Origin of the sequence: Pseudomonas sp. SR18, from assembly GCF_023701505.1 — a bacterium.
GTDB classification, from domain to species: domain Bacteria; phylum Pseudomonadota; class Gammaproteobacteria; order Pseudomonadales; family Pseudomonadaceae; genus Aquipseudomonas; species Aquipseudomonas cyclaminis.
Window position 1 is genome coordinate 56858 of record NZ_JAMQAU010000010.1, and the last position, 55979, is coordinate 112836.

Genomic DNA, 55979 nt, shown 5'->3' on the forward strand with positions numbered 1-55979 from the left:
TGGCGGTAATGCTTCATCAGAAGGCTGATACCATTTCCATATCAAGTGTGCACAGCCGCTAGACTTGCCTCCTTGATTTGCTAGCGGGGCGTGCGTTTAGTCGCCCGCCCCCAATCTTTATTACAGGCTTCCCCCCGAAATGATGGACATCAACGAGATTCGCGAATACCTGCCTCACCGTTACCCGTTCCTGCTGGTGGACCGCGTAGTGGACCTCAATGTTGAGGAAAAGCGCATTCGTGCCTACAAGAATGTCAGCATCAACGAACCGTTCTTCAATGGTCACTTTCCCGCGCATCCCATCATGCCGGGCGTGTTGATCATCGAAGCGATGGCCCAGGCTGCCGGTATCCTTGGTTTCAAAATGCTTGACCTCAAGCCTGCCGACGGCACGCTTTACTATTTCGTGGGCTCCGACAAGTTGCGTTTCCGCAATCCGGTTACCCCGGGTGACCAGTTGATCCTGGAAGCCAAGTTCATCAGCTGCAAGCGCCAGATCTGGAAGTTCGAATGCCAGGCCTCGGTGGACGGCAAGCCGGTGTGCTCTGCCGAGATCATCTGTGCGGAACGCAAACTATGAGTTTGATTGACCCTCGCGCAATCATCGATCCGTCGGCCGTTCTGGCCGCCGACGTTGAGGTCGGCCCTTGGTCGATCATCGGCGCAGGTGTGGAAATCGGCGAGGGGACTGTCATCGGGCCGCACGTGATCCTCAAAGGTCCGACCCGCATTGGCAAACACAATCGCATCTACCAGTTTTCCTCGGTAGGCGAAGACACCCCGGACATGAAGTACAAGGGTGAAGAGACACGCTTGGTAATCGGTGATCACAACATCATCCGTGAAGGCGTGACCATTCACCGTGGCACCGTGCAGGATCGTGCCGAGACCACTCTGGGTGATCACAACTTGGTCATGGCTTATGCCCATATCGGCCACGACAGCGTGATCGGCAACCACTGCATTCTGGTCAACAACACGGCGTTGGCTGGCCATGTGCACGTTGACGATTGGGCGATCCTGTCTGGTTTCACCCTGGTGCATCAGTATTGCCATATCGGCGCCCACAGTTTTTCTGGCATGGGCACCGCCATTGGCAAGGATGTCCCTGCGTTTGTCACGGTGTTCGGCAACCCCGCCGAAGCCCGCAGCATGAACTTCGAAGGCATGCGCCGTCGTGGCTTCAGCGAAGAGGCCATCCATGCCCTGCGCCGTGCGTACAAGGTGGTTTACCGCCAGGGGCTGACGGTTGACCAGGCGTTGGCCCAACTGACCGAGCCGGCAGCGTTGTTCCCGGAAGTCGCGGTGTTCCGTGATTCGATCCAGGCATCGACCCGCGGCATCACCCGCTGATCATGGCCAATCTGCGTATTGCGCTGGTGGCCGGAGAAGCTTCCGGCGATATTCTGGGCGCAGGTCTGATGCGGGCCCTCAAGGCCCAGCATCCGGCGGTGGAGTTTATTGGCGTCGGTGGTCCGCTGATGCAGGCTGAAGGCCTTGTGTCCTACTTTCCCATGGAGCGCCTGTCGGTCATGGGGTTGGTGGAAGTGTTGGGTCGCCTGCGTGAGCTGTTGGCGCGCCGCAAGCTGCTGATTCAGACCCTGATCGAAGAAAAGCCCGACGTCTTCATCGGAATCGACGCGCCGGACTTCACCCTCAATATCGAACTCAAGTTGCGTCAGGCCGGGATCAAGACCGTGCATTACGTCAGCCCCTCCGTGTGGGCATGGCGACAGAAACGTGTGCTGAAGATCCGTGAAGGCTGCGACCTGATGTTGACCCTGTTGCCGTTCGAGGCCAGGTTCTACGAAGAACAGGGCGTGCCGGTGCGGTTTGTCGGGCATACCCTGGCGGACGACATCCCGTTACAGGCGGACCGTGCAGCGGCTCGCGCGCAGTTGGGCTTGCCCGATGGCCCGCTTGTCGCGTTGATGCCGGGCAGTCGGGGTGGCGAAGTCGGCCGGCTGGCCAGCGTGTTCTTCGATGCCGCCGAACGCCTGCAAGCCTTGAAGCCGGGTGTGCGTTTCGTACTGCCCTGTGCCAGCCCGCAGCGCCGTGCGCAGATCGAAACGCTGCTGGAAGGTCGCAACCTGCCGTTGACCCTGCTCGATGGCCGATCGCACCTGGCCCTGGCGGCCTGCGATGCGGTGCTGATTGCCTCAGGCACGGCCACCCTGGAGGCCTTGCTCTACAAGCGTCCGATGGTCGTGGCGTATCGCCTGGCGGCGCTGACGTTCTGGATTCTCAAGCGCATGGTCAAAAGTCCCTACATCTCTTTGCCCAACTTGCTGGCCCAGCGCCTGTTGGTGCCGGAGTTGTTGCAGGACGATGCAACGCCCGAGGCCTTGGCACAGACACTGCTGCCATTGATCGATGGCGGCGAAGAACAGACCCGAGGGTTTGATGAGATTCATCGCACCCTGCGCCGTGACGCATCGAACCAGGCGGCGGATGCCGTATTGACCTTGATCGGCCACAAACAGGAAGCTTTATGAGTACGCAAATGGGCCTGGATTTCAGCCTCGTTGCCCAAGCCGACGAACTGGTGGCCGGTGTTGACGAAGTAGGGCGCGGCCCCCTGTGCGGCGCTGTGGTCACGGCAGCGGTGATTCTTGACCCGAACCGTCCGATCCTCGGCCTGAATGATTCGAAGAAGCTCACTGAAGCGCGCCGCGAAAAGCTCTACGACGAGATCTGTGAGAAAGCCCTGAGCTGGCATATTGCCCGGGCCGAAGTCGAGGAAATCGATGAGTTGAACATCCTTCACGCCACCATGCTCGCCATGCAGCGTGCCGTTGAAGGCCTGCACATCACGCCCAAGCTCGCGATGATCGACGGCAACCGCTGCCCTAAACTGGCGATGGCGGCCGAGGCGGTGGTCAAGGGTGACAGCAAGGTCCCGGCCATCGCCGCGGCTTCGATCCTGGCCAAGGTCAGCCGTGACCGGGAAATGGCGGCGTTCGAGTTGATCTACCCTGGCTACGGCATCGGTGGGCATAAGGGCTATCCGACGCCCGTTCATCTGGAAGCCCTGGCCCGGCTCGGCCCCACGCCGATCCACCGCCGCTCGTTTGCCCCGGTACGCCTGGCTTACGAGGCGCGGGAGAGTCTCAGCGAGGTGTAGTCGCGAGGCTGATGTTTTTGCCAAGGCCCGGTACAATCCGGGCCTTGTTGTTTCCACGTATAAGACAGGATCACTATGCCGGCTTCATTCGTTCACCTGCGCCTGCACACTGAGTACTCCCTGGTCGACGGCCTGGTACGGATCAAACCCCTGGTCAAAACCCTGGTGGGTATGAACATGCCAGCGGTGGCGGTGACCGATCAGAACAACATGTGTTCCCTGGTCAAGTTCTACAAGAACGCGATGGGCGCCGGCATCAAGCCCATCTGCGGCGCCGACCTGTGGTTGTCCAATAAAGATCCGGATAATGCGCTGAGCCGCATCAGCCTGCTGGCGATGAACGGCGTCGGTTATCGCAACCTCACGGAACTGATCTCCCGCGGCTTTATCGATGGTCAGCGCAACGGTTCGATCATTATCGAGCGTGAATGGGTCGCCGAGGCCAACGAAGGCCTGATCATGCTGTCGGCCGCTAAAGAGGGTGAGATTGGCCTTGCGCTGCTGGGCGGCAACCCCCAGGAAGCCGAAGTGCTGGCCAAGGAGTGGATGCAGGTCTTCCCCGACCGTTTCTACCTGGAAGTGCAGCGCACCAATCGCCCCAATGATGAAGAGCACCTGCACGCCGCGGTAGCCCTGGCCGATAAGCTGGGCGCGCCACTGGTTGCTACCAACGATGTGCGCTTCATCAAGAAGGAAGATTTCGAAGCCCACGAAACTCGGGTATGTATCGGCGAAGGCCGGGCCCTGGATGACCCGCGTCGCTCGAAAAACTACAGCGAAGAGCAATACCTCAAAAGCGCCGACGAGATGGCCGAGCTGTTCAGCGACCTGCCCGAGGCCCTGGAAAACTCCGTCGAGATTGCCAAGCGCTGCAACATTGAAGTGAAGCTGGGCAAGCACTTCCTGCCCAACTTTCCGATCCCCGATGGCATGACCATCGATGAGTATTTCCGCAAGGTGTCGTTCGATGGCCTGGAAGAGCGGCTCACCGTGCTGCTGCCCAAGGACACCACCGAGGACTATGAAGCCAAGCGCCAGGTGTATGTCGACCGGCTCAATTTCGAGCTGGATATCATCATCCAGATGGGGTTCCCCGGTTACTTCCTGATCGTAATGGACTTTATCCAGTGGGCTAAAAGCAACGGCGTGCCCGTCGGCCCTGGCCGTGGGTCGGGCGCCGGCTCGCTGGTGGCCTATGTACAGAAGATCACCGACCTCGACCCCCTGGAATATGACCTGCTGTTCGAACGGTTCCTCAACCCGGAACGGGTTTCCATGCCCGACTTCGACGTCGACTTCTGCATGGACGGTCGCGACCGTGTGATCGAATACGTGGCCGAGAAATATGGCCGCAATGCCGTCAGCCAGATCATCACCTTCGGTTCCATGGCCGCCAAAGCGGTTATCCGCGACGTGGCGCGAGTGCAGGGCAAGTCCTACGGCCTGGCCGACCGCCTGTCGAAGATGATCCCGTTCGAAGTCGGCATGACCCTGGAAAAGGCCTACGAGCAGGAAGAAATCCTGCGTGACTTCATCAAGATCGATGAAGAAGCCGCTGAAATCTGGGACATGGCCCGCAAGCTCGAAGGCGTGGTGCGTAACGTCGGTAAACACGCGGGTGGCGTGGTTATTGCGCCGACCAAGCTCACTGACTTTTCGCCGATCTATTGCGACGAAGAGGGCGGCGGCCTGGTGACCCAGTTCGACAAGGACGACGTGGAGGCGGCTGGCCTGGTGAAGTTCGACTTCCTCGGCCTGCGGACGCTGACCATCATCGACTGGGCGCTCAAGACCATCAACCGCGAGCGCGCCAAGGTCGACGAAGAGCCGCTGGATATTGCGTTCATCCCACTGGACGACAAGCCGACGTACCAGTTGCTGCAAAAAGCTGAAACGACCGCAGTGTTCCAGCTTGAGTCGCGGGGCATGAAAGAGCTGATCAAAAAGCTCAAGCCTGATTGCCTGGAAGACTTGATCGCATTGGTGGCCCTGTTCCGTCCGGGCCCACTGCAATCGGGCATGGTTGACGACTTCATCAACCGTAAGCACGGCCGCGCCGAATTGGCGTACCCGCACTCCGACTATCAGTACGAAGGCCTCAAGCCCGTACTGGCGCCGACCTACGGCATCATCCTGTACCAGGAACAGGTGATGCAGATCGCCCAGGTCATGGCGGGCTACACCCTCGGCGGCGCGGACATGCTGCGTCGAGCCATGGGTAAAAAGAAACCCGAGGAAATGGCCAAGCAGCGCGGCGGTTTCATTGAAGGTTGCGCCACCAACAATATCGATGCCGACCTGGCCGGTAACATTTTCGACCTGGTGGAAAAATTCGCCGGTTATGGCTTCAACAAATCCCACTCCGCCGCCTACGGCCTGGTGTCGTACCAGACCGCGTGGCTGAAAGCCCACTACCCGGCGCCGTTCATGGCGGCGGTACTCTCGGCGGATATGCACAACACCGACAAGGTCGTGACCTTGATCGAGGAAGTGCGCACCATGAAGCTGCGCCTCGATGCTCCGGACGTGAACGCCTCGGAGTTCAAGTTCACGGTTAACGACGAGGGCCGCATCATTTATGGCCTGGGCGCGATCAAGGGCGTGGGCGAAGGCCCGGTGGAGGCGATCACCGAAGCGCGTCAGGACGGGCCGTTCAAGGACCTGTTCGACTTCTGCGCACGGGTTGACCTCAAGCGCATCAACAAGCGAACCCTTGATGGCTTGATCCGCAGCGGCGCGCTGGACCGTCTTGGCCCGTACTTCCACGACGAACCGAAAGCCTACCAGGCGAATATCGACCGCAACCGCGCGGTGCTGCTGACCGCCATGGAGGAAGCGATCAAGGCTGCCGAACAGACTGCCCGCACCCATGACAGCGGCCATGCCGACCTGTTTGGCGGGTTGTTCGTCGAAGAAGACGCGGACGTGTACGGCAACCACCGCAAGGCCAAGGAATTGACCCTCAAGGAACGTCTCAAGGGTGAAAAAGACACCTTGGGCCTTTACCTCACCGGTCACCCGATTGACGAATACGAAGGCGAGATCCGCCGTTTCGCCCGCCAACGCATCATCGACCTGAAACCGGCGCGGGACACCCAAACCGTCGCGGGCATGATCATCGCCCTGCGGGTGATGAAAAATAAGAAGGGCGACAAGATGGGTTTCATCACCCTCGACGACCGTTCGGGGCGCATCGAGGCGTCGCTGTTTGCCGACGCCTTCCATTCGGCGCAATCGCTGCTGCAGACCGACGCCATGGTGGTGGTGGAGGGGGAGGTCAGCAACGATGACTTCTCCGGTGGCCTGCGCCTGCGTATCAAGCGGGTAATGAGCATGGAAGATGCACGTACCAACCTGGCTGAAAGCCTGCGTTTGAAGGTCAAGACCGAGGCGCTCAAGGGCGATCAGCTACGCTGGTTGGGCGACCTGCTCAAGCGCCACCGTGGCGCATGCCCGGTGACCATGGAGTACACCGGCAATGACGCCAAGGCCATGTTGCAGTTCGGCGAGACCTGGCGAATTGATCCTGCTGATGGCTTGATTCAAGCTTTGCGTGACCAGTTCGGCCGAGACAACGTCTTCCTCCAATACCGCTGACGGTCAGCACGTCTGACCTCGGCTGAACATTTAATCTCGACCTGAACGCGCCTCTCCCTTAAGGTAGGGCGCGAACAGACAACCGGCTGGCCAGGCACGCCCTGGCCGTCGACCCAAGACGGACGCTTATGAACCCGAATTTTCTTGATTTCGAACAGCCGATCGCTGACCTGCAAGCCAAGATCGAAGAGCTGCGCCTGGTCGGCAATGACAATTCGCTGAATATCGGCGATGAGATCGCCCGCCTGCAAGACAAGAGCAGCACCCTTACCGAAGACATCTTCGGCAAGCTGACCAGCTGGCAGATCGCGCGCCTGGCCCGCCACCCGCGCCGTCCATATACCCTGGACTACATTCAGCACATCTTCACCGAGTTCGACGAGCTGCATGGCGACCGCCACTTCTCCGACGACGCGGCCATCGTGGGCGGTATCGCTCGCCTGGACGACCAGCCAGTGATGGTGATCGGTCACCAGAAAGGCCGTGAAGTGCGCGAGAAAGTCCGCCGCAACTTTGGCATGCCGCGTCCGGAAGGCTACCGCAAGGCATGCCGCCTGATGGAAATGGCCGAGCGTTTCAAAATGCCGATCCTGACCTTCATTGACACGCCGGGTGCCTACCCAGGTATCGACGCTGAAGAGCGCAACCAGAGCGAAGCGATTGCCTGGAACCTGCGTGTCATGTCCCGCCTGAAGACCCCGATCATCGCCACCGTGATTGGTGAAGGTGGTTCCGGCGGTGCACTGGCCATTGGCGTGTGCGACCAACTGAACATGTTGCAATATTCGACCTACGCGGTGATCTCCCCCGAAGGTTGTGCCTCGATTTTGTGGAAAACCGCAGAAAAGGCGCCGGACGCTGCTGAAGCCATGGGCATCACCGCCGATCGCCTCAAAGGTCTTGGCATCGTGGACAAAGTGATCGCCGAGCCACTGGGCGGCGCCCACCGCGACCCTGCTGCTGCCGCTGCGACCATCCGTGCCGAGTTGGGCTCGCAACTGGCGATGCTCAAGAAGCTGGATAACGAAGCACTGCTGGCCCGTCGTTACGAGCGCCTGATGAGCTACGGTCTCTAAAGTCGCAGCAAGACCAAGTGTGGGAGGGGGCTTGCCCCGATAGCTGGGTGTCAGTCAACAATCGGGTGGCTGACCCACTGTTATCGGGGGCAAACCCCCTCCCACATTTGCTTTGTGTATGCTGGGTTATCGCATTACAGATCGATGGCGGTACTTTCCATGAAGCCCTGCTTAACCGCCAGACTACGGCACGCCTTGGCCCCCTGGCGCAACGCCCCCGCCTTGCATGTCGCTTTCTCCGGCGGTCTTGATTCCACTGTCCTGCTCCACCTCCTCGCCAACACCGAACACCTCCCGCCGCTCAGCGCCGTTCATGTCCACCATGGCCTGCAGGCTGCTGCTGATGCCTGGCCAAGTCATTGCCAGTCAGTTTGTGACAGCCTGGGCGTGCCCTTGCGCGTCATGCGCGTACAGGTCCAGCCAGGCGCGAGTCTTGAGCGTGCCGCCCGTGAGGCGCGTTACCAGGCGTTGGCCGAGGTGGTCGGGGCAGGGGAGGTCTTGCTCACGGGCCAGCATCGCGACGATCAGGCTGAGACTCTGCTGTTTCGCCTCTTGCGCGGGGCCGGGGTGCGCGGGTTGGCAGCGATACCGGTGCAGCGTCCATTGGCGGGGGGGCATCTGCTGCGCCCGTTACTGGATGCCTCCCGTGCGGAACTGGAGGCTTACGCCCACGAGCATCAATTGGAGTGGATCGAGGATCCATCCAATGCCGATCCACGGTTCTCCCGTAACTACCTGCGCCACCGAGTGTTCCCTGTCCTCACGGAACGCTGGCCCCAGGCTGTCTCAAGCCTGGCCCGTACCGCCGAGCACCTGAGCGACGCGCAGGGACTGCTTGATGAGCTGGCCCGCATGGACTTGCAGTTCGCGGATCGACCTTCGCCGTTGCCCTGGCTTCAGTTGCCATCCCTGGATTTGGCAGCACTGCGCAAGCTTTCCGATGCCCGCCAGCGCAACGCCCTGCGTCACTGGCTGGCTCCGCTCACCCGGTTGCCCGACAGTGATCACTGGGCCAGTTGGTATTCCTTACGTGATGCCAAGGCCGACGCGCAGCCGCTATGGCGCTTGGCTGACGGCGAGTTGCACCGCTGTGGCGAGCGCATCTGGTGGTTGCCTGCGATCTGGTCGGAATTTTCCGACGCAACGGTGAGCTGGCCCGATCCGCAAAACCCACTAGAGTTACCCGGCAATGGCCTGCTGAGCATTATCGGCGAGGCGCCCGAAGGTCCGCTGGAGGTGCGTTATCGCCAGGGCGGTGAAATCGTCGAGGTGCCCGGCCGAGGTCGGCGTGACTTGAAGCGCCTGCTTAACGAAAGTGGCGTGCCGGGTTTCGTCCGTGGCAGATTGCCGCTGCTGTATCGGGGCGAGCAATTGCTGGGCGTGCCCAGCCTCATTGGACATTGGGCGGCACCCAGTCGAGGCTGGCAATTACATTGGATGCCACAGACCTGCGATCAAGGTTTGAGCTGATAGCGCCTTTCCGGTAGACTACGCTCCCTTCTTGATACAACTTCTGTGGATTCGCCTGAATCGCAGCAGTTGCCGATTACCAAGCAGTCTTTGCTGGGCGATTCCAAAAAATGTGTAGCGATCAACGTACTGGCAGTTTCACTGCTGGTCTGTCACAACGCGGCGGTTTTTTTGAAAGGTGCACTGTGATTAATGCAGGTGATCGGGGGCTTCGGCCTCTCTTCGCTTTCCCCGGCGGCTCGGACCGCTTTAACGCAGACTTCTAGGGTTTTTCATGACGCGCTACATATTCGTCACGGGCGGTGTTGTTTCTTCATTGGGGAAAGGCATTGCCTCCGCTTCATTGGCGGCCATCCTGGAGGCGCGGGGGCTTAAAGTCACCATGCTCAAGCTGGACCCGTACATCAACGTCGACCCGGGCACCATGAGCCCGTTCCAGCACGGTGAAGTGTTCGTCACACACGACGGCGCCGAGACTGACCTGGACCTGGGCCACTACGAGCGGTTCATCCGCACGACCATGACCCAGAACAACAACTTCACCACCGGCCGTGTCTACGAGCACGTGCTGCGCAAGGAGCGCCGTGGTGACTACCTGGGTGCAACCATCCAGGTGATCCCGCACATCACCGACGAAATCAAGCGCCGCATCATCAAGGGTGCAGGCGATGCCGACGTGGCGATGGTCGAGATCGGTGGCACCGTGGGTGACATCGAATCCCAACCGTTCCTCGAAGCCATCCGCCAGTTGCGTTTCGAAGTCGGCGCCAAGCGCGCGATGCTGATGCACCTGACCTTGGTGCCTTACATCGCCACCGCCGGCGAAACCAAGACCAAGCCAACCCAGCACTCGGTCAAGGAACTGCGTTCCATCGGCCTTCAGCCGGACGTGCTGGTGTGCCGCTCCGATCACCCGATCGATATTTCCTCGCGTCGCAAGATCGCGCAGTTCACCAACGTCGAAGAACGTGCGGTGATTGCCCTGGAAGACGCCGACACCATCTACAAGATCCCGGGCATCCTGCACTCGCAAGGCCTGGACGATTTTGTGGTCGAGCGTTTCGGCCTGCAGTGCAATGGCGCGGACCTGTCCGAATGGGAAGCCGTGGTCGACGCCAAGCTCAATCCTGAGCATGAAGTCACCATCGCCATGGTCGGCAAGTACATGGAGCTGCTGGACGCGTACAAATCGCTGATCGAAGCGATGAGCCACGCCGGTATCAGCAACCGTACCAAGGTCAACCTGCGCTACATCGACTCCGAAGACATCGAGAATCAGGGCACTGCGCTGCTCGAAGGTGTTGACGCGATTCTTGTTCCCGGCGGTTTCGGCCTGCGTGGCGTGGAAGGCAAGATCACCGCCGTGCAGTACGCTCGTGAGAACAAGGTGCCGTACCTGGGTATCTGCCTGGGTATGCAAGTGGCCGTTATCGAGTTTGCCCGTAACGTGCTGGGCTGGAAAGACGCCAACTCCACCGAGTTCGACAGCAAGAGCGGTCACCCGGTCGTGGGCCTGATCACCGAGTGGGAAGACGCCACTGGCGCTGTTGAAACCCGTACCGAAAGCTCCGACCTGGGCGGCACCATGCGCCTTGGCGCGCAGGATTGCCTGCTGGAGCCGGGCTCGCTGGTTCACGATTGCTACGGCAAGGACGTGATCGTCGAGCGTCACCGTCACCGCTACGAGGTGAACAACAACCTGCTGCCACAGATCAAGGAAGCCGGCCTGAAAATCTCCGGTCGCTCCGGTGATGGCGCGCTGGTTGAAGTGGTCGAGGCGCCGGATCATCCATGGTTCGTCGCTTGCCAGTTCCACCCAGAGTTCACCTCGACTCCACGCGACGGTCACCCGTTGTTCAGCGGTTTCGTCAAAGCTGCACTGACGCAACATCAGAAGAAGGCGTAAACCTGATGGCCCAGAAGATCATTCGCGTAGGCGACATCGAGATTGCCAACGACAAGCCCATGGTGCTGTTCGGCGGCATGAACGTGCTGGAAAGCCGTGACATGGCGATGCAGGTCTGTGAAGAGTACGTAAAGGTTACCCAGAAACTGGGTATCCCTTACGTGTTCAAGGCCAGCTTCGACAAGGCCAACCGTTCGTCCGTGACCTCCTATCGCGGCCCAGGCCTTGAAGAAGGCATGCGGATCTTCCAGGACATCAAGCAAGCCTTCGGTGTGCCGATCATCACCGACGTCCACGAGCCTGAACAGGCCGCCGTGGTCGCCGAAGTATGCGACATCATCCAGTTGCCGGCCTTCCTGTCGCGCCAGACCGATCTGGTCGTCGCGATGGCCAAGACCGGCGCAGTGATCAATATCAAGAAAGCCCAGTTCCTCGCGCCCCAGGAGATGAAACACATCCTGAGCAAGTGCGTGGAAGCGGGTAACGACCAGTTGATCCTCTGCGAGCGCGGTTCGAGCTTCGGCTACAACAACCTCGTGGTGGACATGCTCGGTTTCGGCATCATGAAACAGTTCGAATACCCGGTGTTCTTCGACGTGACCCACGCGCTGCAAATGCCCGGTGGTCGCGCCGACTCCGCCGGTGGGCGTCGTGCCCAGGTACTGGACCTGGCCAAGGCCGGCATCAGCCAGTCCCTGGCTGGCCTGTTCCTGGAAGCCCACCCGGATCCGGACAACGCCAAATGCGACGGTCCATGTGCCTTGCGCCTGGACAAGCTGGAGCCATTCCTGGCCCAGCTCAAGCAGTTGGACGAACTGGTCAAGAGTTTTCCGACGGTAGAGACCGCGTAAGCGTCGTTTCTCCGGTAGACTTTCCCACGTTTTCTGTTCAGGCCCTCGGGCCTGAGCCTTGTCGCCTGCAAGCCTGCCCCGTTGTTCCACCCTTGCGGTCGGTCAAAAGTTTCCCTTCAGCTGCGTCGTTTTCGTCAACTTTGGAGTGTTTACAACAATGGCAAAAATCGTCGACATCAAAGGTCGTGAAGTTCTCGACTCCCGTGGCAACCCCACCGTCGAAGCCGACGTGCTTCTCGATAACGGCATCATCGGCAGCGCCTGCGCGCCGTCCGGTGCTTCCACCGGTTCGCGCGAAGCGCTGGAACTGCGTGATGGCGACAAGAGCCGTTACCTGGGCAAGGGTGTACTCAAGGCTGTAGCCAACATCAACGGCCCGATCCGTGACCTGTTGCTGGGCAAGGATCCGCTGGACCAGAAAGCCCTGGACCACGCGATGATCAAGCTCGACGGCACCGAAAACAAAGGTAGCCTGGGCGCCAACGCCATCCTCGCCGTGTCCTTGGCCGCTGCCAAGGCTGCTGCTCAGGACCAGGACCTGCCGCTGTACGCTCACATCGCCAACCTGAACGGTACGCCGGGTGTCTATTCGATGCCGGTGCCGATGATGAACATCATCAACGGTGGCGAGCACGCTGATAACAACGTCGACATCCAGGAATTCATGGTGCAGCCGGTTGGCGCCAAGACCTTCTCCGAAGGCCTGCGCATGGGCACCGAGATCTTCCATCACCTGAAAGCTGTCCTGAAGGCCCGTGGCCTGAGCACTGCCGTAGGCGACGAAGGTGGTTTCGCACCCAACCTGGCGTCCAACGAAGATGCACTGAAAGTGATCTCCGAAGCCGTGGCCAACGCTGGCTACACGCTCGGCACCGACGTGACCCTGGCCCTGGACTGCGCCGCCAGCGAATTCTATGAAGACGGCAAATACAACCTGTCCGGCGAAGGCCAGGTGTTCAACTCCGAAGGTTTTGCTGAGTACCTGAAGGGCCTGACCCAGCGCTATCCGATCATCTCGATCGAAGACGGCCTGGACGAGTCCGATTGGGACGGCTGGAAAATCCTCACCGACAAGATCGGCGAGAAAGTCCAACTGGTGGGCGACGACCTGTTCGTGACCAACACCAAGATCCTGAAGGAAGGCATCGATAAAAAGATCGCCAACTCGATCCTGATCAAGTTCAACCAGATCGGCACCCTGACCGAAACCCTGGAAGCCATCCAGATGGCCAAGGCTGCGGGCTACACCGCCGTAATCTCCCATCGCTCCGGCGAAACCGAAGATTCGACCATTGCCGACCTGGCCGTGGGTACCTCGGCGGGCCAGATCAAGACCGGTTCCCTGTGCCGTTCCGATCGCGTTTCCAAGTACAACCAATTGCTGCGTATCGAAGAGCAACTGGCGGGCAAAGCCAAGTACAACGGTCGCGGTGAGTTTCGCGGCTGATCTGTAAATGCTAAAAAGTCGGCGGATTGCGTCGGAAAGTTCACGAAAGTGAACATTTCGACGCTAATCTGATGGCTATCAAGCACAAGCCTGGTTCTTCCAGGCTTCGTGCTATCAGTTGCTTCAAAAGTTAGGCATGGCTGTCTTTTTTCACTGGATACCCGATATTCGATGCGCAGTCCCAATTGGTTGTTCCTCGTCTTGCTCTTGTTGCTGGCTGGCCTGCAGTACCGCCTGTGGGTGGGTAATGGCAGCTTTGCGCAGGTAAAAGACCTGACTGAGCAAATTGCGGCACAGCACGCCGAAAACGAGATCTTGCTGGAGCGCAACCGCGTCCTGGATGCTGAAGTGCTTGAGCTGAAAAAAGGCACGGAGACCGTTGAAGAGCGGGCTCGTCATGAACTGGGCATGGTCAAGGAGGGCGAAACCCTCTACCAGTTGGCCCAATGAGTAACAGTTTGCCGGCCTTCTGGGCCGTGATTCCTGCCGCGGGCGTCGGTGCCCGTATGGCTGCGGACCGTCCCAAGCAATATTTGCAACTGGGCGGGCGCACTATTCTTGAACACAGCCTTGGCTGTTTTCTCGACCACCCAGCGCTCAAGGGCCTGGTGGTCAGTCTTGCTTGTGATGACCCCTATTGGCCAAACCTGGCATGTGCCACTGACCCGCGTATCCAGCGTGCGGACGGTGGCGCCGAGCGCTCGGGTTCTGTGCTTAACGCGTTGCTGCAGCTCAATGCCCTGGGCGCCAGCGATGAGGATTGGGTGCTGGTGCATGATGCTGCCCGGCCCAATCTGAGTCGTGAGGACCTCGACAATTTATTGAGCGAACTGGCTGACGATCCCGTCGGCGGCCTTTTGGCTGTGCCGGCGCGCGATACCCTGAAGCGTGCCGACAAGCAGGGTCGGGTGGTGGAAACCGTGGATCGCAGTCTCATCTGGCAAGCCTACACGCCGCAGATGTTTCGCCTCGGCGCCTTGCACCGTGCATTGGCTGACAGCCTGGTGGCCGATGCGCTTATCACCGACGAAGCCTCGGCCATGGAGTGGTCCGGTCAGGCGCCGCGCCTGATAGAAGGGCGAACGGACAATATCAAGGTGACCCGGCCGGAGGATCTTGAGTGGTTGCGGTTGCGGTGGGCGAATCGGCGGTAATCAGCGGAACCGCTATCGGGGGCAAGCCCCCGATGAGGCCCGCCCGAGCAACACCCAATCAACGACTGTACTCCGGCCTCCCGGCCAACCCCTCCTTCAAGAAATCCACCAGCTTCCTGACCTTCGGCGACAAATGCCGCTGTTGCGGATATAGCGCCCACACCGCCGTATTCGGCGGCTGATGCGCCTCAAGCAGCGACACCAGCGCGCCGCTGTGCAAGTGCTCCAGCACGTAATAGTCCGGCAACTGACACAACCCAACCCCCTGCAACGCCGCGTCCAGCACCGCCTGCCCACTGTTGCAGCGCCAGTTTCCCTGCACCCGCTGGGAGAATTCGCGCCCGTCCTGGGCCAGTTGCCAAATATCCGAACTGCCGATCAGGCAGTTGTGCCGACTCAATTCCGACAAGCTATGTGGCCGACCATACCGTGCCAAGTAGGACGGCGAGGCGCACAAGTACATGCGGCGCGGCGCGAGGCGGCTGGCGACCATTCGCGAATCCTGCAGGCGCCCCAGGCGAATCGCCAGGTCCAGGCCCTCATGCACGAGATCCAACTGGCGGTTGCTCAATTCGATATCCACCCGCAACTGAGGGTAAAGCCCCATGAATCGCGTCACCAACGGCACAATAAAACGTTCGCCGTAAGCCACGGCGCAGGTCATGCGCAGCATGCCTTTGGGTTCGCTGGCGAGGTCGCCTACTGCACGCAGGGCTTCTTCGCGGCCGTCCTGCAAGCGTTGGCAGTGTTGCAGGAAGGTCTGGCCGGCTTCGGTCAGCGTCACCTTGCGCGTGCTGCGATACAGCAATCGTGTTTGCAGTCGCTCTTCCAGGCGGGCCACCTGCCGGCTGATATGGGATGAGGACACGCCCAGGCGCTCGGCCGCTGCCGTGAATTGGCTGCACTCGGCCACGGCGACAAATTCATCGATGCCTTCCCAGCGGTTTTCCAACATGGTGATTGTCCCTGTACAGCAATAAAGTTTTGCTTTTGCCTGGATTATTAATCAGTGGGGCATGTTTTACACTCGCCGTCTCAGTTTTAAACTCCCTGGAGAAACACCGGATGATCAAGTCCCGCGCCGCCGTCGCCTTCGAAGCCAAGAAACCCCTTGAGATTGTTGAGGTGGATGTCGCCATGCCCAAGGCTGGCGAAGTCCTGTTGCGCGTGGTGGCTTCCGGCGTCTGCCACACCGACGCCTACACCCTGTCGGGCGCCGACCCGGAAGGTATCTTCCCGTCGATCCTCGGCCACGAAGGCGGTGCGGTGGTTGAAGCCATCGGCGAGGGCGTTACCTCGGTCGCCGTCGGTGACCATGTGATCCCGCTGTACACCCCGGAGTGCGGCAAGTGCAAATTCTGCCTGTCGGGCAAGACCAACCTGTGCCAGGCCATCCGTTCTACCCAGGGCAAAGGCTTGATGCCGGATGGCACCACGCGCTTTTCCTACAAGGGCCAGCCGATTTTCCACTACATGGGCACCTCGACCTTCTCCGAGTACACCGTGTTGCCGGAAATCTCCGTGGCCAAGATTGCTAAAGACGCGCCGCTGGAAAAAGTCTGCCTGCTTGGTTGCGGCGTCACCACAGGCATCGGTGCGGTGCTCAACACTGCCAAGGTCAAACCGGGCGATACCGTGGCTATCTTCGGGCTGGGCGGCATCGGCCTGTCAGCGGTGATCGGCGCGGTCAAGGCCAAGGCCAGTCGCATCATTGCCATCGATATCAACCCGGCCAAGTTCGAAATCGCCAAGCAATTGGGCGCAACCGACTGCATCAACCCGAAAGACTACGACCGCCCGATCCAGGACGTGATTGTTGATTTGACCGACGGCGGCGTGGACTTTTCCTTCGAATGCATCGGCAACGTGCAACTGATGCGTGCCGCACTTGAGTGCTGCCATAAAGGCTGGGGCGAGTCGGTGATCATTGGTGTAGCCGGTGCTGGTCAGGAAATCGCTACCCGTCCGTTCCAATTGGTGACCGGTCGCGTCTGGCGTGGTTCTGCGTTCGGTGGTGTGCGCGGTCGTACTGAATTGCCAAGCTACGTGGAAATGGCCCAGACCGGCGAGATCCCGCTGGACACCTTCATCACCCACACCATGGGCCTGGAAGACATCAACAAAGCGTTTGACCTGATGCATGAAGGCAAAAGCATTCGTACCGTCATCCACTTCTGAGGTCGGCCATGAGTCTGGAAAACCTGTCCTGCCAGAAGAGCTTCGGCGGCTGGCATAAACGCTACAAGCATCATTCCGACGTGCTCGATTGCGACATGACCTTCGCCGTTTACCTGCCGCCGCAAGCGGAGCAGGGCGGCAAGCTGCCGGTGCTGTATTGGCTGTCCGGGTTGACCTGCACCGACGAGAACTTCATGCAGAAGGCTGGCGCACAGCGCATGGCCGCCGAGCTGGGGTTGATCATCGTTGCGCCGGACACCAGCCCTCGCGGTCCCGGTGTGCCGGGTGATCCGGATAACGCCTGGGACTTCGGTCTGGGGGCCGGTTTTTATCTGAATGCCACGCAGGAACCGTGGGCCAGGCATTATCGGATGCATGACTACGTGGTGCAGGAATTGCCGGCGTTGGTTGAAGCGCATTTCCCTGCTTCGGATAAACGCGGTATCAGCGGCCACTCCATGGGCGGACACGGTGCGCTGGTGTGCGCGCTGCGCAACCCGGGGCGTTACCAGTCGGTGTCGGCGTTTTCGCCGATCAACAACCCGATGGATTGCCCGTGGGGCCAGAAAGCCTTCTCCCGTTACCTGGGCGAAGAGCGCTCGAAGTGGCGTGAATGGGATGCCTGCGTATTGATCAGCGAAGCCTCGCAAAAGCTGCCCTTGCTGGTGGACCAGGGCGATCGCGACGATTTCCTCGCGGTGCAGCTCAAGCCTGAAGCCCTGCGGCAAGCAGCCAAGGCGGCCAAGCATCCGCTGGAACTGCGCCTGCAACCTGGCTATGACCATAGCTATTTCTTCATCGCCAGCTTCATCGAAGACCATTTGCGACACCATGGCCGTGCTTTGCTCGGTTAATGTGAGGCAAAAGTAGGTAGAATCACGCCCTGAATTAAATCGGGGCGTTTTTTTTATGCGTATTGGCCACGGCTACGATGTGCACCGTTTCGCTGAAGGCGATTTCATCACCCTGGGCGGCGTGCGCATTGCGCACCACCATGGGCTGCTGGCTCATTCCGACGGCGACGTGGTGTTGCATGCCTTGAGCGATGCCTTGCTCGGCGCTGCGGCGTTGGGTGATATCGGCAAGCACTTTCCGGACACCGACCCCACCTTCAAGGGCGCGGACAGCCGGGTATTGCTGCGCCACGTGGTCGGCCTGATCCACGCCAAGGGCTGGAAGGTCGGTAACGTCGACAACACCATCGTCGCCCAGGCACCGAAGATGGCGCCCCATATCGAATCGATGCGCGCACTGATTGCCGCAGACCTGCAAATTGAATTGGATCAAGTCAACGTGAAAGCCACCACCACCGAAAAGCTCGGGTTTACCGGTCGTGAAGAGGGCATTGCGGTGCACTCCGTCGCCTTGTTGCTGCGCGCATGAATGATCTGGAATTGCTGGGCCCGCGAGCCTACGGCGAGGCTTTGGGCAGCGCGGTCCTGAAGGCCACGGCTGAAGATTTCCAGGTCGACGAAGTGCTGGATATCCCGCTGACCGGCGAGGGCGAGCACTTGTGGCTGTGGGTGGAAAAACGTGGCCTCAATACTGAGGAAGCTGCGCGCCGTATCGCCAAGGCTGCCGGCGTGCCGTTGCGCACCGTCAGCTATGCCGGGCTCAAGGACCGCCAGGCGCTGACCCGCCAGTGGTTCAGCGTGCAACTGCCGGGCAAGGCCGACCCGGACATGAGCGCTGCAGAAAACGACACCCTCAAGATTCTCAAGACCGCCCGCCACAAGCGCAAGCTGCAACGCGGCGCGCACGCGGCCAACGGGTTCACCTTGCGCCTGACCCAGCTGGCCGGCGATACCGCCGCCATCGATGCGCGTTTGCAGCTGATTGCGCAGCACGGCATTCCCAATTATTTCGGCACCCAGCGTTTTGGCCACAACGGTGGCAATGTGGTCGACGCCCGTGAGTGGGCCGCGCGCAAGGCCCTGCCAGAGCAGCGCAATGTGCGTTCGCGGTTGTTGTCTACGGCGCGCAGTTTCCTGTTCAACAAGGTCCTGGCAGCACGGGTCGCCGACGGTTCCTGGCAGCGTGCGCAAGTGGGTGATCTGCTGGCGTTTACTGACAGTCGCAGTTTTTTCCCGGCGGGAGAGGCTGAGTGCAGTGACCCGCGCCTGGCGATCCTGGACCTGCACCCCACCGGCCCGCAGTGGGGCGAAGGCGATTCGCCCGCGACCGGTGCCACCCATGAACTGGAGCAGGCGATCGCCGCCAGTGAAGCCGACCTGCGCGATTGGCTGGTGAATGCCGGCATGAGCCAGGAACGTCGCATTCTGCGACTGCCCATTGGCGGGTTGACGTGGCATTATCCCGGGCCTGACATTCTGCAATTGGAATTCGTCCTGCCGGCCGGATGCTTCGCCACTGTCTTGGTGCGCGAGCTTGTTGATCTGGTGCCGGTGGGGCAGACGGACAGCCCATGCGTATTCTGATATCAAACGATGACGGTGCCACCGCACCCGGCCTTGCCGCGCTCTATGCTGCGCTGCAGGATTACGCCGAGTGCGTGGTGGTTGCCCCCGACCAGGACAAGAGTGGTGCCAGCAGTTCGCTGACGCTCGACCGTCCCCTGCACCCGCAGGTTCTGGCCAATGGCTTTATCAGCGTCAACGGTACGCCCACCGACTGCGTGCACCTGGCCATCAACAGCCTGTTGGATCAAGAGCCGGACCTGGTGGTGTCGGGCATCAACCTCGGCGCCAACCTGGGCGACGACGTGCTGTATTCCGGCACCGTGGCGGCAGCGCTCGAAGGGCGCTTCCTGGGCCGTACCTCGTTCGCTTTTTCGTTTGCCTCGCGGCAACTGGACAACCTGCCCACCGCCGCCTATTTCGCACGCAAGCTGGTGGAGGCCCACGCCTCCCTGGACCTGCCGCCGCGTACAGTGCTCAACGTCAATATTCCCAATTTGCCCCTCGACCATATCCGTGGCATCCAACTGACGCGCCTGGGCCATCGCGCCCGTGCAGCAGCGCCGTTGAAAGTGGTCGACCCGCGCGGCAAGGAAGGCTATTGGATTGCAGCCGCCGGTGATGCCGAAGACGGGGGCGAGGGCACGGACTTTCATGCGGTGATGCAAGGTTATGTGTCGATTACCCCGTTGCAATTCGACCGAACCTTCAGCGATGCCTTCAGTGGTCTCGAAGGCTGGCTGGAGGGATTGCGCTGATGGCTCGTGAACAAGACGACCTGCTGCGTCGGGGCATCGGGATGACCTCCCAGCGCACCCGTGAGCGTTTGATCCAGCGCCTGTACGAAGAAGGGTTGTCCAACGCTCAGGTGTTGGAAGTGATCCGCCGTACGCCTCGCCATCTGTTTGTCGATGAGGCCCTGGCCCATCGCGCCTATGAAGATACGGCCTTGCCCATCGGGCATAACCAGACCATCTCCCAGCCCTACATGGTGGCGCGCATGAGCGAGCTGCTGCTGGCCGCAGGGCCGCTGGACAAGGTGCTGGAGATCGGCACCGGTTCCGGCTATCAGACCGCCGTGCTGTCGCAGCTGGTGGAGCGTGTGTTCTCGGTGGAGCGCATCAAGGTGCTTCAGGATCGTGCCAAGGAACGCCTGGTGGAACTGAACCTGCGCAACGTGGTGTTTCGCTGGGGGGATGGCTGGGAAGGCTGGCCGGCGCTGGCGCCTTACAACGGCATTATCGTCACCGCCGTGGCCACCGATGTTCCGCAAGCGCTGCTCGACCAGTTGGCCCCGGGCGGGCGCCTGGTCATCCCGGTGGGCTCCGGCGAAGTGCAACAATTGATGCTTATTGTCCGTGAAGACGACGGTTTTTCCCGGCATGTATTGGGCGCCGTACGCTTTGTTCCGTTACTCAACGGCCCGCTGGCTTGATGAATTTTCGCCGTCAGTGAATTCTGCGGATGGGGATGTGTCTTACGGCGGGGTCCATCAAGTCAACATGATGGCTTCATCGATTCAACACGTTGAATGATTCGTTTCAGTCGCGTGCCGGTAAAACTTCAATGCCCAGTTATACTTGCGACATATTTCAAGCCTGATACAGGCGTTCATGTTCAGCCACCATAAAGGGAGCGGCGGGTGAGTCTCACAGGTCTTGCGCAGCGTATGGGTAAAACAAGTTTTCAGCGACTGGTGCTTGGCCTTGTCTTCGGTTCCTTGTTGGTGGGCTGTTCCAGCTCGCCAAGCAGCGGTGCACGGGTCGTTGACCGTAATAATGCCGCACCGCAAAAGCCGACGGTAACTACCGGGCAATATGTGGTGCGCAAGGGCGACACGATGTTCTCGATCGCCTTCCGTTATGGCTGGGACTACAAAGCGCTTGCAGCCCGTAACAATATTCCTGTGCCCTACACGATACATCCGGGTCAGACGATTCGCTTCGATGGTCGCACCGGTTCCGCGCCTACGGCGGTTGTGACAAACACCGGATCTTCACCGTCGTCTTCGAGCAAAACCACCATCATTACTCGGCCTGCCGGCACTGCTGCGCCGACGGCTGCGAACAAGCCGACAGCCGCGCCGTTGCCGCCTGCCGGACCTGCGCCGACCGGTTGGGGATGGCCCTCAAACGGAGTGTTGATTGGAAAATTCTCTTCAAACGGTAGTTTGAATAAAGGCATTGATATCGCCGGGGATTTGGGACAGCCTGTTTTAGCTGCGTCTGATGGGACAGTGGTGTACGCCGGGAGTGGTTTACGGGGCTACGGCGAGCTGGTCATCATCAAACACAGTGATACCTACGTCAGTGCTTACGGTCATAACCGCAGGCTGTTGGTTCGGGAGGGGCAGCAAGTCAAAGTCGGACAGACAATTGCCGAAATGGGTTCAACGGGTACAGACCGGGTGAAACTGCACTTTGAGATTCGCCGTCAAGGGAAGCCTGTAGATCCGCTGCAATTCTTACCCCGTCGTTGATGTGTTGCCAGCCTGTTCCCTCACGTAGAAGGAACAGGCTCCAGCGTTGCCAAGGATAAAGGCGTCGCTTGAGCTTGAGGTCGAACTCACCAAAGGACTATAACAATGGCTCTCAGTAAAGAAGCGCCGGAGTTTGACATCGACGATGAGGTTCTCCTTATGGAGACCGGTATCGCTATGGAATCGATGTCGAATGAGGGACCTGCAACACCTTCAGTTCGCACCAAATCCAAAAACTCCTCCGCGTTAAAGCAACATAAATACATTGATTACACACGGGCGCTCGACGCGACCCAGCTGTACCTCAATGAAATCGGCTTTTCCCCCCTGCTGACCCCCGAAGAGGAAGTCCATTTTGCGCGGTTGTCGCAAAAGGGTGATCCGGCTGGGCGCAAGCGCATGATTGAAAGCAACCTGCGCCTGGTGGTGAAAATCGCCCGGCGCTACGTCAATCGTGGGCTGTCCCTGTTGGACCTGATCGAGGAGGGCAACCTGGGCCTGATCCGGGCAGTGGAGAAGTTCGACCCTGAGCGGGGCTTCCGCTTTTCAACCTATGCCACCTGGTGGATTCGCCAGACCATCGAACGGGCGATCATGAATCAGACCCGCACGATCCGGTTGCCGATCCATGTGGTCAAGGAGCTCAACGTCTACCTGCGGGCAGCGCGTGAGCTCACTCAAAAACTCGATCATGAACCCTCGCCCGAAGAAATCGCCAACCTGCTGGAAAAACCGGTAGGGGAGGTCAAGCGCATGCTGGGCCTTAACGAGCGCGTGTCTTCGGTCGATGTCTCGCTGGGTCCGGATTCGGATAAAACCCTGCTGGACACCCTGACGGATGATCGCCCTACAGATCCTTGCGAGCTGTTGCAGGACGTTGATCTGTCCCAAAGCATTGACCAGTGGTTGTCGGAGCTTACAGACAAGCAGCGTGAAGTGGTGATTCGCCGCTTCGGCCTGCGTGGTCATGAGAGCAGCACCCTGGAGGACGTAGGCCTGGAGATCGGCCTGACCCGTGAGCGGGTGCGGCAGATCCAGGTGGAAGGGCTCAAGCGCTTGCGTGAGATCCTGGAGAAGAATGGCTTGTCGAGTGAATCGCTGTTCCAATAAGCGGCGCAGCTTGATTGCTTGAATGTGGGAGGGGGCTTGCCCCCGATAGCAGTGTCACAGTCGCCAGCTATATCGACTGATACATCGCAATCGGGGCAAGCCCCTTCCCACATTTTTTGTACCAGGCATAAAAAAACCCCGCTTTTAAGGGCGGGGTTTTTTCGACTAAGTCAGTACAAGTTAGATAACTTGAACTTCTTCAGCTTGCATGCCTTTCTGACCGCGGGTAGCGATGAAAGAAACCTGTTGGCCTTCTTTCAGGCTTTTGAAGCCGTCGGATTGGATAGCTTTGAAGTGAACGAACAGGTCGTCACCGGATTGTGGAGTGATGAAGCCGAAGCCTTTTTCATCGTTGAACCACTTAACGGTACCAGTTTGGCGATTAGACATGGTGTATCTCCTTGGACAAAGTTAACTGCGACTCAGGAAAAGCCCTGGCCGAGACTGAGTGCAAAGAGCAGGAAAAATTCTTGGAGATGGTTGGATCGAAATTCAACATATCGTGTAGAGATTCTCAGTGACACAAGCAGCACAGTGGCGCCACCTTAACCCTTTTTCCGGAACGTGCCAATGGTATTTCCGAAGGTTTCTCTATTTTCGTGACTGGCGGTGGTATTTACCGGTACCGCTGGCGGCAATACGGCCCCCGGCCCTGCTGGCTGCGCCTTACAGCCGGCGGGGCATTCATCAAGAAAAGCCCGACGCCCTTTGAACCCCAACGCCGGCACCGGTAAGATGCCACACAGAATTTTTCCACCTCGCTATTCAGGACACCCGCCATGAGCATCAAATCGGACAAGTGGATTCGCCGCATGGCGCAAGAGCACGGCATGATCGAACCGTTCGTCGAGCGCCAGATTCGTGGTGAAGGCGACGACCGAGTGATCTCCTATGGCGTTTCCAGCTACGGCTACGATGTGCGCTGCGCCGATGAGTTCAAGGTGTTCACCAACATCAACTCGGCGATCGTCGACCCGAAGAACTTCGACGAAAAGAGCTTCGTCGACGTCAAGAGCGACGTGTGCATCATTCCGCCAAACTCTTTCGCCCTGGCGCGCACCGTGGAATTCTTCCGTATTCCCCGCGACGTGCTGACCATCTGCCTGGGTAAAAGCACCTACGCGCGCTGCGGCATTATCGTTAACGTGACGCCGCTTGAGCCCGAGTGGGAAGGTCACGTCACCCTGGAGTTCTCCAACACCACCACCCTGCCGGCCAAGATCTACGCCAATGAAGGCGTGGCGCAGATGCTGTTCTTGCAGTCCGACGAGGCCTGTGAAGTGTCCTACAAAGACCGCGCAGGCAAGTACCAAGGCCAGCGCGGCGTCACCTTGCCACGCGCTTGATCGAAAGGTCCTACGCGTAAAGGGAATTAGTCCGCAGAAAGTGACTCTATTGGGTGTACTGCCTCGGCGCGTGCAAAACGCGCCGGGCCACGCTTGAGGAGTGCCTTATGAAGATCGACCCGCGAATCAGCGCAGAACTTGCCCGGCTTGAACCCAACCAGATTGGCGTTCTGGCCTGGTCCCTGATGGCCGATCCCGCTTATGCGGGCGGCATCCCCGGCCAACCCGAGCCGGATTACCCACAGCCTACCGAACCCGGTGAGCCGACCCTTCCCGATGAGCCGCCACCCGCACCGGTTGCCTGATACCTGCAAGCCCAGTCGGTGTTTCAGCCAACTGGCCAGACCTGGTGATCGCCAATCACAAAAATTTGGTGATCATCGCCCTGATCTACTGCGTATCCGCCCGTAAATGCGCCAAACGCTGGCAACAGGCTGACGTGCCTGCCCAGCAGGAAGCACGGCAGGCGCAGGCTCTGCCGGCCCTTGCCGCGCAAGCGATACACCGGGTGCACATGCCCCGCCAGCACCAGGTGGCTGGCATGGGGATCCGGTTCGTGTTGCAGGGCGAAAGGTCCCATCAGCAGCGGCTCAGGCACCACCTCGATCCTCAAGTCAGCAGGTGGATCGCCCGCGCGTTTATCGTGATTGCCGCGAATCAACGTCATCGCCAGGTCGCAATGCCGTGCTCGCCAGTCCCGCAGTGCGCTCAGTGTGCCGCTGGCGTGTGAGCCGGGACCGTGCAGGAAGTCGCCCAGAAAGATCACCTGCGCGCACGGCAGGGCGCTTAACAAGTGATCCAGACGCTGCAGGTTGTCGGTAGTAGTGCCCTGCGGCACTGGCTGCCCCAGGCTGCGATAGGCAGATGCCTTGCCAAAGTGCGCATCGGCAATCAACAAACACTGGCGCGCAGGCCAGTACACGGCTTTCTCCGCCAGCAACCACAGTTCTTCGCCGCGAAGCGTCACCGAGCAGTGCGTCATCGTTTCTCCGCTACTTTTTCCAAATCCTTGACCATCCGTGCAATGCGCTCCGAGAGTTTTTCCGAACTCATGCTTTCGCGCATCCGCTCCACCAGCAGCGGGAAGGCCAGGGGCGTAGGACGTTCGATCACATGCATGTCCAGTTGCAGTGCCGACAAGCGAAGCAAGGTCTCTTCCAGGCGGCGAATATCCAACTCGTCACGCAGGACTTCTTCCCCGGCCTGGGCCAGCAACAGGTTCTGCGGGTCATACTGCTTGAACACTTCAAAGAACAACCCGCTGGACGCCTGCACCTGGCGCGTACTTTTCGGCGCGCCGGGGTAGCCGGCAAACACCAGCCCGGCGATACGGGCGATTTCACGAAAGCGCCGCAAGGCCAGTTCCCCGGCATTCAGGCTGGCGGCGACGTCGCTCAGCAAATTGGCCGGGCTCAGCAGCGCCTCGCTCAGCCATACAGACCAATCCACCGGCGTGGCGCTCAGTAACTCCAGGCCATAGTCATTGACGGCAATGGAGAAGGTCACTGCCTGTCCTTGGCTGACCCGCCAGGCGAGCAGGCTCGCCAACCCCAGATGCACCTGGCGCCCGGCAAACGGGTACAGAAACAGGTGCCAACCTTCCCGCGACTTCAGCACTTCGGCCAACAGATGTTCCCGCGTCGGCAGGCCGGACCAGCGCAACTGCGTCTGTAGCAATGGTTGCACCGCCTGCATTTCAGGGCCTTCGAAGCGACCCTGCGCCGCCGCGTCAAAGCGCTCCACCACGGCCTGGGCCAGCTCATTGGAAAGGGGCATGCGCCCGCCATTCCAGCGCGGTACGGCGGCCTTTTTGGCGGTGCTGCGCCGCACGTAGGCGGTCATGTTTTCTACCCGCACCAGTTCCAGCAGGCGTCCGGCAAACAGAAACCCATCCCCAGGCTTGAGCCGTGCGATGAAACCTTCCTCGACGCTGCCCAGATTCTTGCCGCCGCCGCCCTTGCTCCAGAATTTCAACTGGATACTCGCGTCGCTGACAATGGTGCCCACACTCATGCGATGGCGTCGCGCCAAGCGGGCGTCGGGCACGCGCCAGATGCCCTGCTCGTCGGGCTCCACCCGGCGGTAATCCGGATAAGCGGTGAGCGACAGCCCGCCATGGCGTACAAACCCCAGCGCCCAGGCCCAATCCGCGTCCGTAAGATCGCGATACGCCCAGGCGCCGCGCACTTCCGCCAGCAATGCATCCGGCGTGAAGCCACCGCCCAGGGCCATGCTCACCACGTGTTGTACGAGTACATCCAGCGGTTTGCAGGGTGATTCGCGGGCCTCGATGCGCCGCCCTGCAATTGCATCCTGGGCCGCCGCCGCCTCGACCAGTTCAAGGCTATGGGTCGGCACCAGCGTCACCCTCGATGGCCGCCCCGGCGCATGGCCGGAGCGCCCGGCACGTTGCATCAGACGGGCGATGCCCTTGGCTGAGCCGATCTGCAACACCCGCTCCACCGGCAAAAAATCCACCCCCAGGTCCAGGCTGGAGGTGCAGACCACCGCCTTGAGCTGCCCGTCTTTCAGGGCTCGTTCTACCCAATCACGGGTTTCCCGAGACAACGAACCATGGTGCAGGGCAATGACCCCGGCCCACTCCGGCCGCGCTTCCAGTAAGGCCTGGTACCAGATTTCCGACTGCGCCCGCGTATTGGTAAACACCAGGCAGCTGCTGCTGGCCTCGACCTCGGCGGCCACCTGCGGCAACATCTTCAAACCGATATGCCCGGCCCACGGGAAACGCTCGGTAACCAGTGGCAACAAGGTGTCGACTTTCAGCTGTTTGGCCGTTTGCCCTTGCACATTGATTCCGCCGCCTTGTGGGACCAATACCTCCAGCGCGTGGGGCTGATTACCCAAGGTCGCCGAAATGCCCCACACCATCAGGTCAGGGTGCCAGCGCCGCAGCCGCGCCAACGCCAATTGCAACTGTACGCCGCGCTTGTTGCCGATCAGCTCATGCCATTCATCCACCACCACCATGCGCAGGTGCGCGAGGCTCGCCTCACTGTCGGCGCGGGCGAGCATCAGAGTCAGGCTTTCCGGGGTGGTGATCAGTACGGTGGGTTGGCGCCGGGTTTGCCGGGCGCGCTCGCTGCTGCTGGTATCGCCCGTGCGCAGGCCGACGCTCCACGGAATCTGCAAGGTCGCCAGCGGCGCTTCGAGGGCGCGAGCCGTGTCGGCGGCCAGCGCACGCATCGGCGTGATCCACAGCGCCGTCAGCGGTTCGGCAGGCGGTTTGCGTTTGCCCGTAGCAGGCGGTCGGGTGGTGGCGAAGCGATTGAGGGCGGCAAACCACAGTGCGTAGGTTTTACCCGCGCCAGTGCTGGCGTGCAGCAGCCCTGACCGGCCTTGCTTGACCGCTTGCCAAACCGCTTTCTGGAAGTCGAACGGCTTCCAGCCCTTGGCGGCGAACCATGTCTTGGCGAAGTCGTGGGGTTTTGCCATGCGGCGGCTGACGCTCTGGAAGGTCTATTCCCACAGACCCTCCAGGCACCGCAAAGGTTTACTTCAAATTGCCACTGAGGAATTGCTGCAAACGCTCGCTCTTCGGATTGCCCAACACATCCTCAGGCGCGCCTTGCTCTTCGACCAGGCCCTTGTGCAGGAACAGCACCTGGCTCGACACCTTGCGCGCAAAGCTCATCTCATGGGTGACCATGATCATGGTGCGGCCTTCCTCGGCCAGGCCCTGGATCACCTTCAACACTTCGCCCACCAGCTCCGGGTCGAGCGCCGAGGTGGGTTCGTCAAACAGCATCACCTCCGGTTCCATGGCCAGCGCGCGGGCGATGGCCACCCGTTGCTGCTGGCCACCGGAGAGAAACGCCGGGTACTGGTCGGCCACTCGCGCTGGCAGGCCGACCTTGTCCAGATAGCGACGGGCACGGTCCTCGGCGTCCTTTTTACTGCAACCCAGCACCCGGCGTGGCGCCATGGTGATGTTTTCCAGCACGCTCATGTGGCTCCACAGGTTGAAGTGCTGGAACACCATCGCCAGCCGCGTGCGCAGGCGCTGCAATTCGGCGTCGTCGGCCACGCGCATGCCGTGGCGGTCGCTGACCAGGCGGATCGGCTTATCGTCGAGGGTCATGGCGCCGTCGTTGGGGGTTTCCAGGAAGTTGATGCAGCGCAAAAAGGTGCTTTTGCCCGAGCCGCTGGCGCCGATCAGGCTGATCACGTCACCGGTCCTGGCCTTCAGCGAGACACCTTTGAGCACCTCATTGTCGCCATAGCTTTTATGCAGGCCTTCAACGGTCAATTTGTACATGGGGCGTGCATCCTCAAGGCGAAAGTAGGTAGCCGCTGCGGTAGGCCTCTGAGCCGGCGACATGGGCGATGACCATCCCGGCAGTGGCCATGCGGCGCAGCGAACGGGCGTAAAGCAGGCCTGCGTGATGGCAGTGCACAGGCGTTACGCGGTCGGTAATGGGGTCGATGATTTCAGCAATCAGTTGCCCGGCTTCCAGGTACTCACCGGGCAGGGCGCTGAACACCAGCAGGCCGCCCACGGGTGTTGCAACGGGCTCGACGCCGGCCAGTGGGGTGGCCGGGTAGGGCAGGTCGGGCAAGGGCGCCGCTTCGCCGCTGATGGCGCCGAAGTGAATCAGGTAGTCGATGATCGCCTGGCAATCGAGGCCCGCCAGGCCGTGGTTGACGTCGCCCTGGCCGCGCAGTTCGACCGTCACCGAAAAACTGCCCATGGGGATCGGGAAGCGTTCGGCAAACCGTTGCTGCAACTGCCACCAGACCAGGGTGAAACATTCATCGAACGACTGCCCGCCAGAGTCGGTGGCCAGTAAATTGGCTTCCGAGCCTAGATAACGCGCCAATGGCTCCACCTGCGGCCAGGCCTCAGGCGTGGTGTACAGGTGCGCCACGGCTTCGAAGTCGCAATGCAGGTCCAGCACCATGTCGGCGTCGCACGCCAGGCGTTGCAGCACCAGCCGTTGAGACTGCAATTGGGTGGCGGCGGTTTGCCCGGCGAGGGCGCTGCTCAATGCGGCGCGAATCAGTTCGACATTGCGTTGCGGATCATCCCCCAGCAGCGCCTCGACCTGGTTGCCCACCTCTTCACTAAGGTCGACAAACAGGCGATTGAAGTTCTGCCCGCTTTCCAATTCATAGCGGCCGAGGGGGATATCCATCAACACCTGTTCCAGGCCCACCGGGTTGGCGATGGGCACCACTACGATCTCGCTCAACAGCCGTCCGGCCGCCGCCAATTCGGCGAGGCGCACCTTCAGGTGCCAGGCGACCAACATGCCGGGCAGCTCATCGGCATGCAGCGACGCCTGGATGTAGACCTTGCCTGCGGCCTGCTGCGGGCCGAAGTGGAAACTGTGGATCTGCCGCGCCGTGCCTGGCACCGGCGCAATCAGTTCATGTCGCTGATGACGCATGAAGGCTCCTTAATGGCTTGGCCCGAGAAAGGCCAGCCAGCGACGTTCCGCCAGCCGAAACAGGCCGACCAGGGCAAAGGTCACGGCGAGGTAGATCAGCGCGGCAATGCCGAACGATTGAAAGGTCATGAAGGTCGCCGAGTTGGCATCCCGCGCGACTTTGAGAATGTCCGGGATCGTCGCGGTAAACGCCACGGTGGTCGAGTGCAGCATCAGGATCACTTCGTTGCTGTAGTACGGCAACGAGCGGCGCAGTGCGGACGGCATGATCACATAGGCGTAGAGTTTCCAGCCGCTGAGGCCGTAGGCCTTGGCCGCCTCGACTTCACCGTGGGCCATGCTGCGGATCGAGCCCGCGAAAATCTCCGTGGTGTAGGCGCAGGTGTTGAGGGCGAAGGCGAGGATGGTGCAGTTCATTGCATCGCGGAAAAACGCATCCAGCACCGGTTGGGCGCGTACGGCGGCGATGCTGTAGATGCCGGTGTAACAGATCAGCAACTGAATATAGAGCGGTGTACCGCGAAACAGGTAGGTGTAGAACTGCACCGGCCAGCGCACCCAGCGCTTGCGCGATACGCGGGCGATGGAGAGTGGGATCGACACCAGAAACCCGATCACCAAGGCGGCGCTGAGCAACCACATCGTCATGGCCAGGCCGGTGATGTGCTGGCCGTCGCTGTAGAGGAACGGGCGCCAGTATTCCTGCAAGAGTTCGATCATCGCACTGCCTCCCGGGAGCCTGCGGAGTAGCGACGTTCAAGACGGCGCAGGACAAAGTTGGAGACGCTGGTGATCACCAGGTAGATCAGCGCGGCCAGCACCAGGAAATAGAACAGCTGGTAAGTGCTTTTGCCCGCGTCCTGGGCCGCTTTGACCAAGTCCGCCAAGCCGATGATCGACACCAGCGCGGTGGCCTTGAGCATCACCATCCAGTTATTGCCGATGCCGGGCAGGGCAAAACGCATCATTTGCGGGAAGGTCACGTAGCGAAACCGCTGGCCGCGCTTGAGCCCATAGGCGGTGGCAGCTTCCAACTGGCCACGGGGCACGGCGAGAATCGCGCCGCGAAAGGTCTCGGTGAAGTAGGCACCGTAGATAAAGCCCAGGGTGATCACCCCGGCGCTGAATGGGTCGATCTCGATGTACTCCCATTCCATAAAGTCGGTCAGGCCGGTAAGCCAGGTTTGCAGGCTGTAGAAAATCAGCAGCATCAGCACCAGGTCAGGCACGCCACGGATCAGGGTGGTGTAGAGCTGGGCGGGAATGCGCAGGAAGGGCAGGCTGGAGAGTTTGGCGCTGGCGCCGAGCAGGCCGAGCAACACGCTGACGGCCAGGGACAGCACCGACAACTTGAGGGTCATCCAGGTGCCCTGCAGCAACAGCGGGCCGAAACCCTTCAAGCTGAACGCGCTCAGCCCGAGGGTTTGCAACAGATCTTCGAACATAATTCAGGACCTATGGCGATAAAAAAGCGCCCCTCCAGTGGAGGGGCGCCCCGGGCATTACTTGCCGCTGTACAGGTTCAGATCGCCAAAGTGTTTCTTCTGGATAGTGGCGTAGGTGCCATCATCGTGTAACGCTTTGATACCTTTATCCAAAAGTGCCTTGAGCTCAGTGTTACCTTTTTTGATACCGATCGCGGTTTTCGACGGCAGCAATGGGTCGTCAATGGCCGCGCTGACTTCGTAGCCGGCACCGGCTGGCGACTTCAGGAAGCCCAGTTCGGCTTGCAGCATGTCCTGCACGGATGCATCGAGACGGCCGGACGTCAGGTCAGCATAAACCTGGTCCTGGTTGGCGTAGGCCTTGGTGGTCACACCGGCCTTGTCCAGCACAGCCTTGGCGTAGGCTTCCTGAATGGTGCCTTGCTCGTAGCCCACAGACTTGCCCTTGAGCGACTCAGGGGTAGAGAACCCAGCGCCTTTCTTGAACACCAGCGAGGTAGGACCGGAGAACAGTTCGTTGGAGAAGTCGATGGCCTTTTCACGCACCGGGGTCACGGTCATGGACGAGATCACGCCGTCGAACTTGTTGGCTTTCAGGCCGGGGATCATGCCGTCGAAGTCACTTTCGACCCATTTGCACTTGACCTTCAGCTCCGCACAGATGGCATTGCCCAGGTCGATATCGAAGCCCACCAGGCTGCCGTCGGCAGCTTTGGATTCGAATGGCGCGTAGGACGGATCGACACCAAAACGCAATTCCTTGTATTCCTTGGCCAGCGCGGTACCGGCGGCCATGCACAGAGCCAGTGCAGAAAGGGTCAGCAATGCTTTTTTCATTATGTAATCCCTGGAAACCAAGATAAGCGCTTGTGGCGCGTTTAGGACTGTTACTGAACGGTGTCAGACGGATCACAAGTAGCAATTTCTGCACCATAGTTCCGAATGAGCGTTTTAAAAGGTGGGACAAGGGAAATCTGAGTGTAGGAGATGCCCGAAAGTGGGCGCGGGAAAATGAGCGCACCATTTCAGGTCGCAAGGAAATTCAACGCGGGGATTTATGTCAGGCCAGGAGGTCCTGCAGGGTGGCAAGGTTGTCGGCCTCGTCGACTGTCTTGTCCTGCCGCCAACGCAACATCCTGGGAAAGCGCACGGCAATCCCGCTCTTGTGGCGCTTGGACAGGGCAATCCCTTCAAACCCCAATTCGAACACCATGCTCGGCGTCACGCTGCTGACCGGGCCGAATTTTTCCACCGTGGTCTTGCGCACAATCGCGTCGACCTTGCGCATTTCCTCGTCGGTCAGCCCGGAGTAGGCCTTGGCAAACGGCACCAAGGTGCGCTCGCTGCCGGGCGGGCCGTCCCACACGGCAAAGGTGTAGTCGCTGTATAAGCTGGCGCGTCGGCCATGCCCGCGCTGGGCGTAGATCAACACGGCGTCGACGCTGAACGGGTCGACTTTCCACTTCCACCACAGGCCCATATCCTTGGTGCGGCCCACGCCATACAGGCCCTGGCGATTCTTGAGCATCATGCCTTCGACGCCGAGGCTGCGGGAGGCTTCGCGTTGTTGGGCAAGGTCTTGCCAGGTTGCACCCGTCAGCAGCGGTGAGGGCTGCAACACCGGTTGGTTGCACTGGGCAATCACCTGCTCCAGTTGTGCGCGGCGTTTGGCCTGGGTGTGGTTGCGCCAGTCGTCGCCCTGATGTTCCAGCAGGTCGTAGGCCAGGACTGCCACCGGCGCATCCTCCAGCACTTTTTTGCTCAGGGTCTTGCGGCCGATACGTTGTTGGAGCAGGGCGAAGGGTTGCACCGAGTCTTTCCACACGACGATTTCGCCGTCGATCACCGTGCCATCGGGCAGGCCACTCGCCAGGCTGTGGAGTTCGGGAAACCGCTCAGTCACCAACTCTTCGCCTCGGGACCAGATCCACAGGCGCCCGTCACGCTTGACCAACTGCGCACGAATGCCGTCCCACTTCCACTCCACCTGCCAGTCCGCTGGAGAGCCGAGCAGGGCATCGAATTGCTCCACTGGCTGCGACAACCCGTGAGCGAGAAAAAACGGATACGGCTGTCCGCCTCGTTGTGCATGTTCGTCGGACGATTCGGCGGCGATCAGCTTGAGGTAGCCCTCAGGTGTAGGGCGATTGGACAGATCGGTGTAGCCCACCAGCCGCTGGGCCACGCGTTTACTGTCCAGCCCGGCCATGGCCGCGAGGGCGCGGGTGACCAGCAGCTTGGACACGCCAACGCGGAAGCTGCCGGTAATCAATTTGATGCACACCATCAGGCTTGGTTGATCCAGTTGTGTCCATAACGCTGGCAGGCGTTCAGCCAAGTCCAGGGGCGAGAGCCCGCGCAGGGGCAGGAGTTTGTGTTCCAGCCACACGGCCAGGCCGTCTTCTGAGGTGTAGGTCGATTCCGGTAACAGCAGGGAAATCGTCTCGGCCAAGTCACCCACCGACTGGTAGCTCTCTTCGAACAGCCACGGCTCGATGCCGGACGCTTCGGTGGCCATGTCTCGCAGCAGGCGCGTCGGCACCAGTTGCCGAGGGCGTCCGCCGGACAGGAAATACACCGCCCATGCCGCATCCTCGGGCGGTGCTTGCAGGAAGTAGGCTTGCAGGGCCGCGAGCTTGGCGTTGCTGGAGGTGGTGGCGTCGAGGTTGGCGTACAGCTCGGCGAAGGCCCTCATGCGCTGGCCTCTTCTTCGTCATCACCGTATTCGGTGGTGAAGCCCTGGGCGTCCAGGCCTTTTTCCCGCAGGTGGCGCACCAATACGCCGACAGAACCGTGGGTCACCATCACCCGTTCTGCGCCGGTCTGTTCGATGGCCCACAACAGGCCCGGCCAATCGGCGTGGTCCGACAGTACAAAACCTCGGTCCACTCCGCGCCGCCGCCGTGTGCCGCGCAGGCGCATCCAGCCGCTGGCGAACGCGTCGCTGTAGTCGCCGAAGCGCTTGATCCAACTGCTGCCGCCGGCGGAGGGCGGGGCGATGATCAAGGCTTGGCGCAGCAGTGGGTCGGTCTTGGTGAAGTCCCCGGCGTAGAGCGTGTCGGGGATATAGATGCCGGCCTCGCGGTACACCCGGTTCAGCGGTTCGACCGCGCCGTGGCTGAGGATCGGGCCGATGCTGGCGTCAATGCCATGCAGGATGCGCTGGGCTTTGCCGAAGGAATAGCAGTACAGCACGCTGGCTTTGCCAGCGGCGATATTGGCCTGCCACCAATCGTTGATCCCGGCAAAAATCTGCGCCTGGGGCTGCCAGCGGTAGATCGGCAGGCCAAAGGTGGATTCGGTGATAAAGGTGTGGCAACGCACCGGCTCGAAGGGCGCACAGGTGCCATCGGGCTCGACTTTGTAATCGCCGGACGCCACCCAGACTTCACCCTGGTATTCGAGGCGCACCTGGGCTGAACCGAGTACATGCCCGGCGGGATGGAAACTCAAGGTCACACCGTGGTGCAGCAGTTGCTCGCCATAGGCCAGGGTTTGCAGGTTGATGTCCTGGCCCAGACGCGAGCGCAGGATACCTTCGCCGGGTGCGGCGGCCAGATAATGCTGATTGCCGGTGCGTGCATGGTCGCCGTGGGCGTGGGTGATGACGGCGCGTTCCACCGGGCGCCAGGGGTCGATGTAGAAATCGCCAAAGGGGCAGTAGAGACCTTCGGGGCGGGCGATGACAAGATCCATGGAAGCGTGCCGGGGGCGATGGGCTTATCAGGTAGGAGGAGAATGAGCCTGGAGAAGTTCTATCTAAATGCAGAGAGCCAAAAATGTGGGAGGGGGCTTGCCCCCGATGGCAGTGGTTCAGTCAACTTATCAGTGACTGACAGACTGCTATCGGGGGCAAGCCCCCTCCCACAATTGGACCACATACATTCAGTTACTTGCCTGGCGTCAGGGTCAGCCGAGCTTTCCCATAGACCTTCTCAAAGTTCTGCGGCTGCATCGGGAAGCTCAGGTATTGCGCCTTGAGCGACGGGTCGATGCCATTGGCGTAGGTCGGGCTGGCCGGGTTGCCGGATTGGCCGATACCGCCCTGGCCCATCATCGGCTCCGCCTGGCCGAAGTCGACGATCATGCGCAGCGCAGGGACTTGGGTGGTATTGAAATCCTGGCCCCAGCTGTAGGGCGCGGGATTCAGGGTGTTGTGGTCGCCGCCGGACGCCAGCGGGCCACGGATGACTTGGCCTGCGGTGTTCTTCCAGGTGGTGCTGTGCAGCTTGCCCCACTGCCAGGCCTTGTGATCGGCGCCCAATTGGCTGTCGCCAGCGCTGATCGCGGCCGCGAGGCTGCGGGCGAGGATCGCCGGTTTGTCTTCTTTTTGCGGTGTGCGCACGTCGTCCCAGAACGGGCTGTCTTCGCGGCTCAGCAAGTGATCCGCCTGGGCGGCGTAGGACAGGTTGGCGTTGCTGACGAAGGCCTTCCAGCTGGCGCTGTCTTGCGGGCCGAGTTCGTCGAGGAAGATCTGCTTGGTGCTTTCCTGCAGGAACAGCTCATAGAGCGCCGCGTCGGCAGACGTCGCAACGAGGCGACCGTCAAAGGCCATCAGGCGTTTCAGCGCTTCGCGCGCCTTGACCTGTTCGGCTGCGGGCAATCCATCAATCGCCTGCTTCAGCGGCTGGGCCATGCCTGGTGCCTGGAACATGCTCTTGAGCTTGGCGGCGAAGGTGGTGGTCTGGTCGTACTGCATGGCGATCATGCTGCGGCTGTCATGTTTGCCGGCATTGGCCAGTTGCGCCAGGCGCTCGCTGCGCTCCGGGGCATCCCAGGAGTTGGACAACTGCATGCCATAGCCACGCGGCGCGGTGCGCTGGTTGGCGGTACCGATCCAGCCTTGGGCCGGGTCCTGGTCATAGGGGTGCAGCATTGCGTCGGCGTAACCGTCCCAATCAAAGCGCGCATCCCAGCCCGGCGACGGCAGCAAACCTTCACCTTCGCGGCGGTTAGGGAAGCGGCCAGTAACCTGCCAGCCGATATTGGTGGCGTCGGCAAACACCATGTTCAACGCGATGGCGCGAATCTCGCGGGTTGCGTCCGAGGCCTTGCCGACGTTTTGCGCACGGGACAGGTCGAAAAGCGCATCCAGGCTCTTGTCGTCTTTAAAGTCGGCTGTTTGCAACGCCAGGCCCAGGCCGCTGGTGAGTGCCTGGCTGCTGTTGAGCAGGGCGCCGTGACGGGTTTCGTAGACAACTTCGCGAATTGAGCGCTGGCCCTTGACGAAGAAGGTCTCGTTGCGCATGCCGGCCGGCAGCCATTTGCCATTGTTCTCGTAGTACAACGCGTTGCCCTGGCGTCTGACTTTTTCCAGGAACAGGTCCTGTGTGTCGCCCTTGACCGTGCTCAGGCTCCACGCGACTTTGCCGTTGAACCCGGACAGCAGCGTCGGCAAGCCGGCAATCGAGGCGCCGACGGCCTGGTATTTCGGGGCGCGGATCTGCACGTAGCTCCAGGGCGACGGCGCTTGCGGTTGGGCGGCCAGGTCGTTGGCCAGCAGGCTTTTGCCACTGCGGCTGCGCTGCGGGCCGATGGCCCAGTTGCTCGACGTGGTCACGCCCAGGGCATTGAGGCTGCTCAGTTGCTGGGTCACGGTATCAAGCCCGGCCAGACCGGTGATCTGGCTGAAGTTCACGCCCTTGAGTTTCTCGGCCTCGGCCACTGGGATCGGCTCATCCGGCGCGCTTGGAGTGAGCCAGGCGAGTTTGTCGACGCCGACTTTTTGCGCCAGCACCAGGGAGGCGATTTCTTCCTGCAGGTTGGCCGACTCGCTGAAATTCAGCAGGCAGAACAACAGTGCCGAATCTTCCGGCTTCCAGTACTCGGGCTTGTAGCCGGTCTGGGCCAGGTCCGGCGGCAGCTTGTCGCGGTAGCGGTACAGGTAGGCGTTGACGCCACGGGCATACACTTCGAAGAACCGCTTGAGGCGCGGCGACGAGGCGTTGTACAGCTCGCCGGCGCTTTTTTTCAGGTTGACCGCACGCATGAAGCGGTCGACATCCAGCACCTCAGGGCCGGACATTTCCGCCAGGCGGCCCTGGGCCAGCAGGCGCAAGGTGACCATCTGGGTGATGCGGTCACTGGCATGCACATAGCCGAGACTGAACAGCGCGTCGTGGAAGGTGTTGCTTTCGATCAGCGGCATGCCCTGGGCATTGCGACGCACCGACACGTTTTGTGCCAGGCCTTTGATCGGTTGCACGCCCGCAACGGGCGGCAGGGTGTCCTGGGTGCTCTGGAGCTGGCAACCGGCCAGGCTTAAAGCACTGGCCACTGCCGCGGCAACGCCGAACCGGGGAAGAAAATGTGAGAGGGCTGGCGAGGCCATGGCAAAGCTCCTGCGGGGGGTAGCGTCAGTAAAGGCGCTACGTTAGTGAGCGCGGCGAAGCGACGCAAGCAGGAGTTTTGGGTTAAGCGTTAGATCTTGAGACTGGCTCGGGCCATGTGGGGCGTGGTTGCTCCCACATGGAGATTTTCAGTGTGGCTCAGGCCCCGTGGCACTTCTTGAATTTCTTCTCGCTGCCGCATGGGCAAGGATCGTTGCGGCCAACATCCTTCAACGCGTTGCGCACGGGTTCCTGGTGAGCGTGGCCGCAGTTCGGGCCGTGGACATGGCCGTGATCGTGGTCATGGTGACTGTGATCGTGGTCGTGATCGTGGTTGCAGTCAGGACCATGGACATGGGGTTGCTGAGTCATCGATGTCGCTCCGGAATAAAATCGCCGGGGATTATCACGCCATTGTGGGCGACCTGCACGTCATAACCGATGAATAATCCGGTTTTGAGCTCACCTTCCAGGCGATAGGGCACGGGCTGGTCGGGTTTTTTCAACAATTGCACCACATCGCGTATCTGCGGCCAGAGGTTGGTGCGCACCGAGACTTTGAAAAAAGCGTGGCCTCGGGGCGGCACGGTGAGCCACTCGTTGGACTCGCCTTCGGTCAGCACAAAATCATCCAGGGTGACCTTGTAGACCAGGCCGCGCACGGTCAGGTCGGCGTCGTCGCGGTTGTCCACGCGAAAGTACAGTTTGAATTTCTGTTCCAGCAACTTGGCTCGCACCACTTCGACCTTGACCAGGGAAATGTGGGGCGGCGGTGAGTCGTCCTCGAACCACGACGCGCAGCCGCTCAGGCCGAAGGTTAACGCCAGCATCAAGCTGTAGATCCGGAGCATGGCGTGGGTCCTTGTGGGGTTAGACGTAGCTGGAACAGCACTTCTTGAATTTTTGCCCGCTGCCGCACAGGCACGGGTCATTGCGTCCGGCCTTCACCTCAACCGTTGGGTCGATGAAGTACCAGCGCCCGTCATTCTGTACGAAAGAGGACTGTTCTCGGTGGCTATGTTCGCCGGTGCTGTCGTGCCAGCGCGCGGTAAAGGTCACGAAGGCATGTTCGGGCTGGCCGCCGAACACTTCCGAGCTTTCCACCTCAAGGCCGAGCCAGGTGCTCTGGGCGCTCCAGGTGCTGATGGCGGCGCGGTCCAGACCTGCTTGTTGCGCAGGCAACGTGGTCTCTGCCAGATAGTCGACCAGGCCCAGAACATAGGCGCTGTAGCGTGAGCGCATCAACGCGCTGGCGCACGGCGCCGGATGGCCGGCGTGATAATGGCCGCAGCAGGCATCCAGCAGGTTGCCACTGCCGCAGGGGCAAATGGATGTACTCATTGGGTTACCACCAATACTTTCCAAAGTTTTCCGGGTTGGCCCAGAAGCGGGCGTTGAGCCAGTCCGGCACCTGTTTATAGTCAAGCAGATCGTAGGTAAACAGCGTCAACACCTGTTCATCGCGCTGGAAACGCTCGCCGGCCTGCAGGGCCAGGGAGAAAAAGTCAGTGTCCTTCCAGTCGCAGGCACCCAGGTCCACCAGTACCGCAATGCGGCTGGCGTTGAGGTTGCGAATACCGCCGAGCAGGGTCAGGCCCTGCGGTTTTGACAGGTGCTCCAGGCAATCGACCACCAATGCCAGGTCAAAGCGCTGCGCCCCCAGTTCTGCGGGCAACGGCCCAGGCGCCGCCACGGACACTTGGGTGTCGGGGTGCGCCTCCTTAAAGGCATCCAGCGCCGGGAACTGGCTGGCGCCCAACAGCAACAGGCGTTTGGGCTGGTGCAGATCGAGCAAAGCGGCCAGGGCTTGCTGGGGGGTACGGGCAGAAATACCAGCGGTCATCAGAGATCCTCACATCAGGACCGTAGAGACTAGCGCGGCTGAGCGTGCTGGCCTAGAGCGAGAGGCTGCGAAAAATCCTCCAGGGGCGGTGATCCTCGCTTAACCCATGGCCTTCTCAAGTTTTTTGAACCTTCACTGGCAAATCGCCGGTAGAAGTCGTTACTGTGCGTCCAAAGAAAAATTTGAAAACACTCAGGAGCCCCATGATGCGTAAGGTTTTTCTGTTGGCCCTGCTGGTCAGCCCCGTTGCCCTGGCCCAGAGCGTCAGTGTCGAAACCAACTCGTTGATGCGCCTGCCCAGCAGCACCAGCGTGTTGCAACTGGAGCGCCTGGAGGTCGCCGACTACGGCACGTTGCTGATCCCGGCGACCATCAGCCAGGTCAACGTCGATGAGCTGCATCTGGGTCGTGACGCACGCATCGCTATTGTCCCCGGTGCTGTCGGGCTGCAATTGCAGGTGGGTCGTGCGCAACTGGAGCATGGCAGCCAGATCACCTCGCGCGGCGCGCCTGGCACTCATGAAAAACCGGCCAAGGCCGGACGAGACCTGACCTTGCGCATCAACTCGCTGACGGCTGAAGAGCTGTCGGTAGATGCCCGTGGCGGCGCCGGCGCCCAAGGGTATGCCGGGCTTGATGGCGCCAACGGCGTGGACCCTGGCTGCACCTGGGGCTCGGCAGGGCGCGGTTTTAATGGGGATAACGGCGGTGATGGCCTGCCAGGTGGCGCGGGCGCACAGGTACGCGTGGAGTTGCCGAAGGACTTCCCGGCTGAACACATCAAGGTCTGGGTGGACGGCGGCGCCGGTGGGTTGGCCGGTGTAGCAGGCAAACCGGGCAAGGGCGGCGAATCCAAAGGCTGCCTGGTGTACCGCGCCGATGGTGGCGAAAAAGGCCGGCCAGGGTTGGAAGGGCAGCCGGGGCCGGTTGGGCCGGCGGGGACTGTGACCATCCAGCGGCTTTGAGTCGAAAGGTCTGACGCCATCGGGGGGCAAGCCCCCTCCCACATTTGGAATGCATCTAACTGTGGGAGGGGGCTTGCCCCCGATTGCGATATAAGACTCGCCTCAGAACATCGGCCGAGCCGAAGCAATCGCCACCACCACTAGCCCCACAATCAGGTTGATCCCTACCAACTTGCGAATCTGCCCCAGCGCAGCCGCGCCCGCCGGCCAATCCTGTGCCGCCACTGCTGCCTTCAACTGCGGAAACTTCAACGCCTGAATGCGGATAAACAGCGCCGTCATCACCAGATACAAGCCCATCATCACCTGCACGTAACGGGGTGCAGTCTCAAACCCGCTGAAACGCAGGTGCAGCAGGCCGACACCGCTGATCGGCAAAATCAGCACCGCCACCCACACCCATACGAAAAAACGTTGAAACACATTCGCCCACAGCGTCAGCCGGGCAGGGCCCTCAAGTGCCGCCACAGCGGCGGGGCGCAGGATCATCCAGGCGAAAAACATACCGCCCACCCATACCAGGGCGGCCAATACATGCAGGGTGTAAGCGAGGCTAAACGCTGTCATTGTGGTACTCCGTTCTGCGCGGGATTAATTAGCGGGGTATGATAGCGGCCGATCCGAACCACTGAAAATTTATCCAGCGTTTTTTGCGCCCGACTATCCATGATCAGCACTGAACTCAAAACCACGATCCAGGGCGCCTACTCGCGTTTTCTCGAAGCCAAGAGCCTGAAACCGCGCTATGGCCAACGCCTGATGATCGCCGAAGTTGCCAAGGTCCTCGGGGATATCGACACCGACGACGAAGGTCGCCGCGAGGGTGACCCGGCGGTCGTGGCCGTCGAAGCCGGCACCGGTACCGGCAAGACCGTGGCCTACAGCCTGGCTGCGATCCCTACCGCCAAGGCCGCGGGCAAACGCCTGGTGATCGCCACCGCCACCGTCGCCCTGCAAGAGCAGATCGTCTACAAAGACCTGCCTGATCTGATGCGCAACAGCGGCCTGAACTTCACGTTCGCCCTGGCCAAGGGCCGCGGTCGCTACATGTGCCTGTCCAAGCTCGACGTGTTGTTGCAGGAAGGCCACGCGCAGACGGCCACGGCGTCGCTGTTCGAAGAAGAAGGCTTCAAGATTGAGGTTGATGAAGTCAGCCAGAAGCTGTTTACCAGCATGATCGAGAAACTCGCCGGCAATAAATGGGACGGCGACCGCGACAGCTGGCCCACCGCCCTGGAAGACGCCGACTGGGCGCGCCTGACCACCGACCATAGCCAGTGCACCAACCGCCATTGCCCGAACTTCGGCCAATGCGCCTTCTACAAGGCACGCGAGGGCATGGGCAAGGTCGACGTAATCGTCACCAACCACGACATGGTCCTGGCCGACCTGGCCCTGGGCGGCGGCGCTGTGTTGCCGGACCCCCGCGACACGCTCTATGTGTTCGACGAAGGGCATCACCTGCCCGACAAGGCCATCGGCCACTTCGCCCACTACACGCGCCTGCGCTCCACCGCCGACTGGTTGGAGTCCACCGCGAAGAACCTCACCAAATTGCTGGCCCAGCACCCGTTGCCCGGTGACCTGGGCAAGCTGATCGAGCAGGTGCCAGAGCTGGCGCGGGAGATCAAGACCCAGCAGCAGTTCATGTTCAGCGCCTGCGAACAGGTTGCCGACTTCAAGCCCGGCGAAGATGTTGAAGGCCGTGAACGCCCTCGACACCGCTTTGTCGGCGGGATGATCCCCGAGCATATGCGCGAAATGGGCATTGAGCTGAAGAAGGGCTTTTCACGCCTGACCGACCTGTTCACCCGTCTCACGGATCTGCTCAAGGAAGGCATGGATGGCGAGGTCAATATCGGCATCGCCAGCAACCAGGCCGAGGAGTGGTACCCGCTGTTCGGCAGCCTGTTGTCCCGTTCCCAGGGCAACTGGGAGCTGTGGACTGCGTTTACCGTCGAAGACCCGGAAGACAACCCGCCCATGGCGCGTTGGCTGACCTTGTCGGAAAGCGGCGCGCTGTTTGATATCGAGGTCAACGCCAGCCCGATCCTTGCCGCCGAAATGCTGCGGCGCAACCTGTGGAACGTGGCCTACGGCTGCCTGGTGACCTCGGCCACGCTGACCGCCCTGGGCACTTTCGACCGCTTCCGCATGCGTGCCGGGCTGCCGAAAAAAGCCGTCACCGCCGTGGTGCCGAGCCCGTTCCACCACGCCGACGCCGGTGTGTTGCGGGTACCGGACCTCAAGGCCGATCCGCGTGACGCGCCGGCCCACACTGCGGCGATCATTCGTGACTTGCCGGGCCTGGTCGAAGGCTCCCGGGGCACGCTGGTGCTGTTCTCCTCGCGCAAGCAGATGCAGGACGTGTTCGACGGCCTCGACCGCGACTGGCGCAAGCAAGTGTTTATCCAGGGCAACCTGTCCAAGCAGGAAACCCTGAACAAGCACAAGGCGCGCGTCGATGGCGGCGACTCCAGCGTACTGTTCGGCCTGGCGAGCTTTGCCGAGGGTGTCGACTTGCCGGGCGCGTACTGCGAGCACGTGGTGATCGCCAAGATCCCGTTCTCGGTACCGGATGATCCGGTGGAGGCCGCGTTGGCCGAATGGATCGAAGCCCGGGGCGGTAACCCGTTCATGGAAATCTCCGTGCCGGATGCTTCCCTGAAGCTGGTGCAGGCCTGCGGGCGCTTGCTGCGTACCGAAGAAGACCGGGGCACCATCACCTTGCTCGACCGTCGTTTGGTCACCCAGCGCTACGGTAAAGCTATCCTCAATGCTTTACCGCCGTTCCGGCGCGAAATTTCTTAAGCCACCGTGGGCGGATTCGCCCACTTCGTGGTCTATCTCATCAATGTCATCAGGCCATTCACCGGCCGTTTGGGAGAACCTTGCTCGTATGATTCGCACGCTGCCCGCCCTTTTTGCCCTGCTGTTCACTGCGCCCTTGATGGCCGCGCCTGCCGGGCAACAAACCCTGTTCAACTTCGTCCGGCCTGCCGATGTGGTCAAGGTGGCGACCCAGGACGCCAGCCTGCCGCAATACAACGCCGAGCAAACCCCTGAAGGTGAGGTGTTGCGCCGCATCACGTTCAACCCGGCTGCCGAACCCAGCCTGGTGCTCAGCCCGCAGACCGGCGTGTGGGATTGGTCGCAGTCCGGCGCCATGAGCCTGCGTATCCAGAGCGCCATGGACTGGGCGCTGACCCTCTACGTCAAGGTGCAGAGCAGTGACGGCAAGACCTTGGTCAGCCGCATCGACCTGCCGGCCGGCCCGGCGCAGACCCTGCTGATCCCGCTGCAAGCCAACACGCCACTGAGCCAGGGCATGAAGGCCGGCCCGCCGATGCCGATCACCGTGGACGGCCAACGCGTATTGCTGGCCGGCAGCGCGGGGGAAATCGACCGCAGCCAAGTGGTTTCGGTGACGCTGTCGATGATCAAGCCCAATGCGGCCCAAAGCATTCTGCTGGAGCGCTTTGGCGTGCAGGACAGTGAGCCGGTGTTGAAGGCTGCCTACAGCGAGCTGGTGGACACGTACGGGCAATCCACCCGTGCGCGCTGGCCGGAGAAAATCAGCAGCGACGAGCAACTCAAGGCCGCCGCCGCCAAGGAGCAAGCCCAGCTCCAGGGTTGGCTGGCTGCGCGGGATAAATCCGCATTGGACCGGTTTGGCGGCTGGAACAAAGGCCCTGTATTCAAGGCCAGCGGTTTTTTCCACACCGAAAAGCGTGACGGCCGCTGGTATCTGGTGACGCCGGAGGGGCATCCGTTCTATTCCTTGGGCGTCAATACCGTGGCTGCCGACAACAGCCAGACCTATGTGGCGGGCCGCGAATGGATGTTCGCGGCGTTGCCCAAGGCCGGTGAACCTTTGGACAAGTATTACGGCAGCGGCGATAACCGCACTGGCAACGGCGCCGGTGAAGGTCGCAGCTTCGGTGCCGGGCGTTGGTACGATTTCTACGGTGCCAACCTGCAGCGCGCTTACGGCGGCGAAGGCTTCGACCAGAAGCGTTGGGTGACCCACACCCTTGATCGTCTGCAAGCCTGGGGTTTCAACACCGTTGGCAACTGGAGCGATGCAGAATTGGCCCGCGCCGACCGTGTGCCGTACACCTTGCCGCTGTCGATCGTCGGCGATTACGCCAGCATCAGCACCGGCACGGACTGGTGGGGCGGCATGCCCGATCCGTTCGACCCGCGCTTCGCCATGGCCACCGAGCGTGCCGTGGCCATCGCCGCCCGCGATCACCGTGACGACCCTTGGTTGATCGGCTTCTTTGCCGATAACGAACTGGCCTGGGCCGGGCCGGGTGATGATCCGAAATCCCGTTACGCCTTGGCCTACGGCACGCTGCGCATGACCACTGACGTTCCGGCCAAACGTGCGTTCCTCAAGCAACTTCGGGACAAGTACCGCAACGAAGATGGCCTGTCGAAAGCGTGGGGCATCGAATTGGCGGGTTGGGAGCTGATGGAAGACCCAGGTTTCGAGCCACCCATGCCAAACCCGGAGCACCCGGAAATCGAGGCGGACTTCAAATACTTCCAGAAAACCTTCGCCGATGCCTACTTCAAGACCATCTCCGACTCCCTCAAATGGCACGCGCCGAACCAGTTGCTGCTGGGCGGTCGTTATGCGGTGAGCACTCCGGAAGCTGTGGCGTCGTGCGCGCAGTATTGCGATGTGCTGAGTTTCAACATGTACACCCTCAAGCCCCAGGACGGTTACGACTTCGCCGCGTTGCGCGCACTGGATAAACCGGTGCTGATCACTGAATTCAACTTTGGCTCTGCCGACCGTGGCCCGTTCTGGGGCGGTGTGACCCAGTTGGCCAGGGAAGAAGATCGCGCTGCGGCGTACGCCAACTTCCTCAAGCAGGCCATGGCCGAGCCGTCGATTGTCGGCGTGCACTGGTTCCAGTACCTGGACCAGCCGGTGACCGGCCGTTTGCTGGACGGTGAAAACGGCCACTTCGGCCTGGTGGGCATCACCGATGTGCCTTACCAGGGGTTTGTCGACAGCGTGCGTAAAAGCAACCTGGCGACGGTAGAACAACTGGGCAAGGAAGCAGAGAAGGCCAAGGCGGCCGGCGCGGTCCGTGAAGGCGAAGGCGGTAAATCTGGGCATGACGGCAAAGGCGCGGGGCAGGGCGCCGGGCATGCTGGTGGGCACGCCGGAAACGGTCACTGATTGAGGGCTGACGGGTTCACAAAAGCCACAAGGGCTGGAACAATGTCGGCCACTTTCCATGGTGTTTTTCGAGGCGGCTTACGTGCAGATTCAGGGTCATTACGAACTCCAGTTCGAAGCGGTACGTGAAGCGTTTGCCGCGCTGTTCGATGACCCGCAGGAGCGTGGTGCCGGGCTCTGCATCCAGATCGGCGGCGAAACCGTCGTCGACCTGTGGGCGGGTACGGCGGACAAGGACGGCGCCGAGGCCTGGCACAGCGACACCATCGTCAACCTGTTCTCCTGCACCAAGACCTTCACCGCCGTCACGGCCCTGCAACTGGTGGCCGAGGGCAAGTTGCAGTTGGACGCTCCCGTGGCCAGGTATTGGCCGGAATTTGCCGCTGCCGGCAAGGAAAACATCACGCTGCGCCAGTTGCTCTGCCATCAGGCCGGTTTGCCGGCGATCCGCGAAATGCTGCCCACCGAAGCCCTGTACGACTGGCAATTGATGGTCGACACCCTGGCTGCCGAAGCACCTTGGTGGACGCCAGGCCAGGGCCATGGCTACGAAGCGATTACCTACGGTTGGTTGGTCGGCGAATTGCTGCGTCGGGCCGATGGGCGTGGGCCGGGTGAGTCGATTGTGGCGCGGGTTGCAAGGCCGTTGGGCCTGGACTTTCATGTGGGCCTGGCAGACGAAGAGTTTTATCGTGTTGCCCATATTGCACGCAGCAAAGGCAATATGGGCGATGAGTCCGCGCAACGGTTACTGCAAGTAATGATGCGTGAGCCCACCGCCATGACTACACGGGCATTTGCCAACCCACCGTCTATTCTGACCAGTACTAATAAACCTGAATGGCGACGCATGCAGCAGCCCGCGGCTAATGGTCACGGTAATGCACGCAGTCTGGCGGGTTTTTACAGTGGGTTGTTGGACGGTAGTTTGTTGGAAGCCGACATGCTCGAAGAGTTGACCCGTGAACACAGTATCGGTTTGGATAAAACATTATTGACACAAACTCGTTTTGGCCTGGGCTGCATGTTGGATCAACCGCAGTTGCCCAACGCCACGTTTGGCCTGGGCCCACGGGCTTTCGGGCACCCGGGCGCTGGCGGCTCGGTCGGTTTTGCCGATCCTGAGCATGATGTAGCGTTTGGTTTCGTGACTAATACATTGGGGCCTTATGTACTTATGGACCCCCGTGCACAGAAGTTGGTCGGAATATTGGCCGGTTGTCTGTAAACCCCTTGCTGTTTCACGTTTTTTTGTTACAAAGGCAACTATAAGAAGGCGCTGAACGAAATTTTGTAACTTTAAAGTTCTGTAAGCGTCTGTTTAACGGGTCATCCAGACCCCCGTTTCTTTTCTCATTTTGTGGATATCTCATGTTATCGAACAAGTCCTTGGCACTGGCGCTTTGCCTCACCATTACCGGCTGCGCACAAACTCCACAGAATGATGCCGAGGGTGGGCATTGGTGGTCATTTGGATCTGATAAGGCCGCTACCAAGGACGCAGTGACCCAAACCGACGCCAAGCCAGATGCCAAGCCTGCTGCTGGCGCCAAGACTGCCGCACCTGTAGCGGCTGCTGCACCTGCACCTGCACCTGCACCCGCATCTGCTCCGGCAGCCAAGGCTGACACTGGCTCCAGCTGGTGGCCGTTCTCCTCCAAAAGCGCCGACGAAAAAGCTGCCGATGCCAAGGCTGCAGACCTGAAAGCCGACCTCAAGGCCGCCACTCCGGCACCTGCCGCTGCGCCAGCCGTTGCCAAGACTGACAGCGAAACCCATTGGTGGTGGCCGTTCGAAAGCAAACCCAAGCCATTGTCCAAGGTCGACGTGACCAACGTGCCGATGCCTGATCCGAAAATCACCCAGGCCTGGTTGGACGACTATGAGCCGCGCCTGCGCGCCGCCATCAAGGACAGCAACCTGCAACTGGAACGTCGCGACAACGTGCTCGTCGTGATTGCCCCGGTTGATGGCTCCTACAACCCGAAACGTCCAGCCATGCTGCTGCCGGTTACCCTTGGCCCGTTCACACGTGTTGCCAAGGCTGTTGAAGCCGATCCCAAGACCGCCGTGCTGGTTCTTGGTCACGTAGACGCCACCGGCACCGCCCCGGCGAGCCAGGCGTTGAGCAAGGAACGCGCACAGTCGATCGCTTCGATTTTCAGCCTCAGCGGCTTGAAGCAGGATCGACTGATGCTGCGTGGCATGGGTGACCTGATGCCACGTGCCGCCAACGACAGCACCCAGGGCCGTGCGCTGAACCGTCGCATGGAAATTATGTTCACTCAGCGTACAACTATGTTGGCGCTGCTGAGCAAGTACAACTCGGGCAAGACGCCGCCTGTGGCTGAAATGGTTGCGGTACAGAACGTACCTGCACCGGCTCCTGCTGCCAAAGCACCGGCGAAAAAAGCCCCGGCCGCCAAGAAAGCTGCCGCCAAGCCAGCCGCTAAAAAGGCGCCGGCCAAGCCAGCGGCCAAGAAAGCGGCTCCGGCCAAAGCCAAGGCTGCTGCACCGGCGAACGACCAGGCCAAAAACTGATTCGCTGAACCAGAAGGATAAAGCCGCATGACCCAGGCACTGGCCGATATGCGCCGTGACTACACACGGGACGGTTTGAGCGAGGCCCAGGCCCCGGACGAGCCGTTTGCGTTGTTCCACCAGTGGTTTGCCGACGCGGTGAAAACCGAGCAGCCACCGGTGGAAGCCAATGCCATGACCCTGGCAACGGTCGACCAGGACGGTCGCCCGCACTGCCGCATCCTATTGCTCAAGGGCCTGGATGCGCAGGGCTTTACCTTCTTCACCAACTATCAGAGCGCCAAGGGTCAACAGCTCGCGGCGCGGCCGTTCGCAGCCATGACGTTTTTCTGGCCGACCCTTGAGCGCCAGGTGCGCATCGAAGGGCGGGTGGTCAAGGTCACGCCTGAGGAGTCGGACGCGTATTATCAGGTCCGGCCTTTGGGCAGCCGCCTGGGCGCCTGGGCCTCCCCGCAGAGCCAGGTCATTCGTGACCGTGCAGAACTGCAAGAGCTGCTCAAGGCCACCGAACAGCGTTTCAGCGATACCCAGCCCGACTGCCCCGAGCATTGGGGTGGCTACCGTCTGCTGCCGGAGCGTATCGAGTTCTGGCAAGGTCGCGCCAGCCGCCTGCATGACCGCCTGAATTACCGCCTGCAAGGGACCGAGTGGGCCCGCGAGCGCCTGGCACCCTGAGCGGCACCTTTCGTCACCTCACCTGAATGTTGTTCGCAGCACCGACGTCTCTATGGGAGAGACTTCGGTCGCATGCGGCTGCCCGGCTACAATGATGAAACCGTCATGACATCTGTTGGCGCAAAAACTGAGCTACCGTTTGTCGAGTTTTGTGGTGTGTGCAGTCTGTACTCAGGCTGAATGAAAGCAGTTTTCTGTGGTGCTTGCCGTGACAGGCGCCAAGCCGCAGCGTCTAATGAACACCTGTCCTTTGGAGTTGATGCTATGCGTAAGTCCGTTTTACTGGTTGCCTGCTTTACCACCCTGTCGCTGCTGCTGGGTGGCTGCGCCTCAAGTTTGACCGGCGATTCGTATTCCCGTGATGAAGCGCGTCGTGTACAGACCGTGCGCATGGGCACCATCGAATCTCTGCGTCCGGTGAAAATCGAAGGCACCAAGACCCCAATCGGCGGCGCTGCCGGCGCAGTCATCGGCGGTGTTGGCGGCAGCGCCATCGGCGGCGGCCGTGGCAGCATTGTCACTGCGGTGATCGGTGCAGTCGCCGGCGGCCTGTTGGGTTCGGCCACCGAAGAAGGCCTGACCCGCACCCAAGGCGTGGAAATCACCGTTCGCGAAGACGACGGCAGCATGCGCGCCTACGTGCAGGCCGTGCAGGAGAATGAAATCTTCCGCATTGGCGACCGCGTGCGGATCATGACGGTGGATGGTACTAGCCGCGTTACCCGTTAAGCGGTAAGCAGCAGGCAAAGAAAAACCCCAGCCGGGTGACCGGTTGGGGTTTTTTGTGGGCGTTGTTCAGGGGGGTCAGGCTTTCTTGCGACTCGCCATCGCCGTCACCATATACCCGATACATGCCGCCAATATCGACCCGGTCAGAATCCCCATGCGATCCTCGCCGGCAAACTCGCTGACGCCTGGTACAAACGCCAGGGAGCCGACAAACAGGCTCATGGTGAAGCCGATGCCGCACAGGATTGCCACACCAAAGACCTGGCCCCAGCTCGCACCACTTGGCAGTGCTGCGAGGCCGGTCTTGATGGCCAGCCAGGTGAGGCCGAACACACCGACGGTCTTGCCGATCAACAGGCCCGCGGCAATACCCATGGGCACGTGATGGGTGAAGCTTTCCAGGCTGACACCGGTGAGGGATACGCCGGCGTTGGCAAAGGCGAACAGCGGCAGGATGCCGTAAGCCACCCATGGGTGCAGGGCGTGTTCGAGGGTCAGCAGCGGCGAGGGTTCGGCGTTCTTGGTGCGCATCGGGATGCAGAACGCCAGCGTCACGCCGGCCAGCGTGGCGTGCACGCCACTCTTGAGTACACAGACCCACAGGATCAGGCCGACGATCAGGTAGGCCCAGAGCTTGATCACGCCGAGGCGGTTCATCGCGATCAAGGCCACCAGGCACGCGCCTGCGCCTGCCAGCGCTGCGCCGGACAAATCGGCGGAATAGAACACAGCGATCACGATGATTGCACCGAGGTCATCGATGATGGCCAGTGTCATCAGGAACAGCTTCAGCGACACCGGCACGCGTTTGCCCAGCAGCGCCAACACGCCCAGGGCGAAGGCAATGTCGGTGGCCATCGGGATCGCCCAGCCCGAGAGGGCGCTCGGGAAGTCCTTGTTGATCGCCCAGTAGATCAGCGCCGGCACCACCATACCGCCGATAGCAGCAGCGCCGGGCAGTACCACTTGCGATGGCTTGGACAGATGGCCGTCAAGCAGCTCGCGCTTGACCTCCAGGCCGATCAACAGGAAGAACAGCGCCATCAGGCCATCGTTGATCCACAACAAGGCCGGCTTGTCGATTTTCAACGCGCCGATCTGCGCCACCACGGGCACGTCGAGAAATGCGCCGTACAGGTGCGACAACGGTGAGTTGTTGATGATCAGTGCCAGGGCCGCAGCGGCGATCAACAACAGACCGCTGGCGGCTTCCAGCTGGAAGAAACGGGTGAAAGTGCTACGCAGAGCCAAGGGATGCTCTCCAATCCGGATTCAATAGGTGGGTACCCTAACCCGTACCGTTAGTTGTTAAAACAAAAGTTATATTCTTATTTGTTATAAGCAATGGTCGGGTTCAGCGTTGCGTCAGGGGCCGGGAATTGTGTGTCCAATTGAGTCGTTACTGTATCTGTGTCGAGTGTAGGAAAGATCCTAATATTGGCCTGGAAATCCTTAGAGAAACCCACCATGAGTGACCATCGTCCTTGGGCTCGCGAAGCCATTCGTATCATCGAAGCAGACTTCCAGCGCAGCGCTGACACCCACCTGATCCCCTTGCCGCTGCCGGGGTTGCCCGGTATCGAGTTGTACTTCAAGGACGAGTCGAGCCATCCCACCGGCAGCCTGAAACACCGGCTGGCCCGCTCGCTGTTTCTGTATGCGCTGTGCAACGGCTGGCTCAAGCCCGGAGCACCGGTGATCGAGGCCTCCAGCGGTTCCACGGCGATCTCCGAAGCTTACTTCGCACGGCTGCTGGGCCTGCCGTTTATCGCGGTGATGCCCGCCACTACCTCCCAGGAAAAAATCGCGCAGATTGCTTTCTATGGCGGCAAGAGCCATTTGGTGCAGGATCCGACGCAGATTTACGCCGAATCCGAACGCCTTGCGCAGGAAAGTGGCGGCCACTTCATGGACCAGTTCACCTACGCCGAACGCGCTACTGACTGGCGCGCGAACAACAACATCGCCGAGTCGATCTTCCAGCAGATGCGCTTTGAGCAGCATCCCGAGCCGAGCTGGCTGATTTCCAGCCCCGGCACCGGCGGCACCACGGCGACACTGGGCCGCTACGTGCGCTATCGCCAGCACTGCACCCGCGTGCTGTGCGCCGATGCCGAGCGTTCAGTGTTTTTTGACTATTACCAGACGGGTGATGCCAGCCTGCGCCTCGATTGCGGTTCGCGCATCGAAGGCATTGGCCGGCCACGGGTCGAGGCGTCGTTCTTGCCGAAGGTGATCGATGCGATGGTCAAGGTCCCGGACGCGCTGTCACTGGCAGCCATGCATTACCTGGCCGAGCGGCTGGGTCGGCGAGTCGGTGGTTCCAGCGGGACCAACCTGGTGGGTGCACTGATGGCGGCGCAGCAGATGAAGGCTGAGGGGGAGTCGGGTTCTATCGTGGCGATCTTGTGCGACGGCGGGGAGCGATACGCCACGACCTATTACGACCAGGCATGGTTGGCAGGGCAGGGGTATGAGTTGGACGGGTTGATGGCGGCCGTTGCGGCCAGTGTGGAGCGGGGCGAACCGTTGCCGGCCAGCGTCTTGCGCGCAAATATCTGACCCGACGTTGACCCGAATGTGGAAGAGGGGCTTACCCCTCCCACATTCAATTTGCGCTGTTCTCAGGCCTGGATGCCGAGCATATCCCGCGCCAACGCTTCGGCGATCCGAATCCCATCAACGCCTGCCGACAGAATCCCACCGGCATAACCGGCGCCTTCGCCGGCCGGGAACAGACCCTTCACATTCAAGCTCTGCATCGATTCGTCACGGGTAATCCGCAGCGGTGATGAGGTGCGGGTTTCGATGCCGGTCAAGACGGCGTCGTGCAACGAGTAGCCCTTGATCTGCTTTTCAAAGGCTGGCAACGCTTCGCGGATAGCTTCAATAGCAAATTCCGGCAGCGCCAGTGCGAGATCGCCCAAGGACACGCCCGGTTTGTAGGACGGTTCCACACTGCCGATGGCGGTGGACGGCTTGCCGGCGATGAAATCACCCACCAGCTGTGCCGGCGCCTCGTAGTTGCTGCCGCCGAGGATGTAGGCGTGGGATTCCAGGCGTTCCTGCAACTCGATACCTGCGAGTGGGCCACCTGGGTAATCCACTTCCGGCGTGATCCCCACCACGATGCCGGAGTTGGCATTGCGCTCGTTACGCGAGTACTGGCTCATGCCGTTGGTCACGACGCGGTTCGGCTCGGAGGTGGCTGCCACCACGGTGCCGCCGGGGCACATGCAGAAGCTGTAGACCGAGCGGCCATTCTTTGCGTGGTGCACCAGTTTGTAATCGGCGGCGCCCAGCTTCGGGTGCCCGGCGTATTTGCCCAGCCGCGCAGCGTCGATCAGCGACTGCGGGTGCTCGATGCGAAAGCCCACCGAGAACGGCTTGGCTTCCATGTACACGCCGCGGCCGTGGAGCATGCGGAAGGTGTCGCGGGCGCTATGGCCCAGGGCCAGGATCACGTGCCTGGACAGGATCTGCTCGCCGCCATCCACCACCACGCCGTTCAGTTGGCCGTCTTCGATCAACACGTCCGTCACGCGTTGTTCAAAGCGCACTTCACCGCCGAGGGCGATGATCTGCTCGCGCATGTTTTCCACCACGCCGGTCAGGCGGAATGTACCGATATGCGGTTTGCTGACGTAGAGGATTTCTTCCGGCGCGCCGGCCTTGACGAATTCGTGCAGCACTTTGCGGCCGTGGAATTTCGGATCCTTGATCTGGCTATAGAGTTTGCCGTCGGAAAAGGTGCCGGCGCCGCCTTCACCAAACTGCACGTTGGACTCGGGGTTGAGCACGCTTTTGCGCCACAGGCCCCAGGTGTCCTTGGTGCGCTGGCGCACTTCCTTGCCGCGTTCGAGGATGATCGGCTTGAAGCCCATTTGCGCCAGCAGCAGCCCGGCGAAGATGCCGCACGGGCCAAAACCGACGACGATCGGCCGCTCAACCAAACCTTCGGGGGCCTGGCCGACAACCTTGTAGCTGATGTCCGGCGCCGGGTTGACGTTGCGGTCATCGGCAAACTTGAGCAGGAGGGCGGCTTCACCCTTCACGTCCAGGTCGATGGTGTAAATGAAGCACAGCTCCGACGTCTTCTTACGGGCGTCGTAGCTGCGTTTGAACAGGGTGAAATCGAGCAGGTCATCACTGGCGATGCCCAGGCGCTGCAAGATGGCAGGCCGCAGGTCTTCTTCGGGATGGTCGATGGGCAGCTTGAGTTCGGTGATTCGTAACATGACAGGATCCGGTGTGCGGCGTTCGGTGAGGCCGGCGGTTTTGCAAACCGGCGATTATAAGCCCCAACCGTGGTTTCCCGTCATGCTAAAAAGTGCAGGATGCGATCAATCGTCCCGCGAACCACCGAAAGCCGCGCAGCCACGCTGGACTTGACCGTTGATCCGCAATTCAGCGGTCATGTGTTGCAGGCTGCCACTGACGCTGTCCACGCAGCGTTGCGGGGCCACCCACAGCTCGACGTGCTGGTTGTTGGCTTCGGTCATCAGGTTGAAGCGACCGTCACCGATCTGCTCCTCTACATACGGCACCGCGAGTGGCGGCTGGCCTTCGCGCTCAAGCACCATGCCCTTCGCGGTGACGTTCATCGCCCAGGCGGGCTTGTGGCCGTTGGCGCGCAGGGTCATGCGCTTGAAGTCCGGGTCGTCGCAGGCGGCGGTCGAGCGTTCTACGCGATAGAGTTGTTGCAGGTCCACACTGCCCTGAGTGCCGCTGGCAACGCCGGAGAACTTGCCGCGCAGGTCGGCAAACAATGCACCCTGCTGACCGGCCAGGGAGGCCGCTTCCTGCAGGATGCTGGTGCCACCGGTGTCGTTGATCACATAGTTGCGTTTGTCGTTGCACGGCTGGAACAAGAGTTTGCCACCGACGGCTGTGAGTTCACCCTGCATGCGGGTCAGCCCCGCGAGAGAGGGCTTCGCCGGCTCGCTTTCGAACATCTGGCAAGCGGCGAACAGGGGAAGCAAGGCAAACAGGGCGAGGTTACGGACGGCACGCATAAGGGGTCTCCAGACAAGTGCCGCCACGTTACGCAGGCTGGCGATGCATCACAAGCCCGGCCGCCAGCTTCAGCCATTTCTGACAGGCGTAGAATTCAGCCTACGATAAAGGTCTGGCCGGTCTGCAAGCCTTCCACGCTTTTTGCGTAGGCCAATGCCACATCAGCGCCCGGAACCGGTTTATAGCCACGGAAATACGGCGCGTAGCTGCCCATGGCTTCCACCAGTACCGTGGGGCTGACGGAGTTGATCCGCAGGCCCCGGGGCAATTCAATGGCGGCGGCCTTCACAAAGGCGTCGATTGCACCGTTGACCAATGCGGCCGAGGCGCCAGTACGAATCGGATCGCGGTTGAGAATGCCGCTGGTGAAGGTGAACGAGCCTGCGTCGTTGGCGTATTCACGGCCAATCAGCAGCAGGTTGACCTGGCCCATCAGCTTGTCACGCAGGCCCAGTTCAAAGTCGCTATCGCTCATGTCCCCCAGCGCCACAAAATTCACACTGCCAGCGGCACAGACCAGGGCGTCGAACTTGCCGGTCTGCTCGAACAGCGTGCGGATCGAGGCACTGTCGCTGATATCCACCTGGAAGTCGCCGCTGCTGCGGCCGATGCTGATCACGTCATGACGCTGCGCCAGTTCGGCCTTAATGGCTGTACCGACGGTGCCGCTGGCGCCAATCAATAGGATTTTCATGGTGCAGTTCCTCCAGGGGTAAGTGAAGGTTCAGTCTAGAGTGGCTTTTCAAGCGGATAAACGTGCTAATAGGCAACCTTTGGTTTTCAAATGGAAACAATCCATGAGCGAGATGGATGACCTGGCGGCCTTTGCCGTACTGATCGAAGCGGGCAGCTTTACCGTGGCGGCCGAACAGCTGGGCTGCAGCAAAGGCCAGTTGTCCAAGCGCATCTCCCAGTTGGAGGCACAGTTTTCCGTTGTGTTGTTGCACCGCACCACACGCAAGCTCAGCCTGACGGCCGCTGGCGCGGCGTTGCTGCCGCAGGCCCAGGCATTGGTGGTGCAAGTAGAACGTGCGCGTCAGGCATTGGCGCGGCTCAAGGACGATCTGGCCGGGCCGGTGCGTATGACCGTTCCCGTTTCATTAGGCGAAACCTTCTTCGATGGCTTGTTGCTGGAGTTTTCCAGGCAGTACCCCCAGGTGCAGATCGAGCTTGAGCTCAACAACAGCTACCGAGACCTGGCGCGGGACGGTTTTGACTTGGGGGTGCGTTCGGGGGCGATCGAAAACGAGCGTCTGGTGGCCAAACCTTTGCTGGCCTGGCATGAGATGACCTGCGCCAGCCCCGCCTATCTGGAACAGCACGGCGAACCACTGACCCCGGCGGATCTTGCGGCGCATACCTGCTTGCTCAATAGCCACTACAGCGGTCGTGAGGAATGGCTGTATCACCAGCAGCACGAGTTGTTGCGGGTCAGGGTGAGTGGCACGTTCGCGTCCAACCACTACAACCTGTTGAAGAAGGCCGCGCTGGTCGGTGCCGGAATCGCCCGGCTGCCGTCCTACGTACTGCACTCGGAATTGGCTGACGGCCGATTGCGCTGGCTCCTGCGCGATTACCAGACGCGAAGCCTGCCGATGTACCTGGTTCACCCTTATCAAGGTGGCCTGCCCAGGCGTACCCAGGTACTGGCTGACTACTTGGTGGACTGGTTCAAG

General features: G+C 60.9%; 53 protein-coding genes (2 of these 53 running past the window's edge). 32 read left to right on the top strand and 21 right to left on the bottom strand.

All coding sequences use genetic code 11. The annotated features are described in order from the left end of the window. The 13 genes from lpxD to ispD all read left to right on the top strand — a co-directional run. Nucleotides 1–28 carry the 3' end of a UDP-3-O-(3-hydroxymyristoyl)glucosamine N-acyltransferase gene (gene lpxD / locus NDJ82_RS16125; RefSeq protein WP_112193868.1) on the top strand. Its footprint begins 1028 nt before the window's first position, so the window shows 28 of its 1056 coding nt (coding positions 1029–1056); its start codon lies beyond the left edge, outside the window; its stop codon occupies nt 26–28. Between the two features lie 111 nt (nt 29–139). Beyond that, nucleotides 140–580 (top strand): 3-hydroxyacyl-ACP dehydratase FabZ, encoded by a 441-nt coding sequence (fabZ, locus tag NDJ82_RS16130; RefSeq protein ID WP_003172281.1) that lies wholly within the window; start codon nt 140–142, stop codon nt 578–580. Next, nucleotides 577–1353: an acyl-ACP--UDP-N-acetylglucosamine O-acyltransferase gene (gene lpxA / locus NDJ82_RS16135; RefSeq protein WP_099583350.1), complete on the top strand. Its 777-nt coding sequence runs from the start codon at nt 577–579 to the stop codon at nt 1351–1353. The genes fabZ and lpxA overlap by 4 nt, the downstream gene beginning before the upstream one ends. Before the next feature lie 2 nt (nt 1354–1355). Next, nucleotides 1356–2495 (top strand): lipid-A-disaccharide synthase, encoded by a 1140-nt coding sequence (gene lpxB / locus NDJ82_RS16140; RefSeq protein ID WP_250925852.1) that lies wholly within the window; start codon nt 1356–1358, stop codon nt 2493–2495. Next, nucleotides 2492–3124 carry a ribonuclease HII gene (rnhB, locus tag NDJ82_RS16145; protein WP_099583348.1) on the top strand — a complete coding sequence of 211 codons (633 nt, stop codon included), beginning with the start codon at nt 2492–2494 and terminating at the stop codon, nt 3122–3124. Before lpxB ends, rnhB begins: the two co-directional genes overlap by 4 nt. Nucleotides 3125–3199: 75 nt before the next feature. Further along, nucleotides 3200–6721: a DNA polymerase III subunit alpha gene (gene dnaE / locus NDJ82_RS16150; protein ID WP_191947752.1), complete on the top strand. Its 3522-nt coding sequence runs from the start codon at nt 3200–3202 to the stop codon at nt 6719–6721. A gap of 128 nt (nt 6722–6849) precedes the next feature. Then, nucleotides 6850–7797 carry an acetyl-CoA carboxylase carboxyltransferase subunit alpha gene (locus NDJ82_RS16155; protein ID WP_003172288.1) on the top strand — a complete coding sequence of 316 codons (948 nt, stop codon included), beginning with the start codon at nt 6850–6852 and terminating at the stop codon, nt 7795–7797. Between the two features lie 159 nt (nt 7798–7956). Continuing rightward, entirely contained in the window at nt 7957–9267 is a 1311-nt protein-coding gene (gene tilS, locus NDJ82_RS16160) for a tRNA lysidine(34) synthetase TilS (protein WP_250925853.1), read from the top strand. 274 nt (nt 9268–9541) lie between these two features. Beyond that, complete coding sequence (gene pyrG / locus NDJ82_RS16165) at nt 9542–11173, top strand: CTP synthase (RefSeq protein WP_032891641.1); 1632 nt, start codon at nt 9542–9544, stop codon at nt 11171–11173. 5 nt (nt 11174–11178) lie between these two features. Then, a complete protein-coding gene (gene kdsA / locus NDJ82_RS16170; RefSeq protein ID WP_048719919.1) occupies nt 11179–12024 on the top strand; it encodes a 3-deoxy-8-phosphooctulonate synthase in 846 nt (281 codons plus the stop codon). Nucleotides 12025–12181: 157 nt separating this feature from the next. Continuing rightward, complete coding sequence (gene eno, locus NDJ82_RS16175; RefSeq protein WP_053137218.1) at nt 12182–13471, top strand: phosphopyruvate hydratase; 1290 nt, start codon at nt 12182–12184, stop codon at nt 13469–13471. Between the two features lie 171 nt (nt 13472–13642). Continuing rightward, the gene (gene ftsB, locus NDJ82_RS16180; protein WP_003231201.1) at nt 13643–13921 is read left to right on the top strand and encodes a cell division protein FtsB; all 279 of its coding nucleotides are present in this window, start codon (nt 13643–13645) and stop codon (nt 13919–13921) included. Next, nucleotides 13918–14625 carry a 2-C-methyl-D-erythritol 4-phosphate cytidylyltransferase gene (gene ispD, locus NDJ82_RS16185; RefSeq protein WP_099583345.1) on the top strand — a complete coding sequence of 236 codons (708 nt, stop codon included), beginning with the start codon at nt 13918–13920 and terminating at the stop codon, nt 14623–14625. The genes ftsB and ispD overlap by 4 nt, the downstream gene beginning before the upstream one ends. 58 nt (nt 14626–14683) lie before the next feature. Here the strand turns inward: ispD and NDJ82_RS16190 are convergent, their stop codons facing one another. Then, entirely contained in the window at nt 14684–15580 is an 897-nt protein-coding gene (locus NDJ82_RS16190; RefSeq protein WP_099583344.1) for a LysR substrate-binding domain-containing protein, read from the bottom strand. 110 nt (nt 15581–15690) lie between these two features. Here NDJ82_RS16190 and NDJ82_RS16195 point away from each other — a divergent pair, with 110 nt between their 5' ends. The 8 genes from NDJ82_RS16195 (at nt 15691) to rpoS (ending at nt 22809) form a co-directional block, all read left to right on the top strand. Then, nucleotides 15691–16803 (top strand): S-(hydroxymethyl)glutathione dehydrogenase/class III alcohol dehydrogenase, encoded by a 1113-nt coding sequence (locus tag NDJ82_RS16195; RefSeq protein WP_191947750.1) that lies wholly within the window; start codon nt 15691–15693, stop codon nt 16801–16803. An 8-nt stretch (nt 16804–16811) separates the two neighbouring features. Beyond that, nucleotides 16812–17657, top strand: coding sequence for an S-formylglutathione hydrolase (gene fghA, locus NDJ82_RS16200; RefSeq protein WP_099583343.1), 846 nt, complete (start codon nt 16812–16814; stop codon nt 17655–17657). 55 nt (nt 17658–17712) lie between these two features. Then, nucleotides 17713–18186, top strand: coding sequence for a 2-C-methyl-D-erythritol 2,4-cyclodiphosphate synthase (gene ispF, locus NDJ82_RS16205; protein WP_012722614.1), 474 nt, complete (start codon nt 17713–17715; stop codon nt 18184–18186). Continuing rightward, nucleotides 18183–19241: a tRNA pseudouridine(13) synthase TruD gene (gene truD / locus NDJ82_RS16210; RefSeq protein ID WP_099583342.1), complete on the top strand. Its 1059-nt coding sequence runs from the start codon at nt 18183–18185 to the stop codon at nt 19239–19241. Before ispF ends, truD begins: the two co-directional genes overlap by 4 nt. After that, nucleotides 19229–19978, top strand: coding sequence for a 5'/3'-nucleotidase SurE (gene surE / locus NDJ82_RS16215; RefSeq protein ID WP_099583341.1), 750 nt, complete (start codon nt 19229–19231; stop codon nt 19976–19978). Before truD ends, surE begins: the two co-directional genes overlap by 13 nt. A gap of 41 nt (nt 19979–20019) precedes the next feature. Continuing rightward, a complete protein-coding gene (locus tag NDJ82_RS16220) occupies nt 20020–20655 on the top strand; it encodes a protein-L-isoaspartate(D-aspartate) O-methyltransferase (RefSeq protein ID WP_169899534.1) in 636 nt (211 codons plus the stop codon). A 207-nt stretch (nt 20656–20862) separates the two neighbouring features. Then, entirely contained in the window at nt 20863–21699 is an 837-nt protein-coding gene (locus tag NDJ82_RS16225; RefSeq protein ID WP_099583340.1) for a peptidoglycan DD-metalloendopeptidase family protein, read from the top strand. Between the two features lie 105 nt (nt 21700–21804). Further along, a complete protein-coding gene (gene rpoS, locus NDJ82_RS16230) occupies nt 21805–22809 on the top strand; it encodes an RNA polymerase sigma factor RpoS (RefSeq protein ID WP_099583339.1) in 1005 nt (334 codons plus the stop codon). A gap of 180 nt (nt 22810–22989) precedes the next feature. On the opposite strand, the gene NDJ82_RS16235 is transcribed toward rpoS, so the two are convergent. Beyond that, nucleotides 22990–23199, bottom strand: coding sequence for a cold-shock protein (locus tag NDJ82_RS16235; protein ID WP_002554837.1), 210 nt, complete (start codon nt 23197–23199; stop codon nt 22990–22992). Between the two features lie 389 nt (nt 23200–23588). Between NDJ82_RS16235 and dcd the strand changes: the two genes are divergently transcribed. Further along, nucleotides 23589–24155 (top strand): dCTP deaminase, encoded by a 567-nt coding sequence (dcd, locus tag NDJ82_RS16240; RefSeq protein WP_003172320.1) that lies wholly within the window; start codon nt 23589–23591, stop codon nt 24153–24155. A gap of 107 nt (nt 24156–24262) precedes the next feature. After that, a complete protein-coding gene (locus NDJ82_RS16245; protein ID WP_010212420.1) occupies nt 24263–24460 on the top strand; it encodes a hypothetical protein in 198 nt (65 codons plus the stop codon). Nucleotides 24461–24483: 23 nt separating this feature from the next. Here NDJ82_RS16245 and pdeM read toward each other — a convergent pair whose 3' ends face one another. The 14 genes from pdeM to NDJ82_RS16315 form a co-directional block, all read right to left on the bottom strand. After that, entirely contained in the window at nt 24484–25137 is a 654-nt protein-coding gene (pdeM, locus tag NDJ82_RS16250; RefSeq protein WP_250925854.1) for a ligase-associated DNA damage response endonuclease PdeM, read from the bottom strand. Further along, the gene (locus NDJ82_RS16255) at nt 25134–27608 is read right to left on the bottom strand and encodes a ligase-associated DNA damage response DEXH box helicase (RefSeq protein ID WP_250925855.1); all 2475 of its coding nucleotides are present in this window, start codon (nt 27606–27608) and stop codon (nt 25134–25136) included. The genes pdeM and NDJ82_RS16255 overlap by 4 nt, the downstream gene beginning before the upstream one ends. 58 nt (nt 27609–27666) lie before the next feature. Further along, on the bottom strand, nt 27667–28431 hold the full coding sequence (locus tag NDJ82_RS16260; protein ID WP_250925856.1) for an ABC transporter ATP-binding protein: 765 nt from the start codon (nt 28429–28431) through the stop codon (nt 27667–27669). 13 nt (nt 28432–28444) lie between these two features. After that, nucleotides 28445–29563: a succinylglutamate desuccinylase/aspartoacylase family protein gene (locus tag NDJ82_RS16265; RefSeq protein ID WP_250925857.1), complete on the bottom strand. Its 1119-nt coding sequence runs from the start codon at nt 29561–29563 to the stop codon at nt 28445–28447. 9 nt (nt 29564–29572) lie between these two features. Then, nucleotides 29573–30283, bottom strand: coding sequence for an ABC transporter permease (locus NDJ82_RS16270; RefSeq protein ID WP_099583334.1), 711 nt, complete (start codon nt 30281–30283; stop codon nt 29573–29575). Then, nucleotides 30280–31008 (bottom strand): ABC transporter permease, encoded by a 729-nt coding sequence (locus NDJ82_RS16275; protein ID WP_032891617.1) that lies wholly within the window; start codon nt 31006–31008, stop codon nt 30280–30282. Before NDJ82_RS16275 ends, NDJ82_RS16270 begins: the two co-directional genes overlap by 4 nt. A 57-nt stretch (nt 31009–31065) precedes the next feature. Beyond that, nucleotides 31066–31845, bottom strand: a complete 780-nt coding sequence (locus NDJ82_RS16280) for a transporter substrate-binding domain-containing protein (RefSeq protein ID WP_032891615.1) — start codon at nt 31843–31845, stop codon at nt 31066–31068. Between the two features lie 223 nt (nt 31846–32068). After that, a complete protein-coding gene (locus tag NDJ82_RS16285) occupies nt 32069–33703 on the bottom strand; it encodes an ATP-dependent DNA ligase (RefSeq protein WP_250925858.1) in 1635 nt (544 codons plus the stop codon). Further along, nucleotides 33700–34704, bottom strand: a complete 1005-nt coding sequence (locus NDJ82_RS16290) for a ligase-associated DNA damage response exonuclease (protein ID WP_099583332.1) — start codon at nt 34702–34704, stop codon at nt 33700–33702. Before NDJ82_RS16290 ends, NDJ82_RS16285 begins: the two co-directional genes overlap by 4 nt. Before the next feature lie 193 nt (nt 34705–34897). Then, entirely contained in the window at nt 34898–37339 is a 2442-nt protein-coding gene (locus NDJ82_RS16295) for a penicillin acylase family protein (RefSeq protein WP_250925859.1), read from the bottom strand. Nucleotides 37340–37496: 157 nt separating this feature from the next. Then, nucleotides 37497–37709 carry an SEC-C metal-binding domain-containing protein gene (locus tag NDJ82_RS16300; RefSeq protein ID WP_099583330.1) on the bottom strand — a complete coding sequence of 71 codons (213 nt, stop codon included), beginning with the start codon at nt 37707–37709 and terminating at the stop codon, nt 37497–37499. Then, the gene (locus NDJ82_RS16305; RefSeq protein WP_099583329.1) at nt 37706–38188 is read right to left on the bottom strand and encodes an LEA/WHy family protein; all 483 of its coding nucleotides are present in this window, start codon (nt 38186–38188) and stop codon (nt 37706–37708) included. The genes NDJ82_RS16300 and NDJ82_RS16305 overlap by 4 nt, the downstream gene beginning before the upstream one ends. Before the next feature lie 19 nt (nt 38189–38207). Further along, the gene (locus NDJ82_RS16310) at nt 38208–38678 is read right to left on the bottom strand and encodes a YchJ family protein (protein WP_250925860.1); all 471 of its coding nucleotides are present in this window, start codon (nt 38676–38678) and stop codon (nt 38208–38210) included. A gap of 4 nt (nt 38679–38682) precedes the next feature. Beyond that, a complete protein-coding gene (locus NDJ82_RS16315; protein WP_250925861.1) occupies nt 38683–39180 on the bottom strand; it encodes a DUF6231 family protein in 498 nt (165 codons plus the stop codon). A 206-nt stretch (nt 39181–39386) separates the two neighbouring features. Here NDJ82_RS16315 and NDJ82_RS16320 point away from each other — a divergent pair, with 206 nt between their 5' ends. After that, nucleotides 39387–40145 (top strand): hypothetical protein, encoded by a 759-nt coding sequence (locus NDJ82_RS16320; protein ID WP_099583326.1) that lies wholly within the window; start codon nt 39387–39389, stop codon nt 40143–40145. Between the two features lie 102 nt (nt 40146–40247). Here the strand turns inward: NDJ82_RS16320 and NDJ82_RS16325 are convergent, their stop codons facing one another. After that, nucleotides 40248–40712: a CopD family protein gene (locus tag NDJ82_RS16325; protein ID WP_112193884.1), complete on the bottom strand. Its 465-nt coding sequence runs from the start codon at nt 40710–40712 to the stop codon at nt 40248–40250. 99 nt (nt 40713–40811) lie between these two features. Between NDJ82_RS16325 and dinG the strand changes: the two genes are divergently transcribed. The 6 genes from dinG (at nt 40812) to NDJ82_RS16355 (ending at nt 49287) form a co-directional block, all read left to right on the top strand. After that, nucleotides 40812–42956 carry an ATP-dependent DNA helicase DinG gene (gene dinG / locus NDJ82_RS16330; protein ID WP_099583324.1) on the top strand — a complete coding sequence of 715 codons (2145 nt, stop codon included), beginning with the start codon at nt 40812–40814 and terminating at the stop codon, nt 42954–42956. 88 nt (nt 42957–43044) lie between these two features. Next, nucleotides 43045–45342 carry a beta-galactosidase gene (locus NDJ82_RS16335; RefSeq protein ID WP_250925862.1) on the top strand — a complete coding sequence of 766 codons (2298 nt, stop codon included), beginning with the start codon at nt 43045–43047 and terminating at the stop codon, nt 45340–45342. 82 nt (nt 45343–45424) lie between these two features. After that, the gene (locus tag NDJ82_RS16340) at nt 45425–46570 is read left to right on the top strand and encodes a serine hydrolase domain-containing protein (RefSeq protein ID WP_250925863.1); all 1146 of its coding nucleotides are present in this window, start codon (nt 45425–45427) and stop codon (nt 46568–46570) included. A 143-nt stretch (nt 46571–46713) separates the two neighbouring features. Further along, on the top strand, nt 46714–47883 hold the full coding sequence (locus NDJ82_RS16345; RefSeq protein ID WP_250925864.1) for an OmpA family protein: 1170 nt from the start codon (nt 46714–46716) through the stop codon (nt 47881–47883). 27 nt (nt 47884–47910) lie between these two features. Continuing rightward, entirely contained in the window at nt 47911–48558 is a 648-nt protein-coding gene (gene pdxH / locus NDJ82_RS16350) for a pyridoxamine 5'-phosphate oxidase (protein WP_158876264.1), read from the top strand. Between the two features lie 264 nt (nt 48559–48822). Then, entirely contained in the window at nt 48823–49287 is a 465-nt protein-coding gene (locus NDJ82_RS16355) for an outer membrane lipoprotein (RefSeq protein WP_003189251.1), read from the top strand. A gap of 75 nt (nt 49288–49362) precedes the next feature. On the opposite strand, the gene nhaA is transcribed toward NDJ82_RS16355, so the two are convergent. Continuing rightward, nucleotides 49363–50538, bottom strand: a complete 1176-nt coding sequence (gene nhaA / locus NDJ82_RS16360) for a Na+/H+ antiporter NhaA (RefSeq protein ID WP_099583320.1) — start codon at nt 50536–50538, stop codon at nt 49363–49365. 216 nt (nt 50539–50754) lie between these two features. On the opposite strand from nhaA, the gene NDJ82_RS16365 reads away from it, so the two are divergent. Beyond that, on the top strand, nt 50755–51849 hold the full coding sequence (locus NDJ82_RS16365; protein WP_250925865.1) for a PLP-dependent cysteine synthase family protein: 1095 nt from the start codon (nt 50755–50757) through the stop codon (nt 51847–51849). 62 nt (nt 51850–51911) lie between these two features. On the opposite strand, the gene NDJ82_RS16370 is transcribed toward NDJ82_RS16365, so the two are convergent. From NDJ82_RS16370 to NDJ82_RS16380, 3 genes are all read right to left on the bottom strand, one after another. Beyond that, on the bottom strand, nt 51912–53525 hold the full coding sequence (locus tag NDJ82_RS16370) for an NAD(P)/FAD-dependent oxidoreductase (protein WP_099583318.1): 1614 nt from the start codon (nt 53523–53525) through the stop codon (nt 51912–51914). Nucleotides 53526–53630: 105 nt separating this feature from the next. After that, the gene (locus NDJ82_RS16375; protein ID WP_112193893.1) at nt 53631–54302 is read right to left on the bottom strand and encodes a COG3650 family protein; all 672 of its coding nucleotides are present in this window, start codon (nt 54300–54302) and stop codon (nt 53631–53633) included. A 95-nt stretch (nt 54303–54397) separates the two neighbouring features. Next, a complete protein-coding gene (locus NDJ82_RS16380; protein ID WP_250925866.1) occupies nt 54398–54997 on the bottom strand; it encodes a short chain dehydrogenase in 600 nt (199 codons plus the stop codon). A 103-nt stretch (nt 54998–55100) separates the two neighbouring features. On the opposite strand from NDJ82_RS16380, the gene NDJ82_RS16385 reads away from it, so the two are divergent. Then, nucleotides 55101–55979, top strand: the 5' portion of a protein-coding gene (locus NDJ82_RS16385) for a LysR family transcriptional regulator (protein WP_112193897.1). Its footprint extends 30 nt past the window's final position; 879 of the gene's 909 nt are visible here — the first part of the coding sequence; its start codon is at nt 55101–55103; the stop codon falls past the right edge of the window.

Excerpts from the sequence above, each read along its gene's own strand:
- lpxB (WP_250925852.1), top strand. The coding sequence starts at position 1,356 with ATGGCCAATCTGCGTATTGCGCTGGTGGCCGGAGAAGCTTCCGGCGAT.
- rnhB (WP_099583348.1), top strand. The coding sequence starts at position 2,492 with ATGAGTACGCAAATGGGCCTGGATTTCAGCCTCGTTGCCCAAGCCGAC.
- NDJ82_RS16275 (WP_032891617.1), bottom strand. The coding sequence starts at position 31,008 with ATGTTCGAAGATCTGTTGCAAACCCTCGGGCTGAGCGCGTTCAGCTTG.
- truD (WP_099583342.1), top strand. The coding sequence starts at position 18,183 with ATGAATGATCTGGAATTGCTGGGCCCGCGAGCCTACGGCGAGGCTTTG.
- NDJ82_RS16280 (WP_032891615.1), bottom strand. The coding sequence starts at position 31,845 with ATGAAAAAAGCATTGCTGACCCTTTCTGCACTGGCTCTGTGCATGGCC.
- fghA (WP_099583343.1), top strand. The coding sequence starts at position 16,812 with ATGAGTCTGGAAAACCTGTCCTGCCAGAAGAGCTTCGGCGGCTGGCAT.
- NDJ82_RS16370 (WP_099583318.1), bottom strand. The coding sequence starts at position 53,525 with ATGTTACGAATCACCGAACTCAAGCTGCCCATCGACCATCCCGAAGAA.
- NDJ82_RS16355 (WP_003189251.1), top strand. The coding sequence starts at position 48,823 with ATGCGTAAGTCCGTTTTACTGGTTGCCTGCTTTACCACCCTGTCGCTG.
- NDJ82_RS16295 (WP_250925859.1), bottom strand. The coding sequence starts at position 37,339 with ATGGCCTCGCCAGCCCTCTCACATTTTCTTCCCCGGTTCGGCGTTGCC.
- NDJ82_RS16345 (WP_250925864.1), top strand. The coding sequence starts at position 46,714 with ATGTTATCGAACAAGTCCTTGGCACTGGCGCTTTGCCTCACCATTACC.
- NDJ82_RS16290 (WP_099583332.1), bottom strand. The coding sequence starts at position 34,704 with ATGGATCTTGTCATCGCCCGCCCCGAAGGTCTCTACTGCCCCTTTGGC.
- NDJ82_RS16380 (WP_250925866.1), bottom strand. The coding sequence starts at position 54,997 with ATGAAAATCCTATTGATTGGCGCCAGCGGCACCGTCGGTACAGCCATT.
- NDJ82_RS16245 (WP_010212420.1), top strand. The coding sequence starts at position 24,263 with ATGAAGATCGACCCGCGAATCAGCGCAGAACTTGCCCGGCTTGAACCC.
- ispF (WP_012722614.1), top strand. The coding sequence starts at position 17,713 with ATGCGTATTGGCCACGGCTACGATGTGCACCGTTTCGCTGAAGGCGAT.
- NDJ82_RS16335 (WP_250925862.1), top strand. The coding sequence starts at position 43,045 with ATGATTCGCACGCTGCCCGCCCTTTTTGCCCTGCTGTTCACTGCGCCC.
- NDJ82_RS16270 (WP_099583334.1), bottom strand. The coding sequence starts at position 30,283 with ATGATCGAACTCTTGCAGGAATACTGGCGCCCGTTCCTCTACAGCGAC.
- eno (WP_053137218.1), top strand. The coding sequence starts at position 12,182 with ATGGCAAAAATCGTCGACATCAAAGGTCGTGAAGTTCTCGACTCCCGT.
- NDJ82_RS16365 (WP_250925865.1), top strand. The coding sequence starts at position 50,755 with ATGAGTGACCATCGTCCTTGGGCTCGCGAAGCCATTCGTATCATCGAA.
- NDJ82_RS16235 (WP_002554837.1), bottom strand. The coding sequence starts at position 23,199 with ATGTCTAATCGCCAAACTGGTACCGTTAAGTGGTTCAACGATGAAAAA.
- dnaE (WP_191947752.1), top strand. The coding sequence starts at position 3,200 with ATGCCGGCTTCATTCGTTCACCTGCGCCTGCACACTGAGTACTCCCTG.
- kdsA (WP_048719919.1), top strand. The coding sequence starts at position 11,179 with ATGGCCCAGAAGATCATTCGCGTAGGCGACATCGAGATTGCCAACGAC.
- pyrG (WP_032891641.1), top strand. The coding sequence starts at position 9,542 with ATGACGCGCTACATATTCGTCACGGGCGGTGTTGTTTCTTCATTGGGG.
- NDJ82_RS16300 (WP_099583330.1), bottom strand. The coding sequence starts at position 37,709 with ATGACTCAGCAACCCCATGTCCATGGTCCTGACTGCAACCACGATCAC.
- ispD (WP_099583345.1), top strand. The coding sequence starts at position 13,918 with ATGAGTAACAGTTTGCCGGCCTTCTGGGCCGTGATTCCTGCCGCGGGC.
- NDJ82_RS16190 (WP_099583344.1), bottom strand. The coding sequence starts at position 15,580 with ATGTTGGAAAACCGCTGGGAAGGCATCGATGAATTTGTCGCCGTGGCC.
- fabZ (WP_003172281.1), top strand. The coding sequence starts at position 140 with ATGATGGACATCAACGAGATTCGCGAATACCTGCCTCACCGTTACCCG.
- pdxH (WP_158876264.1), top strand. The coding sequence starts at position 47,911 with ATGACCCAGGCACTGGCCGATATGCGCCGTGACTACACACGGGACGGT.
- NDJ82_RS16315 (WP_250925861.1), bottom strand. The coding sequence starts at position 39,180 with ATGACCGCTGGTATTTCTGCCCGTACCCCCCAGCAAGCCCTGGCCGCT.
- NDJ82_RS16320 (WP_099583326.1), top strand. The coding sequence starts at position 39,387 with ATGCGTAAGGTTTTTCTGTTGGCCCTGCTGGTCAGCCCCGTTGCCCTG.
- NDJ82_RS16265 (WP_250925857.1), bottom strand. The coding sequence starts at position 29,563 with ATGCGTCATCAGCGACATGAACTGATTGCGCCGGTGCCAGGCACGGCG.
- NDJ82_RS16255 (WP_250925855.1), bottom strand. The coding sequence starts at position 27,608 with ATGGCAAAACCCCACGACTTCGCCAAGACATGGTTCGCCGCCAAGGGC.
- dinG (WP_099583324.1), top strand. The coding sequence starts at position 40,812 with ATGATCAGCACTGAACTCAAAACCACGATCCAGGGCGCCTACTCGCGT.
- tilS (WP_250925853.1), top strand. The coding sequence starts at position 7,957 with ATGAAGCCCTGCTTAACCGCCAGACTACGGCACGCCTTGGCCCCCTGG.
- NDJ82_RS16325 (WP_112193884.1), bottom strand. The coding sequence starts at position 40,712 with ATGACAGCGTTTAGCCTCGCTTACACCCTGCATGTATTGGCCGCCCTG.
- surE (WP_099583341.1), top strand. The coding sequence starts at position 19,229 with ATGCGTATTCTGATATCAAACGATGACGGTGCCACCGCACCCGGCCTT.
- pdeM (WP_250925854.1), bottom strand. The coding sequence starts at position 25,137 with ATGACGCACTGCTCGGTGACGCTTCGCGGCGAAGAACTGTGGTTGCTG.
- NDJ82_RS16220 (WP_169899534.1), top strand. The coding sequence starts at position 20,020 with ATGACCTCCCAGCGCACCCGTGAGCGTTTGATCCAGCGCCTGTACGAA.
- NDJ82_RS16260 (WP_250925856.1), bottom strand. The coding sequence starts at position 28,431 with ATGTACAAATTGACCGTTGAAGGCCTGCATAAAAGCTATGGCGACAAT.
- ftsB (WP_003231201.1), top strand. The coding sequence starts at position 13,643 with ATGCGCAGTCCCAATTGGTTGTTCCTCGTCTTGCTCTTGTTGCTGGCT.
- NDJ82_RS16195 (WP_191947750.1), top strand. The coding sequence starts at position 15,691 with ATGATCAAGTCCCGCGCCGCCGTCGCCTTCGAAGCCAAGAAACCCCTT.
- lpxA (WP_099583350.1), top strand. The coding sequence starts at position 577 with ATGAGTTTGATTGACCCTCGCGCAATCATCGATCCGTCGGCCGTTCTG.
- NDJ82_RS16310 (WP_250925860.1), bottom strand. The coding sequence starts at position 38,678 with ATGAGTACATCCATTTGCCCCTGCGGCAGTGGCAACCTGCTGGATGCC.
- NDJ82_RS16375 (WP_112193893.1), bottom strand. The coding sequence starts at position 54,302 with ATGCGTGCCGTCCGTAACCTCGCCCTGTTTGCCTTGCTTCCCCTGTTC.
- dcd (WP_003172320.1), top strand. The coding sequence starts at position 23,589 with ATGAGCATCAAATCGGACAAGTGGATTCGCCGCATGGCGCAAGAGCAC.
- NDJ82_RS16155 (WP_003172288.1), top strand. The coding sequence starts at position 6,850 with ATGAACCCGAATTTTCTTGATTTCGAACAGCCGATCGCTGACCTGCAA.
- NDJ82_RS16285 (WP_250925858.1), bottom strand. The coding sequence starts at position 33,703 with ATGAGGGCCTTCGCCGAGCTGTACGCCAACCTCGACGCCACCACCTCC.
- NDJ82_RS16305 (WP_099583329.1), bottom strand. The coding sequence starts at position 38,188 with ATGCTCCGGATCTACAGCTTGATGCTGGCGTTAACCTTCGGCCTGAGC.
- rpoS (WP_099583339.1), top strand. The coding sequence starts at position 21,805 with ATGGCTCTCAGTAAAGAAGCGCCGGAGTTTGACATCGACGATGAGGTT.